Source organism: Leucobacter sp. OH1287 (assembly GCF_003859945.1).
Classification (GTDB): domain Bacteria; phylum Actinomycetota; class Actinomycetes; order Actinomycetales; family Microbacteriaceae; genus Canibacter.
Genome location: NZ_RQYM01000008.1, coordinates 56,956 through 99,661, shown reverse-complemented (window position 1 = coordinate 99,661; position 42,706 = coordinate 56,956). Strand labels below are relative to the sequence as shown.

39 protein-coding genes and 3 tRNA genes (1 of these 42 cut by a window edge) are annotated in these 42,706 nt (G+C 60.5%); 5 read left to right on the top strand and 37 right to left on the bottom strand.

Going from position 1 to position 42,706, the window contains the following annotated elements:
* Nucleotides 1-55: 55 nt before the first annotated feature.
* The 5 genes from EII30_RS06085 to EII30_RS06065 form a co-directional block, all read right to left on the bottom strand.
* On the bottom strand, nt 56-616 hold the full coding sequence (locus EII30_RS06085; RefSeq protein ID WP_124886435.1) for a hypothetical protein: 561 nt from the start codon (nt 614-616) through the stop codon (nt 56-58).
* 14 nt (nt 617-630) lie between these two features.
* Nucleotides 631-1,200 (bottom strand): ATP-binding cassette domain-containing protein, encoded by a 570-nt coding sequence (locus tag EII30_RS06080; RefSeq protein WP_124886434.1) that lies wholly within the window; start codon nt 1,198-1,200, stop codon nt 631-633.
* Nucleotide 1,201: 1 nt separating this feature from the next.
* On the bottom strand, nt 1,202-1,375 hold the full coding sequence (locus EII30_RS09100) for an AAA family ATPase (RefSeq protein ID WP_199731587.1): 174 nt from the start codon (nt 1,373-1,375) through the stop codon (nt 1,202-1,204).
* Between the two features lie 280 nt (nt 1,376-1,655).
* Nucleotides 1,656-1,729 (bottom strand) — tRNA-Leu (locus EII30_RS06070).
* 121 nt (nt 1,730-1,850) lie between these two features.
* A complete protein-coding gene (locus EII30_RS06065; RefSeq protein ID WP_124886432.1) occupies nt 1,851-3,701 on the bottom strand; it encodes a phosphoenolpyruvate carboxykinase (GTP) in 1,851 nt (616 codons plus the stop codon).
* A gap of 138 nt (nt 3,702-3,839) precedes the next feature.
* Here EII30_RS06065 and EII30_RS06060 point away from each other — a divergent pair, with 138 nt between their 5' ends.
* Nucleotides 3,840-5,351 carry an XRE family transcriptional regulator gene (locus tag EII30_RS06060; RefSeq protein WP_124886431.1) on the top strand — a complete coding sequence of 504 codons (1,512 nt, stop codon included), beginning with the start codon at nt 3,840-3,842 and terminating at the stop codon, nt 5,349-5,351.
* Between the two features lie 146 nt (nt 5,352-5,497).
* Here the strand turns inward: EII30_RS06060 and EII30_RS06055 are convergent, their stop codons facing one another.
* From EII30_RS06055 to EII30_RS05980, 16 genes are all read right to left on the bottom strand, one after another.
* Nucleotides 5,498-6,838: an NAD(P)/FAD-dependent oxidoreductase gene (locus tag EII30_RS06055; protein ID WP_124886430.1), complete on the bottom strand. Its 1,341-nt coding sequence runs from the start codon at nt 6,836-6,838 to the stop codon at nt 5,498-5,500.
* Between the two features lie 95 nt (nt 6,839-6,933).
* The gene (locus EII30_RS06050; protein ID WP_124886429.1) at nt 6,934-7,428 is read right to left on the bottom strand and encodes a DUF501 domain-containing protein; all 495 of its coding nucleotides are present in this window, start codon (nt 7,426-7,428) and stop codon (nt 6,934-6,936) included.
* 53 nt (nt 7,429-7,481) lie between these two features.
* A complete protein-coding gene (locus EII30_RS06045) occupies nt 7,482-7,976 on the bottom strand; it encodes a septum formation initiator family protein (RefSeq protein ID WP_124886428.1) in 495 nt (164 codons plus the stop codon).
* Nucleotides 7,977-8,032: 56 nt separating this feature from the next.
* A complete protein-coding gene (gene eno / locus EII30_RS06040) occupies nt 8,033-9,313 on the bottom strand; it encodes a phosphopyruvate hydratase (RefSeq protein ID WP_124886427.1) in 1,281 nt (426 codons plus the stop codon).
* Nucleotides 9,314-9,401: 88 nt separating this feature from the next.
* Entirely contained in the window at nt 9,402-10,706 is a 1,305-nt protein-coding gene (hisS, locus tag EII30_RS06035; protein WP_124886426.1) for a histidine--tRNA ligase, read from the bottom strand.
* A gap of 5 nt (nt 10,707-10,711) precedes the next feature.
* On the bottom strand, nt 10,712-11,380 hold the full coding sequence (locus EII30_RS06030) for a MazG nucleotide pyrophosphohydrolase domain-containing protein (protein ID WP_124886425.1): 669 nt from the start codon (nt 11,378-11,380) through the stop codon (nt 10,712-10,714).
* Nucleotides 11,381-11,534: 154 nt separating this feature from the next.
* Nucleotides 11,535-14,174: a phosphoenolpyruvate--protein phosphotransferase gene (ptsP, locus tag EII30_RS06025; RefSeq protein ID WP_124886424.1), complete on the bottom strand. Its 2,640-nt coding sequence runs from the start codon at nt 14,172-14,174 to the stop codon at nt 11,535-11,537.
* 2 nt (nt 14,175-14,176) lie between these two features.
* Nucleotides 14,177-14,809 carry a dihydroxyacetone kinase subunit DhaL gene (gene dhaL, locus EII30_RS06020; protein WP_124886423.1) on the bottom strand — a complete coding sequence of 211 codons (633 nt, stop codon included), beginning with the start codon at nt 14,807-14,809 and terminating at the stop codon, nt 14,177-14,179.
* Nucleotides 14,809-15,807 carry a dihydroxyacetone kinase subunit DhaK gene (dhaK, locus tag EII30_RS06015; RefSeq protein ID WP_124886422.1) on the bottom strand — a complete coding sequence of 333 codons (999 nt, stop codon included), beginning with the start codon at nt 15,805-15,807 and terminating at the stop codon, nt 14,809-14,811. Before dhaK ends, dhaL begins: the two co-directional genes overlap by 1 nt.
* 1,642 nt (nt 15,808-17,449) lie before the next feature.
* On the bottom strand, nt 17,450-21,109 hold the full coding sequence (gene mfd, locus EII30_RS06010) for a transcription-repair coupling factor (protein WP_124886421.1): 3,660 nt from the start codon (nt 21,107-21,109) through the stop codon (nt 17,450-17,452).
* A complete protein-coding gene (pth, locus tag EII30_RS06005) occupies nt 21,110-21,694 on the bottom strand; it encodes an aminoacyl-tRNA hydrolase (protein ID WP_124886420.1) in 585 nt (194 codons plus the stop codon).
* A 144-nt stretch (nt 21,695-21,838) separates the two neighbouring features.
* Nucleotides 21,839-22,435 carry a 50S ribosomal protein L25/general stress protein Ctc gene (locus EII30_RS06000; protein ID WP_124886419.1) on the bottom strand — a complete coding sequence of 199 codons (597 nt, stop codon included), beginning with the start codon at nt 22,433-22,435 and terminating at the stop codon, nt 21,839-21,841.
* Nucleotides 22,436-22,680: 245 nt separating this feature from the next.
* Nucleotides 22,681-24,147, bottom strand: coding sequence for an NADP-dependent phosphogluconate dehydrogenase (gndA, locus tag EII30_RS05995; protein WP_124886418.1), 1,467 nt, complete (start codon nt 24,145-24,147; stop codon nt 22,681-22,683).
* Between the two features lie 5 nt (nt 24,148-24,152).
* Nucleotides 24,153-25,133, bottom strand: coding sequence for a ribose-phosphate diphosphokinase (locus EII30_RS05990; protein ID WP_124886417.1), 981 nt, complete (start codon nt 25,131-25,133; stop codon nt 24,153-24,155).
* A 1-nt stretch (nt 25,134) separates the two neighbouring features.
* A complete protein-coding gene (gene glmU, locus EII30_RS05985; RefSeq protein ID WP_124886416.1) occupies nt 25,135-26,571 on the bottom strand; it encodes a bifunctional UDP-N-acetylglucosamine diphosphorylase/glucosamine-1-phosphate N-acetyltransferase GlmU in 1,437 nt (478 codons plus the stop codon).
* A 44-nt stretch (nt 26,572-26,615) separates the two neighbouring features.
* Nucleotides 26,616-26,687 (bottom strand) — tRNA-Gln (locus EII30_RS05980).
* 102 nt (nt 26,688-26,789) lie between these two features.
* On the opposite strand from EII30_RS05980, the gene EII30_RS05975 reads away from it, so the two are divergent.
* A complete protein-coding gene (locus EII30_RS05975; RefSeq protein WP_124886415.1) occupies nt 26,790-27,320 on the top strand; it encodes a MarR family winged helix-turn-helix transcriptional regulator in 531 nt (176 codons plus the stop codon).
* A 7-nt stretch (nt 27,321-27,327) separates the two neighbouring features.
* Here EII30_RS05975 and EII30_RS05970 read toward each other — a convergent pair whose 3' ends face one another.
* The 3 genes from EII30_RS05970 to EII30_RS05960 form a co-directional block, all read right to left on the bottom strand.
* Entirely contained in the window at nt 27,328-29,385 is a 2,058-nt protein-coding gene (locus EII30_RS05970) for an amidase (protein ID WP_124886414.1), read from the bottom strand.
* 401 nt (nt 29,386-29,786) lie between these two features.
* Nucleotides 29,787-30,176, bottom strand: a complete 390-nt coding sequence (locus EII30_RS05965; RefSeq protein ID WP_124886413.1) for a hypothetical protein — start codon at nt 30,174-30,176, stop codon at nt 29,787-29,789.
* Nucleotides 30,177-30,220: 44 nt separating this feature from the next.
* Nucleotides 30,221-30,302: transfer RNA gene (locus tag EII30_RS05960), tRNA-Leu, on the bottom strand.
* 161 nt (nt 30,303-30,463) lie between these two features.
* Between EII30_RS05960 and EII30_RS05955 the strand changes: the two genes are divergently transcribed.
* Nucleotides 30,464-30,760 (top strand): helix-turn-helix transcriptional regulator, encoded by a 297-nt coding sequence (locus EII30_RS05955; RefSeq protein ID WP_124886412.1) that lies wholly within the window; start codon nt 30,464-30,466, stop codon nt 30,758-30,760.
* Between the two features lie 95 nt (nt 30,761-30,855).
* Complete coding sequence (locus tag EII30_RS08905) at nt 30,856-31,155, top strand: hypothetical protein (RefSeq protein WP_158608672.1); 300 nt, start codon at nt 30,856-30,858, stop codon at nt 31,153-31,155.
* A gap of 123 nt (nt 31,156-31,278) precedes the next feature.
* Here EII30_RS08905 and rdgB read toward each other — a convergent pair whose 3' ends face one another.
* From rdgB to ffh, 13 genes are all read right to left on the bottom strand, one after another.
* A complete protein-coding gene (gene rdgB / locus EII30_RS05945) occupies nt 31,279-31,884 on the bottom strand; it encodes an RdgB/HAM1 family non-canonical purine NTP pyrophosphatase (RefSeq protein ID WP_124886410.1) in 606 nt (201 codons plus the stop codon).
* 2 nt (nt 31,885-31,886) lie between these two features.
* Entirely contained in the window at nt 31,887-32,624 is a 738-nt protein-coding gene (rph, locus tag EII30_RS05940) for a ribonuclease PH (protein ID WP_124886409.1), read from the bottom strand.
* 41 nt (nt 32,625-32,665) lie between these two features.
* Complete coding sequence (gene murI / locus EII30_RS05935) at nt 32,666-33,589, bottom strand: glutamate racemase (RefSeq protein ID WP_124886408.1); 924 nt, start codon at nt 33,587-33,589, stop codon at nt 32,666-32,668.
* Nucleotides 33,590-33,636: 47 nt separating this feature from the next.
* Nucleotides 33,637-34,377: a ribonuclease HII gene (locus EII30_RS05930; RefSeq protein WP_233569308.1), complete on the bottom strand. Its 741-nt coding sequence runs from the start codon at nt 34,375-34,377 to the stop codon at nt 33,637-33,639.
* A gap of 25 nt (nt 34,378-34,402) precedes the next feature.
* Complete coding sequence (gene lepB / locus EII30_RS05925; protein ID WP_233569307.1) at nt 34,403-35,119, bottom strand: signal peptidase I; 717 nt, start codon at nt 35,117-35,119, stop codon at nt 34,403-34,405.
* A gap of 146 nt (nt 35,120-35,265) precedes the next feature.
* Nucleotides 35,266-35,616, bottom strand: a complete 351-nt coding sequence (gene rplS, locus EII30_RS05920) for a 50S ribosomal protein L19 (protein WP_124886407.1) — start codon at nt 35,614-35,616, stop codon at nt 35,266-35,268.
* 236 nt (nt 35,617-35,852) lie between these two features.
* Complete coding sequence (gene trmD / locus EII30_RS05915; protein WP_124886406.1) at nt 35,853-36,563, bottom strand: tRNA (guanosine(37)-N1)-methyltransferase TrmD; 711 nt, start codon at nt 36,561-36,563, stop codon at nt 35,853-35,855.
* A complete protein-coding gene (gene rimM, locus EII30_RS05910) occupies nt 36,563-37,150 on the bottom strand; it encodes a ribosome maturation factor RimM (RefSeq protein WP_233569306.1) in 588 nt (195 codons plus the stop codon). The genes trmD and rimM overlap by 1 nt, the downstream gene beginning before the upstream one ends.
* A gap of 1 nt (nt 37,151) precedes the next feature.
* The gene (locus EII30_RS05905) at nt 37,152-37,400 is read right to left on the bottom strand and encodes a KH domain-containing protein (RefSeq protein ID WP_124886405.1); all 249 of its coding nucleotides are present in this window, start codon (nt 37,398-37,400) and stop codon (nt 37,152-37,154) included.
* A 2-nt stretch (nt 37,401-37,402) separates the two neighbouring features.
* The gene (gene rpsP / locus EII30_RS05900; protein ID WP_124886404.1) at nt 37,403-37,849 is read right to left on the bottom strand and encodes a 30S ribosomal protein S16; all 447 of its coding nucleotides are present in this window, start codon (nt 37,847-37,849) and stop codon (nt 37,403-37,405) included.
* A gap of 129 nt (nt 37,850-37,978) precedes the next feature.
* Nucleotides 37,979-38,530, bottom strand: coding sequence for an RES family NAD+ phosphorylase (locus EII30_RS05895; RefSeq protein ID WP_124886403.1), 552 nt, complete (start codon nt 38,528-38,530; stop codon nt 37,979-37,981).
* A gap of 90 nt (nt 38,531-38,620) precedes the next feature.
* Nucleotides 38,621-39,022, bottom strand: a complete 402-nt coding sequence (locus tag EII30_RS05890) for a helix-turn-helix transcriptional regulator (protein ID WP_124886402.1) — start codon at nt 39,020-39,022, stop codon at nt 38,621-38,623.
* Between the two features lie 64 nt (nt 39,023-39,086).
* On the bottom strand, nt 39,087-40,685 hold the full coding sequence (ffh, locus tag EII30_RS05885) for a signal recognition particle protein (RefSeq protein ID WP_124886401.1): 1,599 nt from the start codon (nt 40,683-40,685) through the stop codon (nt 39,087-39,089).
* 141 nt (nt 40,686-40,826) lie between these two features.
* On the opposite strand from ffh, the gene EII30_RS05880 reads away from it, so the two are divergent.
* Nucleotides 40,827-42,706, top strand: partial view of a YncE family protein gene (locus EII30_RS05880; RefSeq protein WP_124886400.1) — the 5' portion only. It continues 253 nt past the right edge of the window; the window shows 1,880 of its 2,133 coding nt (coding positions 1-1,880); the start codon lies at nt 40,827-40,829; its stop codon lies beyond the right edge, outside the window.

Genomic DNA, 42,706 nt, shown 5'->3' with positions numbered 1-42,706 from the left:
GGGTTATCTCACTCCGAGAGAGTTTGCTCAACAGCAGGTGGCGGGTTGAAAAACTCTAATAACGCCTGGACCTAAAAACGGGCCCCCTCACGAGGAATAAAGCAATACCGTAGCAGGCAAGCGGCGGGATTGCCGCAATCAGACTCCCCAACCAACCACTGATTACAAACCCAATAACAACAGCGATCACGGTAAAGACCAGAAAGAGAACGAGAGAGGCGAGAAGCTGCGAGTAGAGCAGTGGCCCGTTTGGAAACGTGCCGAACACCACAAGCGGGCGCAGAAGCGTGAACAAGAGCATGATGCCCCAGAGCAGAACCGCAAAAGCACCTGACTTTACGAGGTGGAGCAGGAAAATCATTGTTCTGCTCCTGGCGCTGCTAGCGAGAATGTCCCGAGCTCCGCTAGCGTGGAAGGCTGACTTACTGTTCCAAGCTAGGAAACCTGCGAAAACTGGCATCACCATCGCGGTTGTATCATGCAGGATATCAACGTTGTCGCCGTGCGAGGGATAGACAGGATTCAACCCGCTCGCGATAATAAAGCATCCAAACACGGCAAGCGCCAATGTTACTGGAACCAGGCCACTGCGCCTGATCACAGTGAGGAATATCATGGAACTCCCCTATACTATTTTTGTAGCGCAAGATATGCTTGCTCAACACGTGAAAGCTGGTTATGCTCAGTAAATGATTGGGCAAGGTTTTGAAACTCCCTCGCAGAATCATGGAACTTAAGCTTCCCGTTTGCCAACAGGATGATGCGATCCGAGTAGTCTATTGCCTCATCAATCAGGTGTGTGCTTGTCAGCACTGTTTTCTCTCTGGCAAGCTCGGTAATCAACTCTCGCAGCACAATCCGCTGCTCTGGATCTAACCCGGCTGCTGGCTCGTCTAGAAGTAACAGCTCGGGTTTATGTACAATCGCCTGAGCCAATCCTGCCCGCCTGAGCATGCCCCCAGACAGGGCACCCATCTTACGATAAGCGAGTTCCAGCATTCGTACACGCTCCAGTGCATCATTGACAGCGTTTACCATCTGAGAGGACGGCACACACTTCAGCCAAGCACAGTAGCTAACGAACTCTTTTACCGTCCAGTTGTTTGCAAACTGGAAACCCTGCGGCAAATAGCCTATTTGCCGCTGTAGGGCTCTAACACCTGAACCCCGCTGTTTGACTGCCTCTCCGCCGAGCAGCATTTCACCGCGGTAGCGTCGGTGCAAGAGAGAGTATGCGCAGCAGAGTGGTTTTCCCGGAGCCGTTTGGCCCGACAAGGGATGTTAGTCCCCCGCCGAGCTCAAACGACACCTCGGATAGTGCAGACACGGATCCTCTTCTGTAAAACACAGAAACCGATCGAAGTTCAACACTCATCATGTCACCTCTATGACTTCAAGACCTTGCCTCAGATAACAAGAACGGTGTAGCTTTTGCTTCCATAATAAACTCCTGTGTTTTAATCCAAGAAAGCAGTCTGCCTCCTTGTGTTGAAAGTAGACCCGCAAGCTGTGAACTTACTGGGAATTATGATCCACCCGGAAAGGCTACAAGCACAGGAAAACCATTGAAATACCGGTCAACGAAAAGAAGTGTACATTGAAAACAGGCGCGATTTTCTTGCTGTTTGTGAACGATGTGTCAGAACATTACACGGTGCCCCCACTGGGATTCGAACCCAGACTTGATGGATTTTAAGTCCACTGCCTCTGCCAGTTGGGCTATAGGGGCGCGGTTTATAAGTTTAGCGTATATCCAGAAGGCTTCTGCGCCGTAAAAGTGGTGAGTCCCGAGCTGGGCAGCACTCGGGACTCACTGTGGTGTGTGTCGACTCAGTTGTGAGCGACACAGTCTATGCGGCGCGTAAACGCTCCCGCAAAGCCTCTAGTTCAGCTGAAAGCTGGGCTGGCAGCCGCTCGCCAAACTGTGCAAAGAACTGCTCGGTGAGGTCGCACTCGGCGAGCCATGATTCCGCGTCAACGTCGAACAGTGAGGCAAGATCCTCCGCTGGTACGTCGACGCCGTCGAGGTTGAGTTCACCGTCGGCTGGCAGCACACCGATTGGGCTAGGCTCGCCAAGCTTCTCAGAACCGTTGTTGTCGGCGTCCACCGCGCGCAGAATCCAGTCGATTACGCGAGAGTTCTCGCCGAATCCTGGCCACAGGAACCTGCCGTCCTGGTCTTTACGGAACCAGTTGACCTGGAACAGCTGCGGAGCTTTATCCCCGAGCTTCTCGCCCATGTTCAGCCAGTGACCCCAGTAGTCTGCCATGTTGTAGCCACAGAACGGCAGCATCGCGAAGGGATCGCGGCGCAGCTCGCCCACGGTTCCCTCCTGCGCAGCGGTTTTCTCGCTGGAGATGGTTGCACCGATGAACACACCGTGCTGCCAGTCGCGTGCCTTCGCTACGAGCGGCACGTTGGTTGCGCGGCGGCCACCGAACAGGATCGCGTCGATTGGCACACCGTCAGCGGCAAACCACTCCTCCGCGAGGGTTGGGGTCTGTGTGATTGGCACGGTAAAGCGTGAGTTCGGATGCGCAGCTGGCCTGTCGCTGTCCGGGGTCCAGTCGTTACCCTGCCAGTCGATCAGGTGATCTGGCACACTGTCGGTTTTACCCTCCCACCAGACATCACCCTCGTCTGTGAGCGCCACGTTGGTGTAGATTGTGTTGCCCCACAGGGTGCTCATCGCGGTCGGGTTGGTTGACTCACCGGTTCCCGGAGCAACGCCGAAGAAACCAGCCTCCGGGTTGATCGCGTAGAGCCTGCCGTCCTTGCCTGGGCGCAGCCAGGTGATGTCGTCACCGAGTGTTTCAACCTCCCAGCCCGGGATGGTTGGGCGGAGCATCGCCAGGTTTGTTTTACCGCAGGCTGACGGGAACGCCGCCGCCAGGTGGAAGACCCGGCCGGTGTCGGTGTTGGTCAGCTTGATCAGCAGCATGTGCTCCGCAAGCCAGTTGTCGCGGCGACCCATAACGCTCGCGAGACGCAGCGCGAAGCACTTCTTGGAGAGCAGCGCGTTGCCGCCGTAGCCGGATCCGTAAGACCAAACCTCGAGTGTCTCAGGGAAGTGCACAATGTACTTGTCTGGGTTGCACGGCCAGACAACATCCTCCTCACCCTCAGCGAGTGGCGCGCCAACCGAGTGCACGGTGCGGACCCAGTCAGCACCGTTTGAAATCTGGGTGTAAACCTCCGGGGTAACCCGCGCCATAATCCGCATGTTGAGCACCGCGTAAGGTGAGTCGGTGAGCTGCAAACCAACCTGGCTGATTGCGCCGCCAACCGGCCCCATCGAGAACGGGATCACGTAGAGGGTGCGGCCGCGCATTGCGCCTGCGAACTTCTCGCGCAGGGTTGCTTTCATCTCTTGTGGATCGCGCCAGTTGTTCGTTGGACCGGCGTCAATCGCCTCGTTAGAGCAGATGAAGGTGCGGTCCTCAACGCGTGCAACATCATCAGGGGTTGAGCGCGCCAGGAAGCTGTTTGGGCGAATATCTTTGTTGAGTGGGATGAGGGATCCAGCAGCAACCATTTCAGCGGTTAGCTCCTGCCACTCCTCCTCGCTGCCGTCGCACCAGCGCACAGCGTCTGGCTGCAGTAGTTCAGCGAATTCTGTAACCCAGCTGAGCACGTCTTCACGCACCGCCGGAGCTTCAGCAGCCACCAGGGTGGCAATGTTTTCAATTGTGTTGCCCATTTATGCTTCCTCTAAATACTTTGGGCGAGCAGTGGTTGCTCGCTTTTTAAGGGAATACTTCCATTGTTTTACAGTTTTGCGGGGTTACTTAACCAAATCGCCTGCAAAGTTTTCAGGAATTTTAGCTATTATAAAAACATGAGCTTTTCTACAGCAGATAGCGCGGTTGGCGACGGATCCACCCGAAACACACCCGTTAAAAAATCAAAAAAGCCGAAACTTGACGCTTTGATTCTTGGACAGCGGCTGCGATACTTCAGGAAACAGGCTGGTTTAACCCTGACACAGCTTGGTCAGCAGGTGGGGTTGAGCACAAGCCAGCTCTCGCTGTTTGAAACCGGGAAACGTGAGCCGCGAGTTGCCACGCTGCAGGCGATCGCCCGCGCAACGGGTGTGGAACTTAACGATTTTTTTCAGACATCCGCTCCGACGAAGCGCAGCTCCCTGGAGATCCAGCTCGCGCAGGTGCAAAACAGCAGCGGCTATCGGCAGCTTAACCTGCCGCACCTGAAGTCGCTGCAGACCCTCAGCGATGAAGCTCTGGAGGTGATTATTGGGCTCAGCCGGGAGCTGCAGCGGCAGCAGAATCACCAGGCGGTAACACAGGAGGGTGCGAGACTCGCAAACACCGAGATCCGCCTGAAGATGCGGGAAAAAAACAACTATCTGCCGGAGATTGAGGCGGTTGCCGAGGACCTGATGTCGCAGGTTGGTCACCGCCAGGGCGCGCTCACTCACCGGGCGGTTGCGGTGCTCGCCGAGAAGCTCGGGTTCACACTCGTGTTCGCAAACGATCTGCCGTCAAACACCCGCAGCATAACCGATTTTGAAAACGGCAGGATCTATCTGCCGCCCGCCTCAATCCCCGGCGGCCACGGTCTGCGCTCAATCGCGCTGCAGGCGATGGCGCACCGCGTGCTCGAACACAGCAGACCGCTAGACTACGCGGAGTTCTTGCAGCAGCGACTGGAGATCAACTATTTCGCCTCCGCCTGTCTAATGCCGGAAAAACGCACCGCCGAGTTCTTGCAGGCCGCAAAAAAGGAACGCAACCTCGCGATTGAGGACCTCCGTGACGCCTTCGGTGTGACACACGAAACCGCCGCACACCGCTTCACGAACCTCGCAACCGAGCATCTGGATCTCGCTGTTCACTTCTACCGCACCGACACAGCCGGTGCGCTGTTGCGCGGCTACGAGAACGACAACCTGCCGTTCCCAACAGACGAGCACGACTCAATTGAGGGGCAGCTGCTGTGCAAGAAATGGCCGGGCAGGTCCGCGTTCCATCGTCGCAACCGCACAACCGAGTTCTACCAGTTCACCGACACCCCGAACGGCACCTACTGGTCAACCGTGCAAACCGGTGACACCGAAAAAGACGGCGCGTTCTCGATCAGCTGCGGTGTGCAGTTTGACGACGCTAAGTGGTTCCGCGGCAGGGACACAACCGTGCGCACCAAATCCACCTGCCCAGACCCGAACTGCTGCAAACTACCAAACAGCGAGCTCGCTTCACGCTGGGACGGCAAGTCGTGGGCGAGCGCCAGAATGCACAAGTATGTGCTCGCGCCGCTGCCAACCGGCACCTTCCCCGGTGTTGATGACGCCGAAATGTTCGAGTTTTTAAGCTCCCACGCGGACGGTTAACAAGCCTGAGCTCCCCTTGCTGGGCAGGGGCAGCGGATCCTGTGGGTTGCTGCCCCGGGTCAGCCTCGTGGCGAGCCCCGGGCTGCGGCGCTAAAGCAAGAGGGGCGGACGCTGACGCATCCACCCCTCGCTAAAGCAGCTTTAGACTACTCAGCCTTTGGCTTTGGCCGTGCAGCGTACTCCTCGAACACCGCGCGTGGCTCCTGGTTTGCCTCGATGCCGACAAAGTCGCGCTTCCAGAAGAAGTGGCTTACCCAGCCGCCGAAGACGCGAGACTTGCGCTCCCAGGTTGGGATTGCGAGGCCGTGATAGAAGCGGTGTGCGAGCCAGGCGATGTAACCGCGCAGCTGTACTTTGCCCGACTGGAAGACACCGTTGTTGATGCCAAGACCAGCGACGGCGCCAGCGTTCTTGTGGTTGTACTGCTGCAGACCCTCACCGCGGATTGAAGCAACAAGGTTCTTCGCGAGCAGCTTGCCCTGGCGAACCGCGTGCTGTGCGTTTGGTACGCAGAAGCCGCCCGGGCCAGGGGTTGCAGAGATGTCAGGGGTCTGTGAGGTGTCACCCGCGGTCCATGCGCCTGCAACAACCTCGCCGTCCTCGGTTGTTACCTGCAGGGTTGGGCTGCCGATAACGTGACCGCGTGGGCCGATTGGCAGGTCGGTGTCGCGCAGGAATGGACGCGGCATCACACCGGCTGTCCAGATAATCAGATCAGACTCGTAGGTCTCACCGGTTGACAGCTGAATCTTACCGTCGGTTGCGTCCTGCAGCTGGGTGTCGAGGTGAATGTTAACACCGCGGCGGGTCTGATCCTTCACAACCCACTCGGCGAGCTCCTGAGACACCTCCGGCATAATCCGCCCCATTGCCTCAACGAGGTGGAATTTGGTCTCTTCGAAGCTAAGCTCCGGGTAGTTGCGCAGGATTGAGGTCGCGAAGCTGCGCAGCTCAGAGATTGTCTCGATGCCCGCGAAACCGCCGCCAACAACGGTGACGGTGAGCAGTCTTGCGCGCTCCGGTGAGTCAACCGGCAGTGACGCGGCACGCTCAAAGTTACCGACCAGGCGGTCGCGCACAGCCGCTGCCTCCTCGATGGTCTTCATGCCGATTGCGTTGTCTGCAATACCCGGGATTGGGAAGGTGCGAGACACAGAACCGGTTGTGATGACGATTTCATCGTAAGCGAAGTCGCGCACGGATCCGTCAACCAGCTCGATCTGAGCGACACGGCTAGCGTGGTTAATGCCGGTCACCTTGCCGTGCAGTTCACGGGTGTGCTTGAGGTGACGACGGCGCTGCACAACAGCGTGACGCGGTTCAATGGATCCAGCGGCAACCTCTGGCAAGAACGGCAGGTACTGCATGTATGGCAGCGGATCCACAATGATCACCTCTGCCTCACCACGGCGCAGCTGCTTCTCAAGCTTCCAAGCGGTATAGAAGCCCGCGTAGCCACCACCAACGATCAGAATTTTCTTCGTCACGAAGCCATCTCCTTGAATAATTTGCTAAATCAGTGTTCATTCTGCGCATAAAACGCAGGTCTAAAGAACATCACAGAATAATCTTATCGCTCTTTTTAACTCATTGCCACACTCGCGAAATCGCTCTTCGCAAGCGCAATATCGCCAATCGGGTTAACGCCCGGCCCCGCGGCAAGCGCGTGCCCGATCAGAGCGTGTAAACACTTCACCCGGACGGGCATTCCGCCGGCGCTAATCCCGGCGATCTCGGGAACCTCGCCAACCGTTTCCCGGTCAGTGATGAACGCCTCGTGGGCGCGCTGGTAGTGAGCGCGCAACTCCTCATCGGATGCGAGCAGCTCGTTTAGCTCGTCCATAAACCCGGCCGCCTCCAACCGGGACGCCGCGGCAACCGCGTCCGGGTGGCAGAGGTAGTAGAAGGTTGGGAAGGGCTCGCCGCTCTCCAGTCTGGGCGCGGTCGCAACAACAACCGGGTCCCCGCTAGCGGTGCGGGCAGCAATCCCAACAACACCGCGCGCCTGCCTGCCAAGGTACTCACTAACCTTGGCGATGTCGGTTTCTGTTGGCGGGTCATAAGGAGGACGAGGCATATTATCTTTCGGATCTAATCTTGGTCTGTTAAATACTCGTGTTGGTCTGTTAGCTACTCGGTTTCGGTCGAGTCTGACCCCGCAGGGTCTGAAGCGGCTGGGTCGGACGCTGCCGGATCCGCCGCGGTGCCGGCGATCAGTACCGACGACAGCAGGCTCTCTGACCAACGATAATCTACCCTGGTGAGCTCCGGGGTGCTCTTCTGCTCAGCCTCGGGCGGCAGCATAATGTCGTTAATCACGCCGAGCTGCGACTCCCCCGGCATAACATAAAACAGCCGGTCACGCGCCTGCGCCCGCACATATGCCGGGTCTTCCCAGCGCTCCCGATCCGCCTGCGCCTTGGTCACAGCCTCCTGGGTTTTTGCAACCTGGGCACGCAGGTCGTTAATCTCGCGCCGCTGCTGCAGGAAGGTGCTGAGCGTCGGACTGATGGTGATAACACCGAGCACCAAAATCCCAACCAGCGCCAGCGTGTAACCGCCGAAACGGAGGCTGCTGATCCACTCCCGGACATCCGCCCAGGCACTGTTTTTAGTTTCGGTCATCAGCTCACCCCCGTTTCGGTCTCAGTTTTGCTCAGCGCGGTTAGCGCGGTGCGTCGCTACGCGCTGAAGCGTGGGAACGCGGCGCTGCCAGCGTACTCCGCTGCTTCGCCCAGCTCCTCCTCGATGCGCAGCAGCTGGTTGTACTTCGCCACTCGCTCGCTGCGTGCGGGCGCACCGGTTTTGATCTGACCGGTCTCGAAAGCAACAGCGAGGTCGGCGATTGTGACGTCCTCGGTCTCACCTGAGCGGTGTGACATGATGGTGCTGTAAGAGTTGCGCTGAGCCAGCTTAATCGCGTCAGCGGTCTCGGTCAGTGAACCGATCTGGTTAACCTTCACGAGCAGTGAGTTGCCTGCGCCGGCTGAGATACCCTCCGCGAGACGCTCCGGGTTGGTGACAAACAGGTCGTCACCGACGAGCTGTACACGGTGGCCGAGCTGCTCGGTGAGCTGTGTCCAGCCCTCCCAGTCGTTCTCGTCGAGCGGATCCTCAATCGACACAAGCGGGTATTTAGTGATCAGCTCTGCGTAGTAGTCGATCATTTCAGCGGCGGTGCGCTCTTTACCCTCGAAGTGGTAGACACCGTCCCTGTTGAATTCGCTGGAAGCGACGTCAAGCGCGAGCGCAATATCGCGACCCGGGGTGAATCCGGCACGCTCGATCGCGGTCTGTATCAGGTCCAGCGCCGCAGCGTTGTTTGGCAGGTCTGGCGCGAATCCACCCTCGTCGCCGAGAGCGGTTGCGAGTCCCTGCTCCTTCAAAAGCGCCTTCAGTGAGTGGTAAACCTCAACACCCCAGCGCAGCGACTCAGAGAAGGTTTCTGCGCCGATTGGCGCGATCATAAACTCCTGAATATCAACGCCGGTGTCTGCGTGAGCGCCGCCGTTAATAATGTTCATCAGCGGCACCGGCAGGGTGCAGGCGGTTGGGCCACCAATGTAGCGGAACAGCGGCAGATCCGCCGCCTGCGCTGCAGCGTTTGCAACCGCGAGGCTAACACCGAGGATCGCGTTAGCGCCAAGCTTCTCTTTGTTGGCGCTACCGTCTGCTGCGATCAGGGTCTGGTCGATAAGGCGCTGGTCGTCTGCCGGCAGCCCCTCAATGGCTGGGCCGAGCACGTCATAAACAGCGGTCACAGCCTGCTGCACACCCTTGCCGAGGTAACGGTCTTTATCACCGTCACGTAACTCATAGGCTTCGAACTCACCGGTTGATGCGCCCGAAGGCACAGCAGCACGCCCAGCTGACCCGTCTGACAGCGCAACCTCAACCTCAACGGTTGGGTTACCCCTTGAATCTAGAATTTCACGCGCGATTACCACGTCAATGAGTGCCACGGTGAGGTCCTCCTTAAATTAACTGTTCGGTTTACAATTCAAGTCTATATAAGTTTTTCGGCTCCGGGTGGATCCGCCAGCTGCGTATTTACCCAGCGAGCGGGCGAATCTCAAGGTCCGCTGCCCCCGCGGTTTCGGCGCGCACAGCGGCCGTGTGGGTTACCCCCTCAGCCGCCAGATTGCTTAACAGCGCCTTCATGTTCTTTTGGCGCCAAACAATCCGCACGGTTTTACCGGCGTCAAGCAGTTCCCGCTTCAGCGCCAGCAGCTGGAAAGCGGGCAGGTCTTTGTCGCTGATCAGCGCAACCACCTCGGCATCGGAGCTGCTCGGCAGCTCAACCAGCTCCATGATCCGCTCAAACCCGATTGAGAAACCAACCGCCGGCACATCCTCGCCAAGGAAACGACCGATCATGCCGTCGTAGCGACCACCGCCGCCAACGGAGCTGCCACTGCCCGGGTGCGCAATCTCGAAGATTGTGCCGGTGTAATAGCCCATGCCGCGCACGAGTGTCGGGTCGAAACAGAGTGTCACACCGGCTGGCAGCCCGGGGGTTACCGCCTGTGCCAGCTCGTCAAGGTGGGCCGCAGCCTCACTCGCAACACCCTCCGGCAGCACAGCCGCGATTGCCTCAGCGTTCAAAGGAGCACCGCCTGCGACGGTTGCACCAGCCTGCTCGAAGCGGGCAAGCACGCGACCGATCTCGTCAGCCGCCTCCGGGTTCTGTTCGGCAAGCTCAGCAACAACGCCCTCCGCACCGATTTTGTCGAGCTTGTCGACCGTGATCAGCGCCGCAGCGTGCTCCTCCTCACTAAACCCGCAGTGGTTGAGCAGTTCTGTGAGGATCCGTCGGTCATTTACGCGGATCGCACAGTCCTGCAAGCCGAGCGCGTCAAGCGCCTGGGAGGTTGCGGTGATCAGCTCAGCCTCAGCGAGCGCGGATCCCTCACCGATAATGTCAATGTCACTCTGCACGAACTGGCGGTAGCGGCCCCGCTGCGGCCGCTCGGCACGCCACACCGGCCCAATGTGGATGGCACGGAAAACACCCGGCAGCTGCGCCCGGTTAGTTGCGTAGTAGCGGGCAAGCGGCACAGTCAGATCGAAGCGCAGGCCGAGATCGGTGAGCGAGTCGGTTGACTCGGCTGCTGCTGCGTCGCTGAGATCCTGGCCGGTGAGACCGCGTTTCAGGATCGAGAACGACAGTTTTTCGTTGTCGCCGCCGAGCCCCGAGTGCAGTCGCCCAAAGTCTTCAACAGCCGGCGCCTCAATCTCGGTAAAGCCGTGGCTACGGTAAACCTCACGAATGATGTTGAGTGCACGCTCTCTGCGGGCTTTTTCGGCGGGGAGAAAATCGCGCATTCCGCGCGTTGCGTTTACCTTTTGAACCATACTCTCTATTTTGCCATGTTTGTTTTTGCGGCGCTGCTCTCTAACTGCCGCAGCTGTTGACGCAGTTCTCTGTCAGGATCCACACCCGCCGCCCTCGCAACCATCACCGTCTCTAGCAGCACCTCGCCGACGCCACCCTCGGTTTTGGCGACCAGGTCGACAACCCGTTTCGAGGTGTCGCTCGCGGGCAGCTGGGTGAGGAGTTTGGCGCTGCGCACCCGGTCAACCATTTTGCTCGCCCGAGCGAGCGTTGGCATCGCGGTTGGGATCCCCTCAAAAACACCGCGGCTGCCCGGTTTTTGCCCCGATGCGGCGGCTTTTAGGTTCTCCCACTCGGCCTCCAGCTCGGCGCTTGTCATATACCCACGGTCGCCGAACACGTGCGGGTGTCTGGCGCGGAGTTTCGTGTCGAGCCGCTCAGCGACTGCGGCAAAATCGTAGCCCTCGCCGTCACGCTCGGCGATGGCGCAGTGGAACAGCACCTGATAGAGCAGGTCCGCGAGCTCCTCAACCCGCTCAGCGGCGGGCCTGTCACTCTCCACCGTCTCAACAAACTCGGCGGTCTCCTCAACCAGGTAGGGCAGCAGCGACTCGTGTGTCTGTTCTGCGTGCCAGGCGCAGCCGCCGGGGTTAACCATCTGTCGCACTGTTGCCACTGCTGCTAGCTCTGTCATGATCTGCTTTTCGTTTTATGGATCTTAGGGGTGTCTTCGGCTTCGCGGTTTAGGCCGCTGCTGCTAAGATTTTCGCTGGCACCGCACACTGCCCTGCGCGATGCCAGCGAAGCTTTAACGCCTATACCCGAGTATCCTACGCTACCCGCGCAAGCTACCCGAGCAGCTCTGCCGCTCGCTGCCGTGCCGCGGACGGTGACTGTGCGTTACACGCCGCCTCCGCCGCACGCTGACAGTCCGCGAGCGAGGTTTCGTTCACGGCAGATCCAACCAGCGGCACCTGCTGCGGCGACATGGAGAGGCTGTTGACTCCCAAACCGACGAGCACTCTGGCGAGCAGCGGATCCGCCGCCGCCTCGCCGCAAACACCAACCGGTCTGCCGGCTGCTAGCCTGCCTATCTCGCGGATCATGCGCAGCACCGCTGGCTGCCACGGTGTGTTGAGGTGGGCGAGCTCGGTTGCTAGCCGGTCGGCCGCCATTGTGTACTGGGTGAGGTCGTTGGTACCGATACTGACGAAGTTAATGTGCTCAAACAGCTGGTCTGTGATGAGCGCCGCCGCCGGTGTTTCAACCATCACACCAACCTGTTGCAGGCCGTGTTCACGCGCGAGCGAGGCAAACTCTGCCGCTTCCTCAGTTGTTGAGATCATCGGCGCCATAACCCACGGCGTCACACCGGTTGCCGCCGCCGCGGCCGCAATCGCCCGCAGCTGCGTTGTCAGCACCTCGGGATAGTTGTCGGCTGTGCGGTAACCGCGCACCCCGAGCGCCGGGTTTGCTTCAGCGTCTGGCGTAACAAACGGCAGTGGTTTATCAGACCCAGCATCGAGTGTGCGGATCACGGCCTTGCTGCCTCTAAAATGCTCCAGCACCGCGCTGTAGACGGCGATCTGCTCGTCAAGGCTTGGCGCGGTTTGGCGGCCGAGGAAACAGAACTCGGTGCGGAACAGTCCGGTGCCTCGCGCTCCCCGTTCAACGCCGAGCGCCGCGTCCGCGGCCTTCCCAACGTTCGCGAGAATGTCCACGCTGTAACCGCAGCTGGTTGCTGCCGGGGCGGTGAACGGCGGCAGATCCGCCAGGTTTTGTGCGCTCCGGCGAGCAGTTTTTTGTTCCGCCTCGCTCGGCCCAATCAGCACCTCGGCGCTGTCACCGTCAACCAGCACGGTATCGCCGGTTGCGATCCGCTGGTATGCGGACGGGTCAACAACCGCCGCAATCCCGAGCGCCCGGGCAATAATTGCGGTGTGGGAGGTTGGTCCGCCCTCACCGAGCACCATGCCTATGCAGGTTTGTGGATCAAGCACCGCCGTGTCGGCAGGGGCAAGGTCCCTGGCAACCAGGATAAACGGCTCCCCCGGTTCTGGGATGCCCGGCGCCGGCTGCCCGGTTAGCTCTGCAACAATCCGGTTGCGCACGTCCCGTACATCGGTCGCTCGCTCGGCCAGCTGTCCGCCTGCCTCAGCGTAGTTGGCCGCGAGGTCAGTGAGAACTTCCCAGACGGCGCGTTCCGCGGTGAGACCGACAGCGAGTTTGGGCGCTGCCTCCTCCGGGATTAGCGGATCGGCCGCGAGTTTCGCGGTTGCTGCGACAATCGCGGCCGCTTCTGGATCGTTTACCTGCCTTGTTTCAAGCTGTGTGACAACGGCGCTAATCGCCTCCCGCAGACGGTCTGTTTCTGTGGCCGGGTCTGGTCGGGTTGCGGCTGGTTCTGCCGGTGGCTCAGTAACCGACTCAGCCATGCGCTGTGCCGTTGCGGTCACCCTGCCGGAGCTGACGCCGATTGCGCGAGCGGTTTTAGTCGAACGCGAGGGCTCGCTAGCGTCGCGGTCTGCACCGGTTTGCTCGACGGCTGGACCAGCACCGGCTGTTGAATCAGCGGCGGCGGCTGAATCAGCGACTTGACCTGCACCGGCTGTGGCGGTGTCTGCTTCGCCGAAGCCGCTCGCGATCAGCTCGACCAGCTGGGCAACAGCCTCGGCTGCTCGCTGCTGCTGCACGGTGGTATCTGCCTGCCGGGAATCGTCTGCCTGTGCTGCGTCAGCTAACTGGGCTGTGGTGGTTGCGGCAACCGTCACACTGTCATCGGCTCGTGTGCCGAGCGCGGCAACCGCGAGCGGGCTAAGCAGGTTAGCGATCCGCTCGTCACCGGTCTTTTTGTGTTTCGCAGCGACCGTGAACGCGAAGCCTGTGGCTGTGTTCAGCTCGCCTGCGAGTTCCGCAAGCTGCGCAGCCGGTCTGGCGTGCAGGCCAGCCGGGTTAATCAGCGTAACCGTGGAGCTTGCCAGTTCAATCTTCTCGGCAGACTGCGCGGCTTTCGGCGCGTGCAGCTCGGCGGTCAGGTCGATGTGCACCTCACGGGTCCGGTCAGCGCCGGCACTCTCCGGCAGCTGCCCGAGCTGCTCCTGTTTGCCGAGCAGCGCACCGCGGGCTTCCACGGCAACCTCGTCGACGCTGCCGCCGGTTGCGGCGCGCACAACGGCGGCGAGCAGTCCCTCAACGAACGGCGCGGCGACGATTTCGACGCGCGCGTCCGGGTCGGGCAGAAACTCAAGCGCCATCTCTGCGGAGAGGATCGCGGACCCCAGGTCAACGAGCACAACTGTGCCGTCCCCGTTTTCCACCTCGGCGATTGCCTCTGACACCGCAACCGCGTCCGTTCCAAAACCACCGTCCGCTGTTCCCGCGGCAACCGCGAGCGGCGGCTGCTCTCCCGAGATCATCTGCAAAGCAAGATCTCGTGCAGCCTCCGCAAGCGGTTTACTGTGTGAAACAGCAACAATTCCGACGGTCATCGCTAGGCTACCGCCGCCGCGAGTGTCTCAAACAGAATCGCGGTTGAGGCGCTGCCCGGATCAATGTGTCCGGCGCTGCGCTCTCCCAGGTAGCTGGCTCGTCCCTTCTTCGCCACAAGCGGTTTGGTTGCGTCCTTCGCGGTGGCCGAGGCAACAGCGGTCTGCTGCAGAGCGGTTTTAAGATCCGCACCCCCGTCAAGCTGTGTTTTCAACTCTGCGAGCGCTGGCACCAGCACATCAACCATGGTTTTATCGCCGGGTTCTGCCTTGCCTCGCGCCTGCACACCGTTCACGCCCGCCTCCAAAGCAGCGAGCAGCGCGGCACCGTCAAGCTCTGTCACATCGCCCGCGGTTGTGCCGAAACGCAAGAACAGTGTGCCAAACAGCGGCCCGCTCGCACCACCGACGGTGCTAACGAGTGTCATGCCGACCGTTTTACCGAAAGCACTCACGGTTGCTGGTGGATCCGCCAGCAGCTTCTCGGCGGCGGCGGTTGTGCCGCGTGCCATGTTACTGCCGTGATCCGCATCGCCAATCTCAGCGTCAAGCGCGGTCAAATACTCGCGATTCTCGTTGATCACGTCACGGAACTTAACAGCCCAGTCGTTCAGCTGTGCAAGGGTTAGTTTGCTCATTAGTTACCCCACTTCAGGGCTGGGGTGTTAACGGCCGCGTCCCACAGGGCGATCTTCTCTTCGTCAGCCTTCATCACGGTGAGTGAGCAGCCTGCCATGTCAAGCGCGGTGATGTAGTTGCCGACGAGGTTGCGGACAACCCGGATGCCCTTCTCGGCGAGCAGTTTCGCAACCTCACCGTAAACCAGGTAGAGCTCAATCTGCGGGGTTGCGCCCATACCGTTAAGCATCACAATGGTCTCTGACCCGGCAAAATCGTAGTCTGAGGTGACCGCGTTAACAATGTGCTCGGCAATCTCGGCGGCGGTTTTCAGTTTCGCGCGCTCGCGGCCTGGTTCGCCGTGGATCCCGACACCCAGCTCGATCTCATCCTCTGGCAGGTCGAAGGTTGGGTGACCAACAGCCGGCACAGTACAGCTGGTGAGGGCAACACCGTAGGAGCGAGCGTTGTCGATAACGCTCTGCGCAATCTCGGTGACCTGCGCGAGATCCTTACCGGCGGCGGCTGCAGCGCCCGCGATCTTTTCAACGAACACGGTTGCACCAACACCGCGACGGCCAGCGGTGTATAGGGAATCCTGCACCGCAACGTCGTCGTTAACAATAACCGTTGCAACCTCAACACCGGTTTCGGCGTTTGCGAGCTCAGCGGCCATTTCAAAGTTCATCACATCGCCGGTGTAGTTCTTGACGATCTGCAGCACACCAGCGCCGCCGTCAACGCCGGTGATCGCGGCAGCAACCTGGTCAGGGGTTGGTGAGGTGAAAACCTGGCCAGCTACAGCGGCATCGAGCATTCCCACACCAACGTAGCCTCCGTGGAGGGGCTCGTGCCCGGATCCACCACCGGAAATCAATGCAACCTTGCCCGCCTCAGGAGCAGCAGCGCGGAACACGATCTGGTGATCGAAATCCACCCGCAGCTCCGGGTGTGCGGCCGCAACACCGTGTAGGGCGTCAACAACAACACTGTCTGGATCATTGATTAGTTTTTTCAAGGCGATCTCCTTAACTGATGCCGATGGAAGCGCGTGTATTAGCGCACTTCAATTCTCTCGCACTGCACTGGAAAACATCTTAGAAATCGGCGTGTTTTTAAGCACCCAAAAACACCCCTAAAGAGGCATAAAAACGACTAATGACCGGAGATAAAAGCGATACCTACGGTATGCAGCTAGCACTAACATAAGCCGGATATGATGGAGAGTTACCGCGCCTGAAGCAGGGCTCTAAAGCAGGATCCCGTAACAGGCGCATCAGCAAACCCGAACAGGAGCGACCGTGTCAAACATCGAAAAGCGGCAGCCAGCCGTCATCAAACGGGCAGGTAATCGCGGCGGCCAGAGCACCAAAACAACCCAGCACCTCACGGTTTTCGGTGAGAGCGAGAGCGGCAAGTCGTCGCTGCTGCGCGCCTTCTACGCCCACTCAAAAGCGGCAGCTCAGGGCGGTAACGGGTTTCTGCACTACAGTTTCGAGGTTGCGGATCCGGCCGTCGCCGCGCTTTTGGAGCGCACCCAGCAGCACTCCCCAGCGGGCGCGGCAAGGTATGAGGCACCGCCAGCCAGCGCGCAGCGGGTAGCCCCCGCTCCGCCGGAAACACAGGCGCCACAGCCAACAGCGGCTCAGCAACCAGCCACCGCGCAACAGCCGGCCCCCGCGCCACTGCAGAGCGCAACCCAGCCAACCGAGTACGGCTTCACCTACCGCTTCCTCACCCAGCTGCAGGCAGACACGAAACCGTCAGCTGTTGCGCTGAACCTGGTGTGGCACGACTACCCCGGCAGCTGGTTTAGCGCCGTCGGCACCCACGCCCAGCAGCAGCTGCACAGCTTCCAGGGCCTGCTCAGCTCCGATGTTGCGCTGCTGCTGGTTGACGGCGCTAAACTGCGCGATAATGCGGGGCAGGAGGACCGCTATCTGAAACCGCTCTTCCAGAACCTCACCGAGTCGCTCACCCGGCTGCAGTCGGAGCTGTTCCCGCGCGGTAAAAAAACCAACAGCTTCCCGCGCACCTGGGTTATCGCGCTCACCAAAGCAGACCTGCTGCCGGGAACCGACGTGTTTGACTTCACCAACACGGTAAAACAGCACGCGGCCGCCGAGCTGGAGGGTCTGCAGCAAACGATTGCGGGCTTTGTTAACGCCCCCGAGGCAACCTCAATCGGTGAGCACTTCCTGATCTTCAGCGCCGCACCAGGCTCGACCGCACCGGGCTCGGCAGGGGCTGGCGGATCCACCCCGGGCAGCGCGCCCGCGGGAGCACCGGGCAACACCATCAGCGGTGTTGAGCTGCTGCTGCCGCTTGCTTGCCTTGTGCCGCTGCAAAACCAGGTAAAGTGGGCGAAACGCAGCGCCAACTTCAAGAAAACGCTGGAGCTTGCGGCCAAAAACAGCGGCACGATTCTGCAGGTGCTCGGGCCGATCGTCTCGAAGCTGCCGGTGCCGCCGCTGCTAACCCCGATTAAGAAGCTGCTGGGCAGTATTGTGCTGAAGAAAATCGGTGACGCAATCGCCGATAAACCGCTGAAGTCGCTGCAGGACTCCCGTGCCCAGTCGCTCGCCCACCACGACTATCTGCGCGCGGCCGTTAGCGAGTTCCAGATTAGGCTGCAGCAGGCGACCGTCGAGTGCCGCTACCTAAACCTTGGCGGCGGGGGCGGATACGCCAGCAAGCAGCTCGCTAAAAAGCGACTCAAACAACCGGTCAAGCCAGGCAAGCAGGTCTCCGTCGGCGGCCTTATCAGCGCCCCGATAAAGGCGATCAAGCGGACTCGTGGCTAGCCCCGGTGTGCCGGTTAGCGCCGGCGGCATCGGCACCAGAATCAGCCCGTTTTCGCTGTAGCTCGATCCCGGATAGAGGCGGTTTAACCGCACCTGTTTCGAGTCGGGCAGTTTCACCGCGTCGATTCGCAGCTGGTCGTTGAGCACGCTGATGCGGCTGATACCGAGCTTGGCTGCCTTCCGTCTAAGCCTTGCGAGCGCCGCCAACTGCTCCACCTCTTTTGGCGGATTGCCGTAGCGATCGGTGAGTTCTTCGAGCACGAGGGTGACGTGATCCGCCTGGGCACCGGGGTGTGAGGCGGCACCGAACTTCTGGTATGCCTCAAGCCGCAGACGCTCACTGTCGATGTAGCTGTCGGGGATTTTGATAACAACCGGCAGTTCGACGGTGAGATCCTGTGAGCTGTGCACCTGCTCGCCCTTAAAGGTGTCAACGGCCTCGCCAATCAGCCGCAGATACATGTCAAATCCGACACCGGCGATGTGCCCCGACTGTTCGCCGCCTAGCAGGTTGCCGGCGCCGCGAATCTCCAGATCCCGCAACGCCACCTGCATTCCGCTGCCGAGCTCGTTGTGGGTTGCGATGGTCTCGAGCCGCTCGTGCGCGGTCTCGGTGAGCACCCGGCTCGGATCGTAAAGGAAGTAGGCGTAGGCGCGCTCGCGGCCGCGACCCACCCGGCCGCGCAGCTGGTGCAGCTGGCTGAGCCCGTATTTGTCGGCGTTGTCGATAATAATCGTGTTCGCGTTTGCAATATCAAGCCCGGTCTCAACAATGGTTGTGCAGACCAGCACATCGTATTTCTTCTCCCAGAAATCAACGACGACGCGCTCCAGCTCCGACTCGCTGAGCTTGCCGTGAGCGACAGCAACGCGCGCCTCCGGCACCGCCTCAGCGAGCTCACGCGCAACCCGCCCGATTGAGGCAACCCGATTGTGCACATAAAAAATCTGTCCCTCACGCAGCATCTCGCGGCGGATCGCGGCGGCTGTCTGCCCCAGATTGCGCGGCCCCACAAAGGTTAGGATCGGATGCCGCTCCTCGGGTGCGGTTGCGAGGGTTGACATTTCACGGATCCCGGTCACCGCCATCTCGAGGGTTCTCGGGATCGGGGTTGCGCTCATCGCCAGCACGTCAACGTTGGTTTTCAACTGTTTCAGGGCGTCCTTGTGTTCAACGCCGAAACGCTGCTCCTCGTCGATAATAATCAGGCCGAGATCGCGGTATTTAACGTTCTTTGCGAGCAGGCGGTGGGTACCGATAACAACATCAACGGTGCCGTCTGCGAGTCCCGCAATAACCTCTCTCGCCTCTTTATCGCTCTGGAAACGGCTGAGCGCTTTTAAGCGCACCGGGAATCCGGCGAAGCGGTTTTGGAACGTCTCAAAGTGCTGTTTCACCAGCAGCGTGGTCGGCACCAGAATCGCAACCTGTTTGTTGTCCTGCACCGCCTTAAACGCCGCGCGCACAGCAATCTCGGTTTTACCAAACCCGACATCACCCGAAACCAGGCGATCCATCGGCATCTGCCGCTCCATATCGCGCTTCACCTCGGCGATCGCGGTCAGCTGATCGACTGTTTCAACGTACGGGAAGGCGGCCTCCAGCTCGTGCTGCCAGGGGGTGTCGGGCGCGAAGGCGTGACCTTTTGCTGCGGCCCTCGCCGAGTAGAGTTTCACCAGCTGCACAGCAATATCGCGGACCGCCTTGCGTGCTTTCTTTTTTGTGTTCGCCCAGTCGCTGCCGCCGAGCTTCGAGAGCGCGGGCGCCTCACCGCCAACATAGCGTGACAGCTGCCCGAGCTGGTCGATCGGAATATAGAGCTTATCCGCCGGCATCCCCCGCTTGCTCGCCGCATACTCGAGCACCAGGTACTCGCGCTCCGACTTTTGTCTGCTGCCCCGGCCACCAACGGTCACCTGTTTCTTCGTCAGCGAGACAAAGCGACCAATACCGTGGTGGTCGTGCACAACATAGTCGCCGGGTTGCAGCTGCAGCGGGTCAACCACGTTTTTGCGGCGGCGGATCCCGGCCCGCTGTTTCGGGGCGGTTTCGCTGATGTGCCGACCAAAAAAGTCTGCTTCGCTGAGCAGCAGCAGCTGTTCGGTTTCAAAACCGTTGAGGCTGTTAGCCTGCGCAACCTGCGCAACACCGGACTGTTTCAGGTTGTCGTCGGCAGCGGTTGCCGGCACCTGCTGTTCAAGCAGCAGCTCCAGCGCACGCTCTGCCGCGCCGCTCGCACCGGCAGCAACAATAACCTGTTTACCGTTTGTGAGCGCGTCCCGAATCTGCCCGGTTTGAAACTCAACCGCGTCAACCCCCGGCGGAACAGCAGGGATCGCGGCCGCAGAAACCGTTACCGCCAAACTGTCAGCAGACTCGGCCTCGTCCGCCTTCTCCTCAATCGCGAACGGTGAAATCGTGTGCCACACACCCGACTGAGCGAGCGCCTGTTTCACCGCCGGGAGGGTTAGCATCCCCGATTTTTCCCCCGTGTTAATCACAGTCTGCTGCTCAATCTGCTCAGCGCTGCCGGCCGCAGCATCCCAGGCTGCGCGCAAAAACTCGGCGTTTGTTTCCGCCAGCTGCACCGCACGCGCCAGCACCCGCTCCGGTGCAATCACGGCGACGGTGCTGTGAGGCGGCAGCAGCTCAGTGAGCGCGGCCATGTCGGTGACCAGCAGCGGCAGCAGGCTTTCCATGCCCTCGCAAACAATCCCGGCGCTGATTTTTTCGAGCAGTTCTGTGTGCGGATCCCCCGCCGCCAAAAGCTGCTCAGCTCGCTCCCTAACCTCCTCGGTTAGCAGCAGCTCACGTGCAGGCCAGAGCTCGGTCGCCGTTAGCTGGGTTTCTGTGCTGCGCTGATCCGCCACCGCGAAATTGCGGATCTCGTCAATCTCGTCGCCGAAGAAATCGATCCTGACCGCCATATCTGCCGCTGGCGAGAAAACGTCGAGGATACCGCCGCGTAAGGCAAACTCGCCGCGCTTGGCGACCAGGTCAACGTGTGTGTAGCCGAGAGCGGTGAGTCTTGCGGCGATGTCGGCGGGCGGAGTGTCGGTGTCTCCGACGCTCAGGTTTAGCGGTGAGGCGGCGGCCGCAAACGGTGAGATGCTCTGCAGCACAGCGCGCACGCTCGCGACTAGAATCAGTGGTTTTGCGCTCTTGTCCTGCTGTCTAAGCCGGTTAAAAACAACCGCGCGAGCGCCGACGGTTGCCGCCGCCGGGCTCAGTTTTTCGTGCGGCAGTGTCTCCCAGGCGGGCAGTTCAAGAATGTCGGCGTCCGGCTCAATCGAGCTGAGCGCAACCCGGTACTGTTCCGCCTCTCGGCTGGTTGCCGCGATTATCAGCAGCGCACCGCCGGGGTGTTTCTGTCGGCGCTGCCGATAGAGGCCAGCGAGCAGCGCGGGGCGCAAGCCCTCGGGCGCAATAAAGTTGGTGTTCTCTGCGGAGTACGCGAGCGCGTCGGCAAAGTCTGGCTGCTGGGCGAGAATCTCGGGTAGCTGCTGCAGTCCCATCTACTTCACTCTCCCGTGGAACCGCTGCTGGGCGGCGGTCAGCCCCTCCTCAATCACGGCAACCGCTGCGTCGGCGGCGTCGCTGACCAGCAGCGGCAGCGCAGCCTGTTCAGTCTTGTTGAATGGTGTGAGCACGAAAGCGGCCGGATCCCCGCTCCCGGGCGGCCTGCCAATTCCGATGCGCACGCGGGTAAAGTCCGGTGTTTTCAGTGAGGCGGCGATGCTGCGCAGGCCGTTGTGGCCGCCGTGTCCCCCGCCGTTTTTTAGTTTCACGGAGTCGAACGGAATATCCAGTTCGTCGTGCAAAACAATCAGCCTGTCAACCTCCAGTCCGTAAAAACTGAGGATTTGGCTGACCGGTCCGCCGCTCAGGTTCATAAAGGAGTTGGGTTTCACCAGGATCAGTTTCGGGCCGCCCGGTCTGAGCCACCCCTCAGCAACCCGGTTGTTGGTTTTGTGCACCTGGAATCGTGACCCGATCTGTGAAGCCAGTTCATCAACCGCGAGCTGCCCAATATTGTGCCTGGTTGCCTCGTACTTCGCTCCGGGGTTTCCAAGCCCCACAACCACCCAGGTTTCAGACACGATACTCCTTAGACTGTTTTGTTTGTTTACTGCCCGTCGCCACTAAAAACCCGCTGTGCCGGTTTAGCTCAGTGTAAACCAACACAGCGGGTAAATAATACTACACGGATCGCCGCGGGTTAAGCGGCTGATCCAGCGTCGGCTTTACTCTGCCTCTGCTGCTGCGGCCTCTTCAGCTGCCTCGAAGTCGTCATCGTCAGCCTTCTGAGCGATCACAACGTTAACGAGCAGCTCGTCTGCGCCGGTTACCAGCTCAACGCCGTTTGGCAGCTCCAGGTCACCAGCGGTGATCTGGCTGCCGTCGGTTTTGCCGTCAACGTTCACCACGAAGTGCTCTGGGATGTCGGTTGCTGGAGCGCTAACGAGAACTGTTGCAAGCTCGTGCAGCACGGTGGTGCCTGGGAATGGGTCACCCTCAATGGCAACAGGAACCTCAACCTCAACGGTCTCGCCGCGGCGAACGATCAGCAGGTCAACGTGCTCGATGGTCTGGCGTACAGCGTTCTTCTGCACATCCTTCACCAGTACAAGCTCCTTTGAGCCGTCGATCTCGAGTGACACGAGAGCGTTTGGGTGACGAACGATCAGGCTGAGCGGGTGGGTCTCTACGCTGTAGTGGCGTGGAGCCTCACCGTGGCCGTAAACAACAACCGGGGTTTTGCCGGCTACGCGCAGTTTGCGAGCGGTTCCCTTACCGAAGGTCTCGCGTGGTTCAGCAGCAAGGTTAAATGCGTTGCTCATTATTCTCCTTATCGGGCTTGGCGCCCTAATTTTCTCTAGTCCGTGGTGACTCTGGCTGTAATCTGACTAGCACGCATACCACAGGTATTGGGGCGCCCGCGTCGATAACGGAGTGCACACAGGGGTGCCTCCCTCGCCGAAGTACCTGAACAGTTTAGCACAGCGGCCGCCGGTGGCGCAGTGGAGGGATCCGCACGCCGCCCAGCTGCAGCAGCTACCGGCGATCCACCGCTGGCGCTGCCCGCCTAGCTGAGCTGGGTTTCGGTGCGGCTTCCCGACCAGTCGGTGTGGAATACGCCGGGGCGATCCACTCGACCGTAGGTGTGAGCGCCAAAGAAATCGCGCTGCCCCTGAATCAGCGCCGCAGGCAGTCGCTCAGCGCGCAGCCCGTCATAGTAGGCAAGCGCCGCGCCGAACGCCGGAGCCGGCACCGCGTTGTTTACAGCGGCGGTGACAACCCGTCGCCACGCCGCCTCAGCACCCCGCAGCGCCTCAGCGAAGAACGGGGTTGCGGCGAGCAGCTGCAGCTCCGGCTCGTTACGGAAGGCGTCGGTTATGCGATCCAGGAAGGCTGCGCGAATAATGCAGCCGGCCCGCCAGATTGACGCAACAGCGCCCTGGTCGATCTGCCAGCCGTGCGCTGCGGCAGCGTCCCGAATCACGTCGAAGCCCTGCGAGTAGGCGATGATTTTGGAGGCGTAAAGCGCCTGGCGCACATCCTCAATAAAGCTCTGTTTTGCCGCCGGATCCGCTATCGCCGTGGCGCTAACCCCGCCGCGCAGGGGCTCGGCCGCGATCCGCTGCGCAGGCTGTGATGACAGTCCGCGCGCAAAAACCGCCTCCGCGATCGCGCTCACCGGGGTGCCGAGTGACAGCGCCGCCTGCACCGTCCAGGTGCCGGTGCCCTTCTGCCCCGCCTGGTCGACGATGATGTCGACGAGGGGTTTGCCGGTTGCCGGATCCACCTGGGCAAGCACCTCGGCGGTGATCTCAACCAGGTAGCTCTCCAGCTCGGTGCTGTTCCACTGCTTAAACACCTCGCTGATCTCGGCGGGGGTTAGTCCCGCAACCGAGCGCAGCAACTGGTAGGCTTCGGCGATCAGCTGCATATCGGCGTATTCGATGCCGTTGTGGATCATCTTCACAAAGTGCCCGGAACCGTCCGCGCCAATGTGGGTGACGCACGGGGTGCCGTCGGCTGCGCGAGCCGCAATCGACTCAAAAATCGGTCCAACGGTGCGGTATGACTCGGCTGGCCCGCCAGGCATAATGCTCGGGCCGTTCAGCGCACCCTCCTCGCCGCCGGAGATGCCAGCGCCAACGAAGTGGATCCCGCGCGCAGCAACCGCTTTTTCGCGGCGGATCGTGTCGGTGTAGAGCGCGTTTCCGCCGTCAATAATGATGTCGCCGCTCTCAAACACCTCGCACAGCGAGTCAATCACCGCGTCGGTTGCGGATCCGGCCTGCACCATAATAATCGCGGTGCGGGGTTTAGCGAGGGTTGCCGCGAACTCGGCGATTGTCTCGGTGCCAATCAGCTGCGCCTCGGGATGGGCTGCCAGCAGCTGCTCGGTTCTGTCGTGGGAGCGGTTGTAGACCGCAACCCGGTTGCCCTCGCGGCTGGCGAGGTTGCGCGCCAGGTTTGCGCCCATCACGGCGAGGCCAACAACCCCGACGTTTGCGGTTGCGGGAGTGTTTGCTGCGTCAGTCATCTGGTTTACGCGGCCCCGTCGAACATGCTGGTTACTGAGCCGTCCTCGAACACCTCTTTAATCGCCTTCGCCAAAAGCGGCGCGATTGACAGGACTGTCAGCTTGTCAAAGCGCTTCTCGGGGGAAACCGGCAGGGTGTCGGTAACAACCACCTGGTCGATGTGATCCGCGTTCAAAACCTCCGGTGCCTTACCCGAGAAAACCGGGTGGGTTGCCGCGATGGTGACACCCTTGGCGCCGTTTTTAACGAGCGCCTCAGCGGCTTTCGCGATTGTGCCGCCGGTGTCGATCATGTCGTCAACCATCAGACACCAGCGGTCTTTCACGTCACCGACGATGTCGTGCACGCTCACCTGGTTTGCAACCTTTGGATCGCGGCGCTTGTGAATAATCGCGAGCGGCGCACCCAGCTGGTCACTCCAGACGTCGGCAACGCGCACGCGGCCCATGTCGGGTGACACAATGGTGAGGTCGTCGCGGCCAGCGAACTGCTCACGGAAGTGCTCCAGCAGCACCGGCATCGCAAACAGGTGGTCAACCGGGCCGTCGAAGAAACCCTGAATCTGTGAGGCGTGCAGGTCAACGGACATAATCCGGTCGGCTCCGGCCGCCTTAAACAGGTCAGCAACCAGGCGGGCAGAGATCGGCTCACGGCCGCGCCCCTTCTTATCCTGCCTGGCATACGGGTAGAACGGCGCAACCACGGTGATGCGCTTGGCGGAGGCACGCTTCAGGGAGTCAACCATAATCAGCTGCTCCATCAGGTGCTCGTTAATGTTGCCGACGTGTGACTGCAGAACAAAAGCGTCGGTTCCTCGCACACTCTCGTTGAATCGCGCGTAGATTTCACCGCTCGCGAAGGTTCTCGCATCGGTTGATAAAACCTCAGCGCCCAGCTCCTTGGCAACATCCTCTGCCAGTTGCGGATACGCCCGCCCAGAGATCAGCACCAGCTTTTTTTGCCCAGCTTTTTCGATTGCACCCATTTTAGTTTTTCTCTCCGTTTGCGGCAGACGCTGCATCTGCCGAGGTTGTTCCCGGTCGGTTCTGTTGCACCCAGTTCGGGGTGTTGCGTTGCGGCGCAACACTCAACGCTAGAGCGCCCGCCGGAACATCTTTGCGCACAACCGCACCCGCTGCGGTGTAGGCACCGGCACCGATCTCAACCGGTGCCACAAGCACACTCTTGGAACCAACCCGCACCTCGTCACCGATCACGGTGCGGTGTTTCTTAACGCCGTCATAGTTGGCAACGATTGTTCCCGCACCCAGATTGCTGCCGGATCCGACCTGTGCGTCACCAACATAGCTGAGGTGCGGCACCTTGCTGCCGGCACCGAGCTGTGTGTTTTTCAGTTCAACAAAAGCGCCAACCTTCGAGTTCTCGCCAAGCTCCGAGCCCGGACGCAGGTAGGCGAACGGCCCAACCGTCGCGCCTGCGGCAATAACCGCGCCGTTAACCTCGGAGCGCAGAACTGTTGCTCCTTCACCAACCGCGGTGTTTGCGATCGTGGTTGCTGGCCCAACAATCGCGCCCGCCGCAACCGTGCTGTTACCGAGCACAAAACTGCCGGGCAGCACGGTGCTGTCTGGTGCGAGAGTTGCGGTGACATCGATGTATGTTGTGGCCGGATCCACAATCGCAACACCCTCTCGCTGCAGCCGCCTGCAAACCCTGGCATTTAGCTCGCGGCCCGCATCAGCCAGCTGCGCCCTGTCGTTAACGCCCGCAATAACCCACGGGTCGGTTGTGAGTGTCGCACCGACGATGCCGCCGCCCGCGAGAATCACCGCCGCAGCGTCGGTTAGGTATTTTTCACCCTGTGCGTTGTTGGTGTCGATCTGCGCGAGCGCTTCAGTTACCGCGCTGCGTTTAAAGACGTAGATGCCGCCGTTGATCTCGGTGACTCGCCGCTGCTCGTCAGTCGCGTCTTTCTCCTCAACAATGCCGGTGACAGCGCCGTCCGCGCCGCGCAAAATCCTGCCGAGACCGGTTGGATCCGCAAAAATCGCCGAGAGAATGGTCATGTCTCGCGCGTTGTCGCTGTGGTCGGTAAGCAGCTGGCCGAGGGTGACCGAGTCGATCAGCGGCACATCACCCGAGAGCACGACAACGGATCCGTCAAAATCTGCGGGGATGGCGGCGAGCGCCTGCTCAACCGCGCGGCCGGTTCCGGGGATCTCATCCTGATCCGCTAACAGTGTCTGCGGCGCAAACTCGGTGATTGCCGCCGCAACCCGCTCACGCTCGTGGCGCACAACCGCGACAACGTGTGCCGGATCCAGCTCGTAGGCTGTTGCGAGAACGTGTTCGATCAGCGACCTGCCGCCGATGCGGTGCAGCACCTTGGGAAGTGCTGACTTCATGCGGGTTCCCTGGCCCGCGGCGAGTATAACTACGGCGACTTTCGAGTTTGAGCGCATAAAACCTGCCTTAGTGCGAACCGATATATCTGATGCTTCAGCAGCTCCGCCCCTAGGATTCGAACCTAGACTTTACAGCTCCAAAGGCTGCCGTGCTGCCGTTACACTAAGGCGGAATATGCATACGAAAGTAGGCACGATATCTATTTTGCCAGAAAATCAACATCAGCATTAACTCCGCTAACATTTTTCTAAAAATCGCTGGCAGAATTGAGAGTATGAGCAAACACGACGAAACAGAGCGGATCTTAGAGCAGTGGGCCGAGCAGCGCCCCGACCTGGATCTTGATCCGCTGGCGATCTTTTCTCGTGTTGGCAGGATCACAAAACAGCTCAACCGCGCAAGACAGCAGGCGTTTGAGAGCAGCGGGCTAGAGCTGTGGGAGTTTGATGTGCTCGCGGTTTTGCGCCGGCTTGGATCCCCCTACCGCGCCAGCACCAGCTTCCTGGTGCGAGAAACCAAGGTGTCTAGCGGGACGATGACGAACCGGATCGACCGGATGTGCGGGCGTGGGCTGGTGCAGCGGGTTACCGATCCGAACGATGGCCGCGGGGTTTTGGTTGTGATGACCGCGGACGGGCTCAACCGCGTGGATACCGCGCTCACCCACCTGAGCACCGCCGAGACGCTGCTTTTGAAGGGGGTTACCGCCTCAGAGCGGGCACGCCTAATCACCCTGCTGCGGAAGCTCGCCGTCAGCGTTGAGGTGCACGGCGATGAGGCGGTTGCGGTAAACAACGCCGAGTAGAGCCGGGCTAGAGCTCAACCTCGCAGAAGTCTGCCGCGAAGCCGCCCTGTTCCTCGTCAAGCGCCGAGGCGGTTGCAACAACCAGCAGCGGCTGCTCGGGGTTGATGCCGGAGTCCTGCGGCGGAAGCACACCGAAGGCGTGCCACTTCTCGTCGGTGATATCCACCGCGAGCGCTGTGCCGTTAACGGTCACCTCAACCACGCTGTCGGCGGTTACCTCACCCCAGACGGTGACCGCGATAGCGCCATTGTGGGCGGTGTTGTTTTCGCCGCCGCTGATGCTGATGCTCGGGGCGGGATCCGCACCAGCACCGCCAGCCGCAGCGCCACCAGCGCCGCCAGCCGCACCAGCACCGTCGGCCGCGCGCCGCGCATCCGCCAGGTCGATAATGTCGGCGTCCTGCTCGGGCGCGAACTGCGGGGTTGGCCGTTCCGAGGCCGCGTCCAGCGCGCCCGCGTAGCTGAGCAGTTTCGCATCCTGGTAGGCGGCGCCCGCAAAGGTTACGCCAACCGGCACACCGGTGTCTGCCATCTGCCCCATTGTGACGGTGACGCTCGGGATCCCGAGGTGGCGCAGCGCATAGTTACCGTTGGAGAACAGCACACCGTTTGTCCAGGTGTGATCGTTTGCCTGCTGGTCGCTCTCGGAGTCGGCCGCACCAACATCCGCGTTCGCCGGGAACACAACCGCGTCGTAGCCGTTTTCTGTCAGCCAGTTCTCAAACAGGGTTTCGCGCAGGCTCACCAGCGCGTTCAGGCCCGCAGCAAAATCGTGGTTGTCGCGCGGATCCGCAATCCCCTCTTTTGCGTAGGCGACGACGGCGCGGTAGCGGTTCTCGTAGTCTGGCACCTCGTCGTAGCGGTCGGGCAGGGTTCCCTCCCAGAGCGGGAAGATTGTGTCGGGGTTGACGCTCGCGAGGTCCGGGATCGCTGGATCCCCGTTCGCCCTCAGGAAATCGTCCCAGCCGAAGGCGAGGAAGTGGTTGAACTCGGTTGCCATCCAGTCGTCCGGCAGAACCCCGAGCCGGTCGATGTTCTCGCCCGCGGGTTTATCTCCCTCGTACTGTTCAATCAACGGGAAGTTGCTTTCCACAACTGTTGCGCCCAGCGACTCCAGCTGTTTTCGGGTCTGCTCCCAGAGGGTTAGCACGCTGTCGCGCACCGCGATCGGGAAGTTTGGATCCTTACCGAGATACATTCTTGGCACCGCGAGGGTTTTCCCGCGCAGCGCGTGCTCATCAAGCAGCTCAGTGTAGTCTGCTGGCCGGAGCGTGCTCGCGGGTGGGATCGCAACCACCCGCTGGTGTCGCCAAAAATCACCGCGGGTGTTGTCGTCGTCAGCAACCAGCGCGTTTAGCACGTGCAGCATGTCGGGGATGCTGCGGGTGTGCGGCACAACCACATCGCGCGCCGGGAAGAGCGGCCAGTTGCCGCGGATTGAAATAATTCCCCACGATGGTGTGTAGGCGCAGAGGCCGTTGTTTGATGCCGGGCTTCGACCGGATGACACGGTCTCCTCACCCATTCCGAACACCGCGAAGTTTGCCGCGGTTGCCGCGCCGGATCCATTAGAGGAGCCGGATGCGTAGGCGGCAGCGAGGTAGGCGGTGTTGTAGGGGTTTTCTGCCCTGCCGTAAACACCGCGCTGCATTCCACCGTCAGCCATCGGCGGCATATTGGTTTTCCCGATCAGCACCGCTCCGGCGGCTTTTAGCTGCGCAACCGAGAAGGCATCCCACTGCGCGACGAGACCGGCGAACGCCGGGGATCCGCTCGCAACCGTCAAACCCTGCACCATATAGGAGTCTTTGACCGTGAACGGCACACCCTCAAGCGGGCGCGGGTTGCCCGCTGCCCAGCGCCGGTCAGACTCGGCGGCCTGCGCAAAAACCTCCGGGTTGAGCGCAATAACCGCGTTAATGGCGGCGGCGGATCTGTCAAAAGCACCGATCCGGTTCAGGTATCTCGCCACAACGGCAACAGCGCTAAGCTGCTCCTCCCGGTAGGCGTTGAGCAGCTCGTCGATTGAGATCTCGTAGAGGTTTAGATGGGTTGCCTGTGTCACGGTTTAGGTCCTTTCCTGCTAAGCAGTCTAGCGCAAAAATGACCCCGGATAGCCGTGTTTCACCCGGTTAGCCGCCGTTATGCGCGGGCGGCGAAGAAGCTTATCTGTCGGCACCGGGTGGTTTGCGCTTCCCCTCAGCAGCGCAAACCGCCCGCTGTGCTTTTACCTTGCAGTAGTTGCAAGCCATTATCAAAAGTGAAACCCACACTTATTGATAACGAATCTCATTTTATCAGCTGTTGCCGAAACCGCCAAGCATCGGCCGTAACTTTTTGTCACACAGGCACCGGGCAGAAAAGATTTCAAGCCTTTCAGGGCGTTATTTGGTGGATCCACCAGCGCCGCCGAGCGGGGTTAGCCGCCGAGCGGCGTTAGATGCCGAGGGGCTATACGCCAAGAAACTAGATGCCGAGCGCAACCAGCAGCGAGCTAACCGTCAGGCCGAGCATCAGCGGCAGCATCAGCGCCTGCTCTCGCTTCGAATTGGAGGAGAGATTACTGAGCAGACCGAGCGTGATAAACACGAAAACAACCCAGGCGGCAAACCCTGCCCAGAATCCGCTAAACAGCTGCAGCACAGCAACCCGGTTGAGCACGAGCACAACAAACACGAGGTAGATCAGCACCGAGATTACGGAGCTGCGTCGCAGTTTTGGTGAGAGCTTGCCGGGGGTTTCACCGCCCCAGAGGTAGGCGCCGAGTGGGGCGCCGGCGATTGCCGCCACTTGGATTATGGTCAGGATCGCAACAAAAGCACAAAAAACCCACGCGGCAACTACTGAAACTGGCATGTGGCAAGTTTAGCAGGTGCGCTAGATCACCAGAAAATAACCGGTGCGGAAGGAGAGACTTGAACTCTCACGCCTTGCGGCACAGGAACCTAAATCCTGCGTGTCTACCAATTCCACCACTCCCGCGCTCCATAAATCATAGCAGGTTTTGGGGTGGTGGTTAGAGGGTGAACAAACCCGGTCAGCGAGGGCGGATCCACCCGGTAACTAATCTAAATGATAATGACTAGCAGAAGCGATTAGATAAACATATTGCAATGTTTTTATATGTGTGGTTAGATGGGTGTATGCAAACAGAAAAGCACAGTCAGCACCTGATTGACGCCGCAGCGCTGTTCAAGCTGCTCGGTAATGAATCAAGACTGCAGATAATGCTCCTGCTTGCAGAGCGTGAGCACACGGTCAGCGAGCTTGTTGCGGTAACCGGGATGAGCCAGCCACTAATCTCACAGCACCTGCGGGGGCTAAGAGAGGGCGGACTGGTGAAAACCACCAGAAGCGGCAAGTCCATAAGCTACAAGGTCGCAGACAGCCATGTTGCTCACGTTATAACCGACGCAGTTGAGCACGTCTCTGAACACTAGGGAGCGCGAGAACCCGATCGCGCGGTGTCCTACTGCGTCACACTATCCCCTCTAACCGAAACAGCACCACGAACCAAAACCAAGAGGAGCAAGCAATGTCAACTGAAACCCACACACCAAGCGAGCACACAACCGCCGACCACGCACACGGTGAGGGCTGCGGCCACGAGGCAGTGCAGCACGGCGACCACGTCGACTACCTGCACGACGGCCACCGTCACGCCGCTCACGAGGATCACTACGATGAGCACGATGCGCCAGCTGAGCACAGCCTCAGCGAGCACACCCACGGCGAGGACTGCGGCCACGAGGCAGTGCAGCACGGCGACCACGTCGACTACCTGCACGACGGCCACCGTCACGCGGTTCACGGCGACCACTACGACGAGCACTAAACCGCGCGAGCGCAAGATTGTTTAAGCGCTAGCCATAGGTTAAACGAAGGCCGGTGCCCCACCGTTTCGGGAGGAGCACCGGCCTTTTCGTGTCTAGAAGCGCGGCACCGGCTCAGCGCGGGTCTAGCCCAGCTCCGCAACCAGCTGCGGCAGCAGAGCCTGAAACGCGCGACGGCGGTGAGAGAGCTGATTCTTAAGTTCTGGATCCAACTGGGCAGCGCTCACCTCATAGCCCGCAGGCTGGAAGATCGGGTCGTACCCGAACCCGTGCTCCCCCGCGGGCTCACGCAGCAGCGAACCCTCCCAGCGGCCGAGCACCGCAATCTCACGCAGCGACCCGTCCGGTTGCGGGATCACGGCAGCCGCCGCACAAACAAACTCCGCCTGCCGCTGACTGTCTGCCAGGTCAGAGATCTGCCACAGCACCAGTTCCAGGTTGTCTCTGTCGCTGCGCGCCGGTCCCGCCCAGCGGGCAGAGAAAATCCCGGGGCAGCCGTTAAGCGCGGCAACGCTGAGTCCGCTGTCGTCCGCGATCGCGGGTTTGCCGGTGCGTTTCGCGCACTCGCGCGCTTTAATCAGCGCGTTTTCGGTGAAGCTGAGCCCGTTCTCAACCGGCTCCGGCCCTTCATCGCCGCTGACGGTTACACCCGGCAGCTGCGGTTCCAAAATCGCGCTGAGCTCAGCGATCTTGTGGGCGTTACGGGACGCCAAAAGAATCTCAGTGGCCACGGCTACTCCCCTATCGCTCGCTGCTGCGCCACGGTCAGATCCGCCGCCCCGGCAACCGCCAAATCTAGCAGCGAGTTCAGCTCGTCACGGTTAAACGGCGCACCCTCAGCGGTTCCCTGCACCTCAACAAAATCACCCGATCCGGTGACGATCACGTTCATGTCGGTCTCCGCTTTCGAGTCCTCAACATACGCGAGGTCGAGCAGCGGCACACCGTCCACAATCCCGACGGACACAGCGGCAACCGAGTCGGTTAAAACCTGCGCTTTCGCCGGGATCACACGCTGCTCCTTCGCCCAGGCAACAGCCTGCTGCAGCGCCACATACGCGCCGGTGATCGCGGCGGTGCGGGTGCCGCCGTCCGCCTGCAAAACATCACAGTCAATCACGATCGTGTTCTCACCGAGCGCCGCAGTGTCAACAACCGCCCGCAAACTACGCCCGATCAGCCGCGAAATCTCGTGGGTGCGACCGCCGATCTTCCCCTTCACAGCCTCTCGCTGCATTCGCTCGTTAGTGGATCGCGGCAGCATCGCATACTCCGCGGTCACCCAGCCGGTTCCCCCGCCGGTCAGCCAGCGTGGAACACCCTCCGTGAAGGACGCGGTGCACAGCACCTTCGTCTTACCGAAGCTGATCAGCGCCGAACCCTCGGCCTGCTCGCTCCACCCAACCTCGATTGTTACCGGACGCAGCTGGTCCGCCGCTCGTCCGTCTGCTCGCACCTGATTTGCTGACATAGCGTTACCTCTCGCCGTAAATAAACCGTTGTCTCTAAAACCTAATCACCGTCGGGCCGCTCAGCACCATCGAGCCGCTCAGCACCGTCGGGCCGCTCGGCCTCGCCTGCGGACCCGGCAGGAGTGCCCGGATCCACCACCGCGCCATCGCCCAACGTCAGCGGCGAAACAAGCGGCGCATCGGTGCGCAGCATCTGCTGTGCGAGCGCCTGGAACCCGGCAATGTCTGAGCCCGTGGTTGTGTAGTGGATCGTCGCGGGTGTGGCGCTGTTTGTGCGCAGCAGCTGTTTATCGCGCAGCACCCGATAGACCTCGTTCGCGGTTTCGGTGTCGCTGCTGACAAGCGCAACGTTCGGCCCGGCCACCTGCCGGAGTGCACCACGCAGGAACGGATAGTGTGTACAACCGAGCACGAGCGTGTCAATGTCGTTGGACAGCAGCGGCTGCAGATAGTCGGCCGCAACCTCCTCAACCTCGGCTCCGGCGGTGATGCCCGCCTCAACCAGTTCGACAAAGCGCGGGGTTGCCCGGGTAAACAGCTTCACCTCGGGGTTGATCGCAAAAAAATCATTGTAGGCGCGGGACCTAACCGTGGTTGCGGTGCCGATTAACCCGATCCGCCCGTTACGACTGAGCGCGATTGCGTTGCGAACGGTCGGCGCGATCACCTCAACAACCGGCACCGTGTAGCGCTCGTAGGCGTCCCGCAAAACCGCGGCGGATGCTGTGTTGCAGGCGATCACGAGCATTTTCACACCCCTGGCAACGAGCGCGTCGAGGATCTCCAGCGAGAACTTGCGCACCTCCTCGATTGGGCGCGGGCCGTAAGGGTTTCTCGCGGTGTCGGCCGCGTAAATAATCGACTCGTGCGGCAGCAGGTCGCGGATTGCGCGCGCAACCGTCAAACCGCCAACCCCGGAGTCAAACACCCCGATTGGCAGGTCGCAAAGCGCTTTTTCAGTCATAGCAACAATTCTAGAGCACCGTCCCGGGATGATCCCCGCCGCGGGCGCTATTTCTTAATCCAGGTTTTGCGGTGGAGGGAGGAGACACCGTGCTCGGCAATCCCAGCGTAGTGGGCTTTGGATCCGTACCCCTTATTCGACTCCCAGCCGTAGTGGGGCTCTCTGGTCGCGGCCGTCGCCATCAGCCGGTCACGCAGCACCTTGGCGCGCACACTCGCGGCTGCAACACTGCCGCAGGCTCGATCCGCCCCAACCCTGGTGACAACCCGCAGCGGGCGTTTCAGCGCCGGTGAGAGCCAGTCGTGTTTGCCGTCGAGCAGGATCACGCTGTCCGCCACCGGAATCCCGTCGCGGTGCAGCTGCAAAAGCGCCTCCCGCCCAGCAGCTCCGAGCATCGCGGAGATGCCAAACTCGTCAATCGCCTCCGGGCTGCCGTAACCAACCGCGCCAGCTCCCCACTCACACACCAGCGGGAAAAGCGCTTCCCGCCGTTTTTCGGTGAGCAGTTTAGAGTCGCGCAGCCCCTCCGGCATCTCGCCGCTCGCGAGACTAAAGGCGTGCACACCAACCGCGACCGGCCCGGCAATCGCGCCGCGGCCAACCTCGTCCATACCGATCACAAAGGGGGCGCTGCCAAGCAGCTGAAACTCCACGGCGAGGCTCGGGTCGCGAACACAGCTCGCACCAGCGGCGGCGGGTTCAGCGGCGGCGGGGTCGGCGGATCCACCAGCCCCGGAGGGCATGGCGGTTTGCGGCGCGGAACTATCCGGTGCGGGGTTTTTAGGCACGGTGATTCTCGGCGTCAGCTCGCGACTACTCGGTTTTTGCCGCAGCCTTGTCAGGCTCAGGCACCTCGGCGAACACCTCCGGGTAGTTATCCAGCCAGGTGAAACGGTTAAGCGGCCAGTTCAGCACAAACGCCCTGCCGACAATGTCACTCTCGGGAACAAAGCCCTTGCCTGGCTGATCCTGGTTGTAGCGGGAGTCGCGGCTCGCGTAGCGGTTATCGCCGAGCAGCCACACTGACCCCTCCGGCACGGTGACATCAAACTCGATCCCGGAGGCACTGTGTTCACCCTGCGGGATAACAATGTACGGCTCGTCAATCTCAACGCCGTTAACCATAATCTTGCCGTTGTCTCCGCAGCACTGCACCCTGTCGCCGCCGACGCCGATAACGCGCTTAATCACGTAGTCGTTACTGGTGTCGGGCGCAAACCCAACAGCCTGCAGTGCCTGCTGCAGCCAGTCAAGCTCCGGTTTCGGGCTCGCGTGCAGCCAGCCACCCGGATCCTTAAACACAACCACGTCACCGCGGTTAACCCCGACAACGTTTGGGACGAGCTGGTTGACCATCACCCGATCCTCAATCTGCAGCGTCTCCTGCATGGATCCCGACGGGATAAAGAATGAGCGGATCAGGAACGTCTTTAACAGGAATGAGATAAGCAGCGCGCTGATGCCGATAACCAACAGGTCCCTGATGAACCTTACAACCGAGTTACCGGATTTCTGTTTGGTGCTGCTCACTGCCACTCCCCTTTCAACCTAAATAAGATTAACCGCTGTAGCTGAGTCTAAACCTTTGAACTCGAAAGTCAGCAGGCACGGGCAAACTCAGCCCCGTAAACTAACAGAACCCCTGCCCGGTGGCAGAGGTTCTGTCGGTTTTTGTTTTAAACGTCGTCGCGCTTCTCGCGAATCTTCGCCTTCTTACCGGTCAGGCCACGCAGGTAGTAGAGCTTTGCACGGCGAACGTCACCGCGGCTAATAAGCTCAATCTTGTCGATCGCTGGTGAGTGCACTGGGAACTTACGCTCAACACCAACCTGGAAGCTGATCTTGCGAACGGTGAAGGTCTCGCGAACACCCTCGCCGTGGCGAGCGATAACAACACCCTGGAATACCTGCACACGTGAGCGGTTACCCTCAACGATGTTTACGTGTACTTTAACGGTGTCACCAGCACGGAAGTCTGGGATATCGCTCTTCAGCGATGCAGCATCAATGAAGTCAAGCTTCTGCATTGTTTTCTACTCTCTGCGCCCGCCGCAAGTCGGATCGCGGATATTCTCTTAAGTCTTACAGTTTTTGCCAACGGTTTGTGCGAACCCTCACGGCAGTATCGCACCGTGGCACAGCTATCTATATTACACCAAAATCGGCACCGTGTTAAACACCGGGTTTGCGGGGGTTACTCCCCCGGCTTTCCTGGTGGATCCAGCCACCTCAGCCCGCTTCGTCCTCGACGGATCCGACCACCTCAGCCCGCTTTGTCCTCGGCGGTTTCGAGCAGATCCGGCCGCACCTCGCGTGTGCGCTTCACCCGCTGCTGATGACGCCACTCGGCAACCAGTTTGTGATTACCGCTCAAAAGCACCTGCGGAATCTCGTGGCCTCGCCAGCTTGCCGGGGCGGTGTAGCTTGGATACTCAAGCAGTCCGTCCTCGTGTGACTCCTCAACCAGGCTCTCGGGGTTACCGACCATGCCCGGCAGCAGCCTGGCGATCGCCTCGATCATCGCGAGGCTTGCAACCTCACCGCCGTTTAACACGTAGTCGCCGATGCTGACGAGTTTCACGCGGTAGCGCGAAGCGTACTCGTCAAACACCCGCTGATCGATGCCCTCGTATCTGCCGCAGCCGAAGATCAGCTGCTGCTCTTTCGCAAGCTCTTTTGCCATGCGCTGATTAAACACCTCGCCGGCCGGCGATGGGAAGATGATGAGCGGATCCGCAACCCCAGAATCGGCGATAACCCGGTCGAGCATAACGCCCCAGGGCTCCGCCTTCATCACCATGCCCGCGCCGCCGCCAGCGGGTTTGTCGTCGACGGTGCGGTGCTTGTCGGTTGCGGCGTCGCGCAGATCATGCACGTGGAAGTCAACGATCCCTCGCCCCTGAGCCTTGCCGAGCAGTGAGATGCCGAGCACGTCGAAGTAGCTGGGGAAGATCGACACCGCATCGATGCGCATTAAGCAGCCACCTCTGCGTCCTCATCGTGGAACAGCCCGGTTGGCGGGGTGACGTGGATAACCCGTTTAGCGGTGTCAACCTCCGGCACTATCGCCTTCACAAGCGGCACCAAAACCTTGTTGTCACCGGTGTCAACCTCTAGCAGATCCTGCGCGGGCAGGTGTTTAACCTCGCTAACCTCGCCAACGTCTTTGCCGTCAACGAGCACCCGCATACCGATCAGCTGCTGGTCATACCAGGCATCATCCTCTTCACCCTCGAGCACCTGCTGCTCATCGATCCAAAGAATCGCCCTGGCGATTGACTCGGCCGCTGTGCGGTCGCTGAGCTCCTCGAAGAACACAACCGCCTGCCCGTTAAAGTAGCGCAGCTCACGCACCGTCACGGTTTTTTCAAACCAGACAGAATCCGTTGGAACTTGCAGGTAAAAAACCGCTCCCGGAACGAACCTGAGATCGGGGTTGTCTGTGTAGAGTTCGAGCTTCAAGCCGCCCTTCAGACCGTGCGGTTTGGTAAGTCTGCCGACACGCAGACTCCCCGCCCCAAGGCTGGGACGGGGAGCTTTAACACGCTGTTGCTGTGTCACGCTACTCGTCCGTATCTATCACATCAATGCGAACCCGATGGCCGCGAGCGAGCGCGTTAATCACCGTGCGCAGTGCCTGCACTGTTCTGCCGGAGCGGCCGATTACGCGGCCGAGATCGGCGGGGTTTACTCGCACCTCCAGCGTCTCAACCCTGCCGCCCTCAACAACTGTCACCTCGACGTCGTCGGGGTTTTCAACAATGCCGCAAACCAGGTGCGCGAGCGCCTCATGCAGCGCTACAGCAGCCATATTTAAGCCTCTTCGGTTGCAGCTTCAGCAGCGTCCGCTGACTCAGCAGCCTCTGCAGCTTCCTCTGCTGACTCCTCAGCTGCTGGCTCTGCTGGCTTATCAGCCTTTGGGCGAAGAACAGGCTTCTTAGCCTCGTCAGCCACGAACTCTTCCTTCGGCTCAACTGGCTTAACCTCTGACTCGGTGTTGCCCTCGCCGGTGAACTTGCCCCAGTCGCCGGTGAGCTTCAGCAGCACGCGAACCTGCTCGGTTGGCTGCGCGCCAACGCCCAGCCAGTACTGTGCACGCTCTGAGTCGATCTCGATGAATGATGGCTGCTCGGTTGGGTGGTACTTACCGATCTCCTCGATAACGCGGCCGTCACGCTTGGTGCGTGAGTCTGCCACAACAACGCGGTAGAAAGGTGCACGGATTTTACCCATGCGCTTGAGGCGAATCTTTACTGCCATGAGAGTTAGCTCCTAAAAAATCTATAATTCTAACCAGTCAATTCTCCCAGAAAACCACCCCAAAAGCAATTTTTGCTCTGACCGGTACTTTTTATTATTTTTTGCGGATCACGGGCGTTTTTGCGCAGGCTAGTTCGGCGTGATTTCTCGCACAATCAAACTCGCTGCAGCTCGCATCTCCGCGGAGTCAATCGACAGCGGCACCGTGTCAACAACCCGCAGCGAGTCCGGCTGAAACAGCGCAACCAGGCTGATGCTCGGGTGATAGAACGACCACCAACTAATCCCCTCATAGTCGCCACTGTCATACAGCCTCGCCGCTAACCGCTGGGTGACCCGTAATTCTCGCCGCACCACGTCAGTCACCCGCACCCCGTATTGCAGCAGGGTTTGCGGATCCGCAAGCTCAGCAAGCTTCGGATTCTCCGCCGCTTCAAACACCGTAAGCGCGCGGGTGCGGTCCGGTTTGAGTTCGGCGTGCAGCATCGCGGGAGTCCAGGTTGCGTGGGAGCCAAAGGTCTCAGCAATCGCCCCCTCGGGACTGCTTGCCAGGTAGCGCAGCTGATAGAGGTCGGGGTTATCCCAGCGGCCGTAGCCATGCGGCGGAATAAACTCGGCGCTGTAGGGAGCACCGGGTTTTGCTCCCGGCTCCCACAGGTGTACGCGATAGAAGAGCGTCATCGGCCACCCTCCTCACCGCGCCGGCAGGACAGGCCGCGCGAGCCCTCGCCCACAGCCAGGCTCAGGCACGAGCCTCCCGCAACGCGCCGGCTAAGCATAGACCTCTGAGCCTTCGGCGCTGAGCGCCATCACAACCTCTGAGGTGCGGCCGTGACGGATCATATCGAGCGGAGTTGCCCCGCCGAGGAAGGCGTTGTTGCCGTTAAGCCACGGGGTTAGCGCCCCGCTGCCCCAGACGGTTGCCGCGCGCGCCGCAATAAAGTCGAGGTCGATAATCCACTGCGCGCGAGCCGCGTCAGGGGTGGTTTTGCCGCTCTGCCAGCGACTCAGTGTGCTCGGCGAAACCTGCAACCACTCGGCGAGCTTGGCGCTTGAACCAAACACCTCAGCAGACCAGGTGATGCGCTCCGCTAAGCCGAGCTGCTGCGTTCTTGGCAGCTGCTCGCTGAAGCGACCGTTTCTGTCTCTTGTTTTAACACCTGCTGTAGCCATACCACAATTCTACCACTGCAACATATTTATTGCACTGGTAGCTGGCTGGGAATCAGGCTGTAAACTAGCGCAGCTTAGCGCCGCGCAGCAGCTCCTGCATCTTCGCGATATCCTCAGCGCTCGGGGCGCCGCCTGGATTATTTCCGGAGCCAGCGGATCCACCCGCCCCGCCGGTTAGTGCTGAACCGCCAAAGCCGCTGCCCTTCGGAGCTGCGCTCGCCTGCGCAATCTCGCCAGCCGCGCGCTTTGCCGGGTTGCCGCTCTTGCGAGCACCCTTCTTTTTGCCCTGCTGCGCCTGCTTCTTTTTGCCTCCGTGAACTCCCGGAATCGGCCCCATACCCGGCAGCTGTGGAACGCCGCCGCGCGCCACGGTTTTCATCATCTTCGCGGCCTGCTCGAACTGTTTCACCAGGCGGTTAACGTCGGTGACGGTCATACCGGACCCCTTGGCGATGCGCAGCCGGCGTGAGCCGTTGAGGATCTTCGGGTTGCGCCGCTCAGCCTGGGTCATCGACTGGATAATCGCCTCGGTGTGCAGCACCTCACGCTCATCAAACTGGTCGAGCTGCGCCTTCATCTTGCCCATACCCGGCAGCATTCCCATCATCTTCTTCAGGGATCCCTGCCCGCGCAGCTGCTGAATCTGCTTCAGGAAGTCGTCGAGGGTGAACTCGTCGTTCGCGATCTTCTCGGCGGTTTTGCGCGCCTCTTCCTCGTCAAACGCTTTCTGTGCCTGCTCAATCAGGGTGAGCACGTCACCGAGGTCGAGGATTCGGCTCGCCATCCGGTCCGGGTGGAACTGCTCAAAATCGTCGAGTGTTTCACCGGTTGAGGCGAACAGGATCGGGCGCCCGGTCAGCTGCCTAATCGACAGCGCCGCACCACCGCGCGCGTCACCGTCAAGCTTGGTGAGCACAACGCCTGTGAAGTCAACACCCTCCTGGAACGCCTGCGCGGTTGCAACAGCGTCCTGACCGATCATCGAGTCGATAACAAACAGCACCTCGTCAGGGTTTGTTGCCTTGCGAATGTTCGCCGCCTGCTGCATCAGCTCAGCGTCAACGCCCAAACGACCGGCGGTGTCAATAATCACAAAGTCATAGTGTTTATCTGCTGCCTCACGCACACCCGCTTTAGCAACCTTCACCGGATCGCCAACACCGTTGCCCGGCTCGGGAGCGAAAATAGCAACCCCCGCCTGCTCGGCAACAACGCCCAGCTGGGTTACCGCGTTCGGGCGCTGCAGGTCACAGGCAACCAGGAGCGGCGTGTGCCCCTGCCCGCGCAGCCACTTAGCGAGCTTACCGGCGAGCGTGGTTTTACCGGCACCCTGCAAACCAGCGAGCATAATCACGGTCGGCGGGTTCTTCGCAAACTGCAGTCGCCGCTGCTCACCGCCGAGGATCTGAATCAGCTCATCGTTAACGATCTGCACAACCTGCTGGGCTGGGTTAAGCGCCTGATTCACCTCGTCACCGAGCGCGCGCTCACGCACCCGGGCGGTGAAGTCCTTAACCACCTCAAGGGCAACGTCCGCCTCAAGCAGCGCACGCCGAATCTCGCGTACTGTGCCGTCAACATCGCTCGCGCTGAGCTTACCCTTGGTGCGCAGCCGAGCAAAGGTCTGTGTGAGTCTCTCTGAGAGTGTGCCAAATGTAGCCATAACCTCTCCAGTTTACAGTGGGATGCTGACAGTCGAAACCCACAGTCCCGGCGACCAGATCAGATTATTTTTAAGACCCCCTTATGTTCATCCGATGGGTGCGTTAGAGTTTTAGAGGCTTATTTCAGAAAGGACGCCACTGTGACACAGACTGTGCCAACAAAACCAGCGCGGGGCATCATCGCCACGCTATTGAGCGCCGCGCTTCTCAGCATCCCGATTGCTGGCGGATCCGCCCCCGCCGCCCAGGCGAGCAACGAGGCAACAACCCTGCCGATGGAGACCGCCGTCACCATGGGTGCTGTGCCGAGGGATATTGTGGTTGACGATTTCCGCGAGCGCGCCTATGTGCTGAACTCGTACGTTAGCGACAGCGACAAACCAGACGAGGTGACCTGGCTTAACACCGCCGACAACACACCGAGCACAACCAGCTGGCCGCTCAAGGCAAAAGAACCGAGCGCGCTGGAGCTCAGCCCGGACGGCAGCAAACTCTATATCGCCCACTACCGCAACAGCAAGTTCAGCATCGTTGACACCGAAACTGGCGAGTCGGAGGTGCTCGACATCGGCACCAAGTTCCCCGCCGGCATCGTCGTTGACAGGGGCAGCGGCAGTGTTTATGTCTACGATTCGAAGGGGCTGATCGTCATCGACCCCGAGACGAAAACCGTTTCGGACCTGATCAAGGTGTCAAACGAGCGGTTCCCGAACGTGAAAGACGTTGAATACGATCCAACCAATAAGGTTTTGTGGATCGCGGAGGGCAGGGCCGGGGTGCTCACCGCCTTCAACCTTGAGACCGGGAAGTGGGACGAGTCGGTGAGTGTGCCGCTCAGCACCGCCGAGATTGACGGCGCTGAGATTGGTGGCCGTCCACAGCTACTCGCCTACGATCACAACCTCGGGCTGCTGCACATCTCGATGCGCGCCCGCCTGAGCGAGAACTGGACCAACGACCGGGTTATCAGCTTCGACGTGTTTGAGAGGAAGCTGCTCACCGACCGGTTTGTTGAGGTTGGCGCTAACCCATACGAGATGGTTGTGCACCCGCTGACCAGCGAAATCTACACGAGCAACGGGCACAGCAACAGCGTTAGCGTTATCTCGCCCGCAACCTGGCAGGCGACCGACGCTGTGAACTTTAACGAGATCGGCATCACCGAGGGAACCGGCAGCGGCAACGCCAACACCTGGGATATTGCGTTTAGCGGCGGCGGCGACACCGCCTATGTTTCACACCCCTACAAAACCGCTAAAATCACGGTTCACAAGCGGCAGGGTGATTTCCCGAAGGTGACACCGCGCGACAACGGCGCCCAGACCCCGGCACCGCCAACCACCCCGGAGGTAACCCCTTGGGATGGCCCCGCAACCCCTGCTGTCACCCCCGCAAGCGGTGAGGCAGCTGCGAGCGCGGCCAGCGTCTCTGACGCAACCTTAAACTGGGCGATCAGCGACTATGCCGCCGCCTGGAAAACTACTCCGCTCGGCGCTGTCACCAAAACCGACGCGGTGTTCAACTGGGCGGGTGGATCCGGCTGGTACAGCGAAAAGACCGGTGAGGCCGCAATCGCCTGGGGTGAGGGCGTGAAGATTCAACACTATGAACAGCTGGTTCCTGACCTCATCACAACCATCGGCAACCCGGTTTTGACCGTTAACGCCGACAAAACCGGAACGCTCAGCTACGACGTGAAGTGGACGCTCAGCGCCGACACCAAGAGTGACGGTTACAAGCGCGTCACCCTCGCAACCTTTAAGGACGTTGTGGTTAAGGCGGAAAACGGCAAGGTTAGCGTCACCGCAACCCCGGAGTGGGAGGGACGCGAGTATCAGCTGGCTGACGGCAGCAAGAGCAACGCCTCCTACCCGGCCGAGTTTATTAACTATCTGGATCCGCAGATGCGCCCCTGGTGGTACCGAACCGGCGCCAGCATGGACGCCGCGAAAACCCCGCTGCCGGTAACCCTCGCGTTTACCGCGGCGACAGCGCCGGCTGCGCCGGCACAACCGCAGCC

Excerpts from the sequence above, each read along its gene's own strand:
- EII30_RS06085 (WP_124886435.1), bottom strand. The coding sequence starts at position 616 with ATGATATTCCTCACTGTGATCAGGCGCAGTGGCCTGGTTCCAGTAACA.
- EII30_RS06080 (WP_124886434.1), bottom strand. The coding sequence starts at position 1,200 with ATGCTGCTCGGCGGAGAGGCAGTCAAACAGCGGGGTTCAGGTGTTAGA.
- EII30_RS09100 (WP_199731587.1), bottom strand. The coding sequence starts at position 1,375 with ATGAGTGTTGAACTTCGATCGGTTTCTGTGTTTTACAGAAGAGGATCC.
- EII30_RS06065 (WP_124886432.1), bottom strand. The coding sequence starts at position 3,701 with ATGGGCAACACAATTGAAAACATTGCCACCCTGGTGGCTGCTGAAGCT.
- EII30_RS06060 (WP_124886431.1), top strand. The coding sequence starts at position 3,840 with ATGAGCTTTTCTACAGCAGATAGCGCGGTTGGCGACGGATCCACCCGA.
- EII30_RS06050 (WP_124886429.1), bottom strand. The coding sequence starts at position 7,428 with ATGCCTCGTCCTCCTTATGACCCGCCAACAGAAACCGACATCGCCAAG.
- EII30_RS06045 (WP_124886428.1), bottom strand. The coding sequence starts at position 7,976 with ATGACCGAAACTAAAAACAGTGCCTGGGCGGATGTCCGGGAGTGGATC.
- hisS (WP_124886426.1), bottom strand. The coding sequence starts at position 10,706 with ATGGTTCAAAAGGTAAACGCAACGCGCGGAATGCGCGATTTTCTCCCC.
- EII30_RS06030 (WP_124886425.1), bottom strand. The coding sequence starts at position 11,380 with ATGACAGAGCTAGCAGCAGTGGCAACAGTGCGACAGATGGTTAACCCC.
- ptsP (WP_124886424.1), bottom strand. The coding sequence starts at position 14,174 with ATGACCGTCGGAATTGTTGCTGTTTCACACAGTAAACCGCTTGCGGAG.
- dhaL (WP_124886423.1), bottom strand. The coding sequence starts at position 14,809 with ATGAGCAAACTAACCCTTGCACAGCTGAACGACTGGGCTGTTAAGTTC.
- mfd (WP_124886421.1), bottom strand. The coding sequence starts at position 21,109 with ATGGGACTGCAGCAGCTACCCGAGATTCTCGCCCAGCAGCCAGACTTT.
- EII30_RS06000 (WP_124886419.1), bottom strand. The coding sequence starts at position 22,435 with ATGAGCAACGCATTTAACCTTGCTGCTGAACCACGCGAGACCTTCGGT.
- gndA (WP_124886418.1), bottom strand. The coding sequence starts at position 24,147 with ATGACTGACGCAGCAAACACTCCCGCAACCGCAAACGTCGGGGTTGTT.
- EII30_RS05990 (WP_124886417.1), bottom strand. The coding sequence starts at position 25,133 with ATGGGTGCAATCGAAAAAGCTGGGCAAAAAAAGCTGGTGCTGATCTCT.
- glmU (WP_124886416.1), bottom strand. The coding sequence starts at position 26,571 with ATGCGCTCAAACTCGAAAGTCGCCGTAGTTATACTCGCCGCGGGCCAG.
- EII30_RS05975 (WP_124886415.1), top strand. The coding sequence starts at position 26,790 with ATGAGCAAACACGACGAAACAGAGCGGATCTTAGAGCAGTGGGCCGAG.
- EII30_RS05965 (WP_124886413.1), bottom strand. The coding sequence starts at position 30,176 with ATGCCAGTTTCAGTAGTTGCCGCGTGGGTTTTTTGTGCTTTTGTTGCG.
- EII30_RS05955 (WP_124886412.1), top strand. The coding sequence starts at position 30,464 with ATGCAAACAGAAAAGCACAGTCAGCACCTGATTGACGCCGCAGCGCTG.
- EII30_RS08905 (WP_158608672.1), top strand. The coding sequence starts at position 30,856 with ATGTCAACTGAAACCCACACACCAAGCGAGCACACAACCGCCGACCAC.
- rph (WP_124886409.1), bottom strand. The coding sequence starts at position 32,624 with ATGTCAGCAAATCAGGTGCGAGCAGACGGACGAGCGGCGGACCAGCTG.
- murI (WP_124886408.1), bottom strand. The coding sequence starts at position 33,589 with ATGACTGAAAAAGCGCTTTGCGACCTGCCAATCGGGGTGTTTGACTCC.
- rplS (WP_124886407.1), bottom strand. The coding sequence starts at position 35,616 with ATGCAGAAGCTTGACTTCATTGATGCTGCATCGCTGAAGAGCGATATC.
- trmD (WP_124886406.1), bottom strand. The coding sequence starts at position 36,563 with ATGCGCATCGATGCGGTGTCGATCTTCCCCAGCTACTTCGACGTGCTC.
- EII30_RS05905 (WP_124886405.1), bottom strand. The coding sequence starts at position 37,400 with ATGGCTGCTGTAGCGCTGCATGAGGCGCTCGCGCACCTGGTTTGCGGC.
- rpsP (WP_124886404.1), bottom strand. The coding sequence starts at position 37,849 with ATGGCAGTAAAGATTCGCCTCAAGCGCATGGGTAAAATCCGTGCACCT.
- EII30_RS05895 (WP_124886403.1), bottom strand. The coding sequence starts at position 38,530 with ATGACGCTCTTCTATCGCGTACACCTGTGGGAGCCGGGAGCAAAACCC.
- EII30_RS05890 (WP_124886402.1), bottom strand. The coding sequence starts at position 39,022 with ATGGCTACAGCAGGTGTTAAAACAAGAGACAGAAACGGTCGCTTCAGC.
- ffh (WP_124886401.1), bottom strand. The coding sequence starts at position 40,685 with ATGGCTACATTTGGCACACTCTCAGAGAGACTCACACAGACCTTTGCT.